Consider the following 55460-nt stretch of genomic DNA (forward strand, 5'->3'; position numbering starts at 1 on the left):
GATTGTCTCAAAGACTTAGGGAAGTTTCCATACACTGACTTATTAGACGCTTACGATTTATCATCCTTATTTCGCATAAAAAGTTTCCACTAAAGGTGGTCTGGCTACCCTGTAATAGCTACAATCAAACTTTTATTAATTATTCGTTTTATATAGCTTGGTCACTAGCCAAGGCACCATCGCGGCATAGACCGCAAAGGCTGGATGGCAAGGGAAGGAATAGCGGGAATTACCTTCAAAGATCATCGTGACCGTTGTAATCATGAGGGCAGGAATCGTGAACAACACGAGAGCTAAACTTTTTTCCCAAGTCCCCAGTCCCATCTTCATTCTTTTACGCCGGCTCAAGGCCGTACCAAGGAAACCTATTAAGACAACGGGCATGGCTAAATAGTATGGAGACGCTAGGATACCATGCATGACCATCGTCACACGATGAATGACAGCTTTGGTTTGGTCCGATATGATCGGTTCATTAGATTCGAAGGCCCATTTCCAGTCCCAATTGGTATAGAAGGTCTCATAAAAGCGGTACAGCATCAATTGCATAAAACGTCCAGGGTTGTCTATAATCCATTCCTGCGCTGCTTCTTTTAGCCGTTGATTCATCTCGACCTCAAAGCGAGGGTCGCTCTCGGGATAGGAAACCTCGTGAATGGGACTACCAGGTATGGTGTAAGGGTCCATCCAGGCACCTGTCGCGTACGGATTATTGTTGACGTACAACACATATCCTCCGTTTGTTGTCATCGGAACAAACGCATCAAACACTTGATAATTTCGGTAGGTCCAAGGAGCAATCACAGCAATGGAAAGGATAGCAACCACGGCGGTTCGGAGGATCCCTTTCCACCAGACTCCTTTTTGAGCTGCCAGGGAAGTTCCTATACAGCGTCCGAGTTCTCCTATCACCACAAGAAAGCCGAATAATGGCGAGAGAGGTTTGACTAGGCTCATGCAGCCCAATAGCAGTCCTGCTCCAATTAGCCAGATCCATTGACGGGTAGCTCTTTTCCCTTGTTCTGGCCAAGATTTAAAATAGCTGGCTAAATATCCAAGCATGAGGGCATTAAATAGAAGCTCACTTCCCAGGACATTCACATAAAGAATTTCCTTCGGCAAGTAAATATAAAGGGTGGTTGCCAGCATGGCAACGCCGGACGGCAGGAAACGCTTTGCGATATGATAAAATAAAAGAGCCGATAGGAGGCTAAGTATCCAGTTCAAGCTTTTGGCTAACAATAGGCTTGGGCCAAACATCGAAAAGAAAAAGGCGAGAAAGCCGGGATAACCTACCCCCTGAAAAGCTGTGGTCCGGCCGAACATGACAAATCCATGCCCGTCAGCCAAATCGATGGCCGCTTGATAGTAACGGGCAAAATCAAAGATGGGCTGGGTATCTACATACCATACCAGATAACCCTTTAACATAAAATTAATCACAAATAATAGGGTAAATAAAACATGAATCAAAACCATGGGATCACCGTTCCTTCTGTAACGATGTTATGAGAAGCATATCCATTTGTCAATTCAGCGGAAAGATTTTTGTAAAAGCAGAAACGCCATGATAAAATAGATTTACAAAATCATGCAGGAAAGGAAACAATGACAATATGACATCCGAAAAGGAAAATATGAATATTCAGCAGGATGAAATCTTAAATACATCCAAACAAGGGAAGAAAAATATCAAGTTCATTTTAAAAAATGGAGTTCATATGGAAGGCTACGTGGAAGCGTTCGATCGCTATGTTGTTGTTATCCGCCAAACTGGGGACAAGCAGGCGATGATTTATAAGTCCGCGTTTTCTACCATTATTGCTTCATAAGCAAGTCTTATCAGAATGGTCTTGGTCATTATTTGACTAAGGCTATTTCTTTTTGGGTGTGTGTGATAAAATATTTGAAAAACTGAAGGTGGAGTGCGGAGTGAAAAAGGAGAAAATCATTGAATTACTCGTTTTGCTCGAACAGGATGCTAGGCAAAGCATTGACAAGCTATCCATGATGCTGGATATCCCACAAGAGCAACTCAAAGAAACCATTGCCCAACTGGAAAAAGACAAAGTGATTTTGCGATATCCTACTTTAATTAACTGGGACAGAATCCAAGGTGACGATAAAGTAACCGCGATGATCGATGTGAAAGTGACCCCTCAAAGGGACAAGGGTTTCGATGAAATTGCTGAACGGATCTATCGTTTTCCTGAGGTGAAGTCGGTCTATTTAATGTCCGGAGCCTATGATTTATCCGTTACCATTGAAGGAAAAACCATGAGGGAAGTAGCTTTTTTTGTGGCTCAAAAGCTTTCTACTCTCGATAACGTTATTTCCACCGCTACACATTTTATCTTAAAAACGTATAAGCATGACGGCGTCATCTATGATCAGCAAGATGGCGACAGAAGGATGGTTGTGACCCCATGAATCGACGATTATCTCAAACTATTCAATCCATTCCCCCTTCCGGGATCCGCAAGTATTTCGATTTAGCGAATACGATGGAAGATGTTATCTCCCTAGGAGTAGGGGAACCCGATTTTGTGACGCCTTGGTCGATCCGGGAAGCCAGTATATCCACGATGGAGCGTGGATATACGACGTATACTTCCAATAGTGGTCTACCTGAACTGCGTTATGAGATCGCCAATTATCTCTACGAATCTTTTCAAGTCCAATATAATGATCAAAAAGAACTGTTAGTGACGGTAGGGGCGAGTGAAGCCATCGATGTGGCCCTGCGAGCCATCCTTGATCCTGGTGACGAAGTACTCATCATTGAACCCTGCTATGTTTCCTATGAACCGGTAGTCAAGCTGGCTGGCGGGGTAGCGGTGAGTGTACCCACAACGATGGAAACCAACTTTAAACTTACGGCACAAGCTCTAGAGGAAAGAATTACATCCCGCACCAAGGCCGTGATCTTCTGTTATCCGAATAACCCGACGGGGGCCACCATGAACCGGGAGGACTGGGGTCCTATCGTTCAGCTTATCGAAAAACACGATCTATTGGTTTTATCTGATGAAATCTATGCGGAATTGAGCTATGACGAACCTCATTTCAGCTTTGCTTCCATACCGGGAATGAAAGATAGAACGATCCTGATTTCCGGCTTTTCTAAAGCCTTTGCAATGACGGGCTGGCGGATCGGTTATGCGGCGGGTCCAGAGGATATCATCTCAGCGATGACGAAAATCCATCAATACACCATGCTCTGTGCTCCCATTATGGGGCAATGGGCGGCCGTAGAAGCCCTGCGCAGTGGATTAAAGCTAAAAGACGAGATGGTCATAAGCTACCGTCAGCGTAGAAATTATATCAGCAAAGCCTTTCAACAGATTGGATTGGATTGTTTAGTGCCAGAAGGAGCGTTTTATGCTTTTCCATCGATTCGCTCAACAGGTCTAACCTCAGATGAGTTTGCTGAAAAACTAATCACTCATTCCAGAGTAGCGGCTGTTCCTGGTCATGTGTTTGGACAGGGTGGAGAAGGGCATATCCGATGCTCGTATGCAACCTCAATGGAAAACCTAGAAAAGGCGATTGAACGAATCGATCAATTTTTAAAGCAGATAAATTAACGAAACCGTGGGGATTCCCCACGGTTTTTTCATCTAAAAGCTAATAAGCTGTTGGTAAAAAAGAAATCCTATGCTATAAATAAAAGTGAAACCTTTTGTGGTGGAAAAACGTCTAAATAAAGGAAAAGCAGAAAATGAAGAATAAAGCGAACATATTGGGTGTTCCATTTTCCAAATTAACCATGGAAGAAACGGTGCAACTTATTCGTGATACGATAAATCAATCTCGAGACAAGCTCTTTCATGTGATCACAGCGAATCCCGAATTTGTTATGGGGACTCTAGAAGACCCTCAGTTAAAGCGCATCTCGGAGGACACCGATTTAATTACCCCTGATGGCATTGGCATCGTGATCGCGTCCAAGTGGAATGATGATCCGGTTTCCGAGCGTGTAGCGGGTTATGATCTGCTGATCCGTTTGTTAGAAGAAGGAGACAGACAGAGATGGACCTTTTACTTCTTAGGCTCAAGTGAAGAAGTAAGTCAGTTGGCAACCGACAAGATTTTGGAGCGCTATCCGAATCTTATAGTGGCAGGACGCCACAATGGCTTTTTTAAAGAAAAGGAAGAAGAAGTCATTGCCGAGATCAATAAAGCGAATCCTGATTTCCTTGTTGTAGCTCTCGGAGCTCCTCGTCAAGAAAAATGGATTTATGAAAACAAGCATCGACTACATACGAAAATCGCCATCGGCGTAGGCGGCAGCTTAGACGTAATAGCAGGAAAAGTCAAACGGGCCCCAGCCTTCTGGCAGAAGTTAAATCTGGAATGGTTCTATCGCTTGATATCTCAACCATCACGCTGGAAAAGACAGCTTGCCCTACCTAAATTCGCAATAAAAGCCTATTTTGCCGCAAAAAAGAAATGAATGCCATTTGACGCCATGCCTAGAACCGACTAAAATAATTTCGATATAGAGAGAATAAGTAGGGAGAGGATTTTTTCGTGGCTATGTATTTCCTATATTTTGCTTTGGCCTTAGTGTTAACGCTCATTGCAACTCCCTTGGTGAAAAAACTAGCGATCGCTTGGGGTGTCGTGGACCAGCCGGATCATCGGAAAGTTCACACCCGCATCATGCCGAGGTTAGGTGGTTTAGCGATTTACATTGCATTTGCGATTTGTTTCTTTTTATTCGTACCATTAACCAAAGAAGCATGGGGTATCTTCATTGGAGGAACCATCATCGTCCTCACCGGTGCCCTTGACGATAAATATCAATTATCTCCGAAAGCCAAGATGCTGGGCCAAATCATTGCTGCGATTGTCGTAGTGAGCATGGGACTTCGCGTTGAATTCATCAACCTGCCTTTCGAAGGGCAAGTTTACTTTAAGTGGCTGAGCATTCCAGTTACCATTTTCTGGATCGTTGGAGTCACGAATGCCGTCAACCTGATTGATGGATTAGATGGCTTAGCAGCTGGAGTCTCCGGAATCGCTATTGCAGCGACTATGGTAATGGCTTTTCTGATGGGAAATACGCTTGCCATTTTGTTGAGTGTGATTTTGTTAGGTTCAGTCATTGGTTTCCTATTCTATAACTTTCACCCTGCAAAGATCTTTATGGGGGATACGGGCGCGTTGTTCTTAGGTTTCAGCTTAGCAGCGCTATCTATTCTAGGATTTAAGCAATTAACAGTTATTGCCTTCTTAGTTCCGATTCTAATCTTAGGCGTACCATTATCTGATACGTTCTTCGCAATCATTCGTCGAATCGTGAACAAGAAACCGATTTCCGAGCCGGATAAAAACCACCTGCATCACTGTTTGCTGGGAATGGGATTGTCGCATCGCGGAGCAGTGCTTGCGATCTATATGATCAGCGCAGTGTTTGCCTTATCGGCAGTATTGTTCTCCCAGTCCACCTTATGGGGAGCAGCGATTATTGTAGGGGCCGTCCTGATCATGTTAGAGTTAGGCTCTGAAGTGATTGGATTGGTTGGGAAGAAGAATCGACCTTTGCTTCGGATGGCGAGGATTATTCGTGTGAGGTATAAGTTGGCAAATAGGTCGTGGAAGTAGATAAGACAGTAAGAAAAGCTTGGGAGGATTGCCCAGGCTTTTTTACTGTGATTGGATAGGATCCCAATAAATTGTTAAATTGCTTTATATCATACACTGCATGACTTGGAGTATATATGGTAATATGGTATAGTCGTCGACAACATTTATCAAAAACTTACAATCGTATAATTTGACTTGATATAAATAGATGGATGACAAAGAGGAGAGGAATTATGAATAACGGAACACTATATTAAATTTTTCAAAAAATAAAAAGAATAATTTCGATTTATTAAGGTTTGTTGCTGCAACTCTTGTTATTTTTTCCACTCTTTTCCTTTGTCCGGCAGTGAAACCGAACTCTTTTCTAAAATCTCGAAAGGTCAATGGACCTATGGTAGGATAGTGATTGGCATTTTTTGTTATAAGCGGATTTTTAATAACACAAAGTTTTGACCGTAATCCAGTATTAAAGAACTATTTATTATCCAGGATGCTTAGAATCTTCCCAGGGTTAATATTTGCAGTACTTATATCTACTTTTATTCTTGGGCCATTGGTTACTTCTTTACCGCTTAATGATTATTTAAAACATCCCCAGACATATAATTATATGCAAGGAATTTTATTGTTCCTAGTGCAGTATGTTTTACCTGGTGTTTTTGAGGATAACATATATAAGCATGCTGTAAATGGTTCAATATGCACTATTCCATAAGAAATTCTTTGTTATTTGATTGTAGCCATATATGGAATGTTAGGCTCATTCAAGAATAGAACGGTTATATTGTATGTGTTTCTGATTACTCTTTATTTTCGTTTGTAGTCAAGGTGTGTTGCCTGAAAGGGTACTTGGTGGAATAGATTGGTTAACCTTAATGTCTGCTTATAGAAATTTCCTGATTTCGTTTCCGGTGATCTTAATGTAATCAATTTTTTCTTGGCATTTCGTAGAAAAGCGTTTCTTAAATCTTAAGAAACATTTATCAAAAGCACATGCTTTTAATTCTTTGAAGAAAACTGGTTAAGAGGGAGAAAAATGGGGAAATTAAACAATGTATTAATTTCGATTTTGGAAACGAGAAAAATTATATTTGAGCTGTCGAAAAATGATATTAAAACTAGATATCTAGGATCCTATTTAGGAATTTTATGGGCACTTGTTAATCCTATTCTTACAATACTTATTTTTTGGTTTGTCTTTGAAATCGGATTTCGGTCCAAACCAATTGATAATTACCCTTTTATTGTATGGCTTATGGCTGGAATCATACCATGGTTCTTTGTTGCTGAAAGCTTGAATGGTGGAACTAATTCTATAGTAGAAAACAGTTTTTTAGTAAAAAAAGTGGTATTTAGAGTTAGCTTGCTGCCAATCATTAAGGTTTTTTCCGCTTTAGTATTCCACATGTTTTTCTTAGTTCTTTTAATAATAGTCTTACTAATGTATGGTTATAAACCTGATTTTTATAGTTTGCAAGTATTTTACTATCTGTTCTCTAGTTTTATTTTTGTTGTCGCAATTACGTGGATAACGTCTTCACTTACGGTCTTTTTAAGGGACATTGGACAACTGGTCGCGATGCTCCTTCAGTTTGGTTTTTGGTTATCTCCTATTGTTTGGTCCTTAGACATAATACCAACTGAGTATCGTAGCTTTTTGAGATATAACCCGGCATATTATATTGTGGAGGGTTACAGAAATTCCTTCATATATCACAAGTGGTTTTGGCATGATATAAGCATGACAGTATACTTTTGGTCAGTGACAATCATCCTGCTAATTATTGGAGTTGTTATGTTCAAAAGGTTAAAACCCCATTTTGCTGATGTTTTGTAAGAGTTTTTAGAGGGGGAACAGATTGTGGAAGTTATTAGTATATCTAATGTATCTAAAGCTTATAAACTATACGATAATCCACTAGACCGAGTAAAAGAATCTATTATTCCTTTTTCATCAAGAAATTACCACAGAGAGTTTTTTGCGCTGAAAAATGTTAATCTCGTAATTAAAAAAGGTGAGACTGTTGGAATTATAGGTAAAAATGGTTCTGGAAAATCAACACTTTTAAAAATGATTTCAGGAGTTTTGACTCCAAGTACTGGTTCTATTGCGGTAAAAGGAAGAGTCTCGGCGTTGCTAGAATTAGGTGCCGGCTTTAACCCTGAATACACTGGCATGGAAAATATATTTCTTAATGGTACAATTATGGGCTTTACGCGAGATGAAATGAAAAAGAAATTAGATGAAATACTAACATTTGCCGATATTGGGGACTTTATTCATCAACCTGTAAAAATGTATTCTAGTGGAATGTTTGCCAGACTAGCGTTTGCTGTGGCGATTAATGTTGAGCCAGAAATACTTATAGTAGATGAGGCGCTAAGTGTAGGGGATATGGCCTTTCAAGTTAAGTGTATGAATAAAATTAAAAGTATGATGGAAAAAGGATGCACTACTTTATTTGTAAGCCATGACATTGGGGCCATAAAAACATTATGCAATAGGGCTGTTTATTTGGAAAATGGAGTAATAAAAGAAGTTGGAGATAGTGGTAAAGTTTGCGATCAATATATTAATGATCAAAGAGCGAAGCATGAGTATCTCCGAAAGAAAGATTTTGGTAGTGACAATATCCAAGTAGCTGGAAATAAAGATAATTTTCGATTTGAGTTCTCAGAGATTGATAGAGACCGTTTTGAAAAAGCTGTAGCTTCGACTAGAAAAGGAACTGGTGAAGTAAAGATTATCTACTCAAGAATAGTAGATGAGGATGACCGAGAAATAAACGAGATAGAATTTAATCAAAGAGTAACAGTTAAGGTGTATTATGAAACACAAGTTGAAGTTCCTGAGATTGTAGCTGCTATACACATAAGAGATAAAAACCAGCTAGAGATAGTAGGTACAAACACTAAGTATGAAAATGTTGAAATAAAAAATCTACCTAAGGGTTCATGTGGTGAAATCAATTTCACTTTTACAAATAAATTGAGAGCTGGAAATTATTCGCTTACTTTATTAATGGTTGATGCTATACCAACTAATACATTCTTTGATAGAGTTGATAATGCGGTTGTTTTCAAAGTAAATGATGAGCCGAATAAAACGAGATGGGCACTGGTAAGCCTACCGATGGAAGTTGCTTCTAAAATCCAATGAAGGGAAAATCTGTTATGGATCAAACCTTAAGTAATTTCCCATTAACGCTCGAGAGTAATGATCCCTGGTTCACTGAAACTGATAAAGATCTTTTAAAAAGAAAAGAAATTTTACTCGCAGAGATACCACAAAAAAAATATAAAAATGTGCTCGACATTGGATGCGGAAATGGCTTGATAACTAGAGATCTACCTGGAGAAAAGATCTTGGGAATTGATAACTCTAAAAGTGCGGTAAGCCTAGCAGCAAATAATATTAATAGTAAGGTTTCATTTAAATGTTTATCAATTTATAATATACCCCAAATTAAAAATGATAAATATGATCTTATTGTACTATCAGGTTTGATGTATCCGCATTATATTAAAGAGTCATTATATCTTATATATTGTATTATCGATCAACATTTGTCGGATACAGGGATTTTAATTACTAATCATATTGATAAATGGTATAAAGCTAGATTTCCGTTTTTGATGGTAAAGGAATATTATTATGAACATCTTGGATACACGACTAGAATAGAGGTTTATACAAAATGATATTAAAATTTTCGGGAGTTTATCCGTGGGCTAGCGAAGGTTCGGTTGATTCTGATAGCTTTTACCGCCAAATGATACAACTCAACTCCAAGAAAGTTGTTTCCCTTGAAGAGTATGATTTAAAAAATGATGAGCATGTCGTTATAGTAATTGAAGGATCGCATGAGGTACTCGAACTATATTATTTACCAATATTGAAACAATTCTCCTACCCTTTTGAATACTTTTATCCGATAGACCTATTAAATTCAGCTGAGTCTAATTTATTAGACAGGTTTATTAGTATTGTTATTAATGGGGGGAAGATTCAATTAAAGGCTTCGAAGAGAGATTTAGCAGATAAATATCCACCTGATCTTGAGGGGTTAGATAGTATAAAAAAGGATGACAGTAATTTTCGTTGGATTATGGATTCTTCGGAAGATTTAACTTATATTGAATCAACATTGCAACAGGAAAATACCAAATATAACGTTATTAGCGTAGGTTCTACAACATTATTTAAAAAGGCCACAATAGCAGTTATTATTGCATCCTATAATTACGGTCCTTTTCTTGCTGAAGCAATTGAATCTGTACTATACCAAACAATACCTCCTGATGAAATCTTAATTACCGATGATTGTTCCACTGATAATACAATGGAAGTCTCTATGGGATATACAAAAAAATATCCCAATTTAATTAAATATAATAGGAATGAAGTAAACCTGGGAATTGTAAAAAATTTCAACAAAGCCGTTTCACTTACTACATCGGACTATATTTGCTTTTTAGGTGCAGACAACCGATTTAGAAGTGATTATCTGGAAAAGACAATAGGAATCCTTGACTCGAATGATAAATGTGGGATTGCCTATACCGATTTTGCTCTATTTGGTCCCCGGGCCAAGATAGTTTATGATGGGTTTGCTGAAGAACGAAGAGGACCTGTGAAGGAGAATTTCTTTATTATTAATTTTCCCGATTTTAATCATGAGTCTCTTAGTTTGTTGGATGCAGGTCATAATTTTATTCATGGATCGTCTATGTATAAAAGAAAGGCCTTTGATGATGTAGGCGGCTATATTGAAAAAGAGTCAACTCCAGAGGATTATAACTTGTTTCATAGAATGATCAAAAAGGGGTGGAGTGCGAAAAGGGCTCCATATCCATTACTTGAATATCGTCAGCATTCAATGGATCAAGCCAATATTAAAATGATCTCTTACGCAGAACTTAACTTCTATAAAGAACAATATAAGGAAAAAAACACTATTATCGAAGAAAAAGATAAATATATCACATGGCTAGAAAAGCAGGTTAGTGAAAGGGATGAAGGAATAAAATGGCTTCGAAATCAGGTGAAGGAAAGAGATGAAGCAATTGAATGGTTAAAAAACCAAATGAAAGAAAAGGATTCAGAAATTCGCTCCCTCCAAGAGCAGCTCGAAGAATTAGAGGGAAAGAAAGAAATATATGAGGGTGAGATTGAAGAAAAAAATAAAATGCTGGAAACTCTTCATTGTAAAAAACAGCGTATATATGAACTTGAATCAGTAATAGCTGAAAAAAATAATACAATAGAGAGAATGCAGCATAACTTGAACAAACTTATTAGTCAAGTTGAAGTTAAGGTAGCACTCAAAATTAGAAATTTGTTTAGGGACAATAAGAGGATGTGAATATAGAAATGAAAACACTAGATATTATTCTAGTCTCTTTTAATTCAGAAAAGTGGATTGAAAATTGTTTGTCAAGTATTGAAAAAGTCAATTATCCTTTGAGAAATATATATCTAACATTTGTAGATAATAATTCAAGAGACCGATCATTAGATATTTTACAAAAATATAATAAAAAAGCCCTTTTTGGTGGCTTTAATGTTATTGCTCTTCAAGATAATGTTGGTTTCGGACCAGCTAATAATATAGGTGTAAAGAATACCCAACAACCCTATATTTTTTTCCTAAATATTGATACTGAACTAGAGAAGGATTCTATATCCGAATTGATTCAAGCTGCAGAAACCTCGGATGACGATATTGGCTTATGGGAAGCTCGACAGTTTCCTTATGAACATCCGAAATTATATAATCCTGTAACAATGGAAACCAGTTGGGCTAGCGCTGCAGCCTGTATGGTTCGAAGAGATTATTTCTCCTCCATTGGAATGTTCGATGAGAATATTTTTATGTATGCCGAAGATGTGGACTTAAGTTGGAGATTTAGAGCCAATGGTTACAAAACTGTATACGTACCTAAAAGTATCGTTTATCATTACACCTATATGAGTGCAGGCGAAGTAAAGCCAAATCAATTCTATAATAGTACGTATAATAACCTGATGTTAAGGTATAAGTTCGGCAACCTAAAGGATATTTTAAATGGCTATGCTTTATTTAACAGTCTCTTTGCTATTAAAGGACCGTCTCCAGATCATAAAAAGGTTATTCGAAAAAATTTGTTTCGTAGTTTTGTAGAAGGGCGTAAATTCAGGAAGTGGAAGAAAGATAATCGAAACGTAACCTTTAAGCCCGATTTCAAAGGGTGGGACTATGAGTTGATTCGTGATGGTGCTTTTTATGTAAATGAACTTGCCGAAGAGAGACCGCTTGTTTCTATAATAGTTAGAACCTGCGAAAGACCCTCTGTATTAAGAGAGACTCTAATAAGCCTGAGAAACCAAACTTACAAGAATATTGAGGTTGTAGTTGTTGAGGATGGACCAGATGTTTCTAGAAAGCTTATTGAAGAAGAATTTTCTGATTTGCAAATTGTATATAAGGCAACGATGGAAAAAGTGGGAAGATGTGTAGCGGGAAACATGGCTTTGGATTTAGCAAGCGGGAAATATTTAAATTTCTTAGATGACGATGATCTGTTTTACGCTGATCATGTTGAAGTTCTATGTACATCCCTAGCCAAAAATCCGCAGTATAAAATTGCATATTCCATTGCTTTTGAGACACCGATACAAATTTTATCTAAGGAACCGTATCAGTATAAAGAATTATTCCATAATGTACAGTATCGAGAAAAGTTTAATCGTCTAGTTTTGTTACACCATAATTACTTCCCTATCCAAACGGTTATGTTTGAAAAAGAGGTATATAAGGAATTAGGAGGGTTTGATCTGTCCCTAGAGGTTTTAGAAGATTGGGACCTTTGGTTAAGATATGCCTTAAAATATGACTTCTTATTTGTGGAGAAGCTTACATCAATATACCGGGTACCTGCTTTACCTCAAGTAAATCACGAGAGACAGAAATTGTTTGATGATTATCTTAATATTGTAAGAGAAAAACACTTTAAACATAATATTGAGGTGTCAGCGGGGGAAATATTCAAAGATGTAGAACAAATCCTTAATCGTCCCCAATCAGTTATATATCAGGTGAGTAATACTTCTTGGAAAGTTATTGCCCATAAAATACAAAAAAAATTATATACAAAAATAAAACAATTATTATTATCAAGATAATAAAATAATTTAATATTTGACGGGTGGTAAATCATGTTACCCCTTATCTCTATTCATATAGTTACATTTAATAGTAGTAAGGAGATTGCAGATTGTTTAAAATGTGTTCTCAGCCAGTCAGGAGCTTTTAGAAAGAGAGTGTATATACTAGATAACGCATCGACAGATGAAACTCTAAAGACCATTGAAGCTTTTTCACCTGATGAAGTCACTGTTGTTAAATCAGAAAAAAATCTGGGTTATGCCGGAGGACACAATTATTGTATTCGCCAAGTAGAAGACACTGATTATATCTTAACCTTAAATCCTGATGTTAAACTTCAACCTGGTTATATACAAAATATTTTAGAATTAATGTCTAAACGCCCAACTGTTGGAATGGCTTCAGGCTTACTACTAAGATCGGATGAAATAACTATTGATTCGTTAGGAATTGGAGCAAAGAAAAACCGTAGCTTTTATGATATTTATCAAGATAAAAAACTAACATCTCTAGAACTTAATGTTGCAACTAACTTTGGACCATGTGGTGCTGCTGCTGTATACAGTAGACGTTTTGTCGAAGACCTAACCATCCAAGGGCAATTTTTCGATGAGGATTTTTTTGCCTATAAAGAGGATGTAGATATTGCCTGGAGAGGACAATTATTTGGATGGGACTCAATAATTGTTCCACATGCAAAAGGGATTCACGAAAGAGGTTGGAAAAAAGGCAATAGGAAAAAGATCAATAAGACCGTGAAGATCCACTCTTTTAAGAATCGATACTTATTGATGGTTAAAAATGATTTCTTTATTAATATATTGATCCATTTGCCTTGGTTATTGTTCTATGAAATTATGGCCATGACTTACCTGCTGATGAGAGAACCCTATTTAATAAAATCATGGTTACAATTTATTAAACTACTGCCAAAAGCTTGTATCAAAAGAAAAAAAGTTATGGAAAGAAAAAAAGCGACGGCAATGGAAATTCGTAAATGGTTTAAATAAGGGAGAGATTAAATTATGAAAGGAATTATCCTTGCCGGAGGAAGCGGAACCCGCTTATACCCTCTAACGAGAGCTGTATCTAAACAATTGTTGCCAGTCTACGATAAGCCTATGATTTATTATCCACTTTCCGTCCTGATGTTAGCGGGCATACGTGAGATATTAATCATTTCCACTCCTGAAGATACACCTAGATTTGAACAACTTTTAGGAGATGGTGCAGATTTAGGAATTACTATCTCCTATGCCGTTCAACCATCCCCAGATGGATTAGCTCAAGCCTTTATTATTGGGGAAGAATTTATCGGTAATGATAGTGTTGCTTTAATTCTCGGGGATAACATCTATTACGGGCACGGATTTACTCAATTGCTTCAGAAGGCAGCTAGAAGAGAATTTGGTGCAAGTGTATTTGGGTATTATGTCAGTGATCCTCACCGCTTCGGTGTAGTAGAGTTCGATGAGCAAAAACGAGCTATTTCCATTGAAGAAAAACCTATTGATCCAAAGTCCAACTATGCTGTGACTGGTTTGTACTTCTATGATAATCGTGTGATAGATATTGCCAAAAATATTCAACCATCTGCTCGTGGGGAACTTGAAATTACCGATGTGAATAAGGTTTACCTGGAACAGGGAGAATTAAACGTAGAAATCTTAGGTCGTGGATATGCTTGGCTGGATTCCGGTACCCATGAATCTCTTCTAGAGGCATCTCAGTTCATTGAGACGATTGAAAAACGACAAAGTTTAAAGGTAGCTTGCTTAGAAGAGATTGCTTACAATATGGGTTACATTTCTCGTGAGCAACTGCTCAACCTGGCTGAACCTATGCTGAAAAATGAATATGGGCAATATCTTCTTAGAGTAGCTAATTCGAATCGCAGTTTATACTTATTAGTGAGGTAGCCAAAAAAGATGAATATCATTCAAACCAAGCTTGATGGTGTCGTGATTATTGAACCAGCAGTGTTCGGAGACAACCGGGGCTTTTTTATGGAAAGCTACAATGAACAAAGATTTATACAGTCTGGATTGGATATCAAGCTTATTCAGGATAATCAATCATTATCTGTGGAAACAGGAACGATTAGAGGACTCCATTACCAATTAAATCCCAAGGCTCAAACTAAGCTGGTTAGAGTTTTAACAGGGGCTATCTACGATGTGGCCGTAGACATCCGTAAGGATTCTCCTACGTTTGGTCAATGGGTAGGGGTCATCTTAAGTGAAGATAATAAGAGACAGCTTCTGGTTCCGAAGGGATTTGCTCATGGATTTTGCACACTTGTTCCCAATACGCAAGTCTTTTACAAAGTTGATGAGTATTATTCTCCAGAAAACGATCGTGGTATTCTCTGGAATGATCCAGACATTGGTATAGATTGGCCTACTTCTAGGCCTATTCTTTCAGATAAAGATTCCAAGCTTCCTTTATTGAAGGATGCGGAAATCAATTTCTAAGGAGAGAAACAGATGAATGTATTAGTAACCGGCGGTGCTGGATTTATAGGAAGTAATTTTGTTCACTACATGCTCCAGAAATATAGTGATTATAAAATAGTTAACCTGGATTTGTTAACTTACGCGGGAAATCTTGAAAATCTTAAGGAAATTGAAGATAGGGCTAATTATACTTTTGTAAAAGGCGATATTGCCAACCGTGAGCTTGTGGACTTCTTAGTAAAGAATTATCAGATCGATGTAATTGTAAACTTTGCGGCCGAATCCCATGTGGATCGCAGCATTACCGATCCAGATGTTTTCATCAAAAATAATATTTTGGGAACACAAGCCCTTTTGGATGTTGCGAAAGCTAACAACATCCATAAATACGTCCAAATCTCTACCGATGAAGTCTATGGGTCACTCGGAGACATCGGCTACTTTACGGAAGAAACACCGTTAGCTCCAAATAGCCCTTATTCTGCAAGCAAAGCAGGAGCTGATATGATCGTCCGTTCGTATCATGAGACGTTTGGAATGAATGTAAATATTACACGTTGTTCGAATAACTACGGACCTTATCACTTTCCGGAAAAGCTTATCCCTTTAATGATTACAAATGCATTAGAAGACAAGCCTCTTCCGGTGTACGGGAAAGGAGACAATGTTCGTGACTGGCTTCATGTCAAAGATCATTGTTCAGCAATTGATCTTGTGATTCACGAGGGAAGACCGGGGGAAGTATATAACATTGGTGGACACAATGAACGCAGAAACATCGAGATTGTAGAATTGATTGTGGACAAGCTGGGCAAATCAAGAGATTTGATTCAATTTGTCACAGATCGTTTAGGTCACGATAAACGTTATGCCATTGATCCAACTAAAATCATGACAGAATTAGGTTGGAAACCTCAATATACATTTGATACGGGAATTGAGGAGACGATTCAGTGGTATCTGGATAACCAAGAATGGTGGAAAAGGATAAAGACCGGTGAATATACGGCTTATTATTCTCGCCAGTACGGGGAGAAAATCGATGGATAGGGTAAAGGTACTCGTCACCGGTGCAAATGGACAGCTCGGGGTGGATTTGGTCAAGCAATTGAAAGATCGTGGATATGACGTCTATGGGTGCGGTCGTGAGCAACTGGATATTACAGATTTCAATCATGTTTCTCAAGTCTTTCAAGAGATCCGTCCTGATATTGTTATCCATTCTGCTGCCCATACAAAAGTAGATCTAGCCGAATCAGAACCGGATGAGGCGTTTCGCGTGAATGCAACAGGGACAAGAAATGTTGCTGTTGCCGCGGAGAAAATAGCAGCTAAGCTGGTTTATATAAGTACGGACTATGTATTTAATGGTCAAGGCACTCAACCTTATGATGAATTTATGCCTACTAGTCCATTAGGGGTATATGGACGATCCAAGCTGGCTGGTGAACAATTTGTCCAGACCTTGCATTCACGATATTTTATTGTACGCACCTCCTGGGTTTATGGGCTGCACGGAGCCAATTTTGTAAAAACCATGCTTAAGCTTGCAGAAGGTCGAAACGAATTAAACGTAGTCCATGATCAAGTAGGTTCTCCTACTTTTACGGTGGACCTAGCTCGTTTCATCGGTGATCTTATAGAGACTGAGTTTTATGGAACATATCATGTATCGAATACAGGTTCTTGTTCGTGGTATGAGTTTGCTAAAGCTATTTTTGAAGAGGCTGGCTTAAGTATGAAAGTTAACCCGGTTACTACAGCCGAGTTCCCAAGACCTGCTCCAAGACCAGAGTACTCTGTTATGGACCACATGGCGATCCGTTTAAATGGTTTGAGCGATCTGCCGCATTGGCGTGATTCCTTAAAAATATTTATAAAAGAGTATCAAAGGAGCACCTTCTAGTAAGGTGCTTTATTCTTTGTTAATATTTTAATAATAAATCCTATCATCATCCGTGTTATACTTTTAGTTATGGAAAATAGATCAGAGGAAGATGATAAGATGGATTTGAGCATTATCATAGTAAATTATAATACAAAGAATCTAACGCTACAGGCCATCGAATCCGTATTCTGTTCGGATACGAGTTTTAAATACGAAATCGTTTTAGTTGATAACGCATCGACAGAGATAGGACTTGAAGAGGAGCTTATACAACGATTTCCGCAAGTTCATTTTGTTAAAAATACAAAGAATCTTGGTTTCTCCAAAGCGAATAACCAAGGAATAAAAATATCAAAAGGTAGATATATTTTACTATTAAATTCCGATACCATAATTGATAAAGATACGCTCCAAATCATGATGGATTACATGGAGCAAAACCCAGCTATCGGGGCAAGCGGCTGCAAGGTGCTTCTACCGGATGGTTCGTTGGATAAAGCTTGTAAGAGAGGCTATCCAACCCCTGAAGCTTCTTTCTATTACATGCTTGGATTTCATAAACGATACCCTGCGATTCCGAGGTTTAATCAATATCAGTTGGGGCATTTAGATCCGGATCAAGAGCATGAAGTAGACAGCCTTGTTGGAGCCTTTATGCTACTGCGCAGGGAAGTGATTGATCAGGTGGGCCTCTTAGATGAGGACTTTTTTATGTATGGGGAAGATATTGATTGGTGCTATAGAATTAAAGCCGCTGGATGGAAGATTAAGTACTATCCTAGAACATCTATTCTTCATTTGAAGAGAGCTAGCAGTAAAAAAAAGCCAAATAAAATCATTTATGAGTTCCATCGGGCTATGTTTTTGTTTTATAATAAACACTATAGGAATAAATACCCATTTTATGTACGGGGTCTAGTCTATACCGGGATTTCAGTCAAATTGCTTTCATCCATCTTATTAAATATGACGAAGGTGAAACCATGGTAAGAGGGAAAGAAAAATTTTTAACACAAGCCTATTCTTTAACTGATTTTATTATTATCCAAATGGCCTTCGTGGCTGCTTGGATACTTAAGTTTCAAGTAGGTATTTTTGATTATGAGCCGCATCTAGGCTTTACAACATACGGTTTCTGGGCTGGAGTATATGGGGCTTTTGCTATTGCTACAGGTTATCTCCTTTCCTTTTACGTGCCGAAAAGGAAAAAGAAGTTTGCTTTTGAAATTGGTAAAGCTATACAGGTACATTTTGTTAGTATGCTATTCCTATTGAGCTTCTTGTTCCTTTATAAAGAAGTAGATATTTCTCGTGCTTTTCTGGGGATCTTTCTATTTTTGAGTATAGTTTTCATTCTTGTTTTCCGATTATCATTAAAACTGTTCCTTAAGAAATTCAGATCCAAGGGTTTCAACAAGCAGTTCATTCTCGTAGTAGGTGCAGGACACTTAGGCCGCAAGTTTCATGATAATGTATACTCACATCCTCACTTAGGATATGAAGTGCTAGGTTTTCTTGATGATTTTATTAAGGGTCATCCCATAGAAACTAGAAAATATAAACCTATTATTGGTAAAGTAGATGAATTAGCATCGATTTTAGAAGGTGAACATATTATTGATGAAGTAGTTATCGCGCTGCCGCTAAGCGCTCATGAAAAGTATGGGGAGATCATTAATGTATGTGAAAAAGCAGGAGTCAAGACATTGATTATTCCTGATTTTTATGATTATCTGCCGGCACAGCCTTCATTCGATAATTTTGCGGATATGCCGATGATTAATATACGTGATATTCCTTTGGACGAGGTATCTAACCGATTCTGGAAAAGGCTATTTGATATTGTTTTTGCCATTGCGGCTATTATCTTAACAGCTCCTGTCATGTTAATTATCCTAGTAGGAATAAAACTAACGTCACCAGGTCCGATTTTATTCAAGCAAGAGCGGGTAGGGTTGAATCGCCGTACATTTATGATGTATAAATTTAGGTCTATGCATGTATCCAATTCGAAGGTGTCTGATACAGTATGGACAACTGAGAATGATCCAAGAAAGACAAAATTTGGTTCATTTCTGCGTAAAACAAGTCTAGATGAGCTGCCTCAATTCTTTAACGTTCTTAAAGGAGATATGAGTGTGGTTGGCCCAAGACCAGAGCGTCCGTATTTTGTTGATCAGTTTAAAGAGGATATCCCGAAATATATGATAAAACACCATGTTCGTCCTGGAATAACCGGTTGGGCGCAGGCTAATGGGCTAAGAGGGGATACCTCTATTGAAGATCGTATACTGCACGATATTTTCTATATAGAAAATTGGACATTGTTATTTGATATTAAAATTATTTGGAAGACCATCATTAACGGATTTATAAATAAGAATGCATATTAGATTCAAAGGACGAGGTCAGAAAATTGGCCTTGTCTTTTTTTGTAAAGATATAATTGCCAACTTAATTATTATTATCCAAATGAGGAAAATTCTTTGACTTGGATGAAATGTCTACTCCCGATATACTAGTACATGTGAGAGGGACGAGAAACACTGATAAGGCCACTGATACATAGGTCAAATCAATACGGCAAAAAAAGTTCTTGAAACTCCGCAACCTTTTTTAAAACCATGCGTTTAATTAGATGAGTATAACTTAATAGGGAAGATTGTAAGGAACAAAAAAAGTTCTTTACTAAAATCTCAAAAAAAGTTACACTGATAAACGTGTGGCTCTACCAAGATCTACAAAAAGTAGACGGGTAGGAAACACCTAGACAGATAAATAGAAAAAAACAATAACTCTCAACCTAAACATAAACGAGGAGGAGAAACAAAGGTTATGAAAAAGATTAACAAAAAAATGATTAACGTGGTAACAACAGCTGCATTAGTTGCTTCTTTAGCAGCTCCATTAGCGGTAAGTGCAGCAACAGATAGTCGCATTAGCGAAGTTCCTACTTTTTCTGATGATAGTGATTCCGCTAAGTTAGCAACATTAACATTCCAAGAAGATGAGAAATATCCTACTGATCTTCAAAACGGTACAATTACATTAACTTTCCCAGAAGGAGCAAAGGTAAAGGGATTAAACGTTACTGGAGCAACTTATGAAATTGTAGGGGATTATACAGTAAACCTTACAGTGAATGCAGCTAGCACTGGTCAAGATAAAGTAGAGGTTACTCCTACTGTAGAACTTGACGGATTTAGCGGTAGCGCAGTAGAAGTAGAAGTTCAAAGCTTTGGTGCAGGAATTCCTTCTGGTAAGTATACTTTAGCTAAAGTTGCGGCTGGTGACGCGATTGTCACTGCTCTTAATACAGTAACTATTGGTGAAGCTAATGATCAGACATTAGGAGCTATTCGTATCGAAGAAACAGCTATTAATAAGATTAAAGCTGGAGATGAAATCAAGGTTAAGTTACCAAAAGGATTTACTTGGGATGACGCTACAAAAGTTGCTCCGTTAGGTGGATTGTCCAAATCTCTATCAACAACTGGAGCTGCAGTGACTGGTTATGGTACTCGTACACTAACAATTAAACCTACAAGCATCGGAACTGCTGATGTAAGAGGATACCTTCAAATTACTCCTGTTGTAGATGTTGATACAAAAGATGCTTCATTTGGAGATGTTGTAGTTGAAGTAACAGGCGATAAAGTGGCTAGCAAAGATGTTACTGTAGGTAAATATGCTGATTATGCAGTTACAGTAAACTCTAAAGGAGATCAAGTTGAGCTTGTTTCTGGTCGCGATGCCGATGAGAAAAAAGATGTTGAACTGACTAAACTTGAAATCAAAGAAACCGTAGCTGGTTCTATCACAGCTAACCGTAAGACAACTGTTCAATTCCCTAAAGGTGTAAAGATTATTGGCGTTGAAGTTAAGAAGGACACAAATATCAAAGGTGATTTCCAAGCTGAATTAAATAAATTAGTGAAAGCATTGGAAGCTTCTACAGCAGATGCAGACGATCAGCGTGAATTAGAGTTCACTATTCCTGCTGATAAGACTGATAAAAAAGTAGAGTTAGAATTGCTCTTCAAAGTATCCGTACAAGCTGACTTCACTGGTGATATCGAAGCAACTGTATCTGGACGTCAAGGTGTTGAAGGTAAAGCTGTTCTTGGTAAAGCAATCGCTCCTGTAACAGCAACTGCTGGAACAACTCCTAAGCTTGTAATTGGTAAGAAAGATCAAGCCATCGGTGATATCGTAATTACTGAAGCTAAAGCTGGTGCTATCCTTGATGGATCTGGTAAAGAACTTCGCGTTGAATTGCCTAGCGATGTAGAAATCAACAAAAAAGGTAAAGTAGAAGTAACTGATGGAAACCTTGAGCTAGATGTTACTGATCTTACCACAGTATCTAGTGCAGTATATGGTGGAAAGAAGAACATCCTAGTAATTAAAGTTGATAGCAAGAGCACAAAGGTTAGCACTGTTAAGATTTCTGGAGTAACTGTTGACGTAGACCGTTCTGTTCCAGAAGGACAAATTGTTGCTAAGGTTAAAGGTAATGCTGTTGTAGAAAACAGCGGTAAAGCAGATGACTTTGGTAAGTTTGATGCAAGCACAGTAGCAAAAGTAGCAGTTGCTGAAGTTGCAACACCAGCTCCTGGAACTGTATATGCTAATGCTAACTTCACAATCGACAGCACTACTTACACTGTAAATGGCGTTGAGAAGACTGCTGACGTTGCTCCATTCATCCAAGATGGACGTACTTTCTTGCCAATCCGTTTCGTAGCTGAAGCTGTTGGTGTAACTGAAAGCAATGTTATCTGGAATGCTAACACTAAGACTGTTACTCTAATCAAGGGTGATAGAATTGCTCAGATCCAAATCGGAAGCAAGAACTTAGTTGTTAATGGAGTATCTGTACCAATGGATGTAGCTGCATTCGTGAAAGACGGTCGTACAGTTCTACCTCTTCGTTATGTAGCTCAAGCTCTTGGAGCAGAAGTAACTTGGGATGAAGCTACTAGAACAGTTTCTGTAAAGTAATAGCTTAATATAAAGAGAAAAGGGTCTCCTCATGGAGTCCCTTTCTCTTTTCCAAAAGATTATTAGGAGATGATACAATTTATGAAGAAATTCTCCTCTTTACTACTTACTTCCTTACTTCTATTTTCATCTATGGCCGTAACAGGTGCCGAAGGTTCTTCCTCCAACATTACTGTGTACATAAATGGACAGGTTCAGGAGTATGAACAATCTCCTGTTATTGAGCGGGATTTTACATTAGTTCCTCTTCGGGGGATATTTGAATCTCTAGGTGCTAGTTTATCTTGGGATGATAAGGCTAAAAAGATTACGGTAACGAAGGATTCTATAAGAATTATCATGACGGTCGGTTCAGATACGGCACTGATAAATGGGATGCCTGTAACTTTAGATGTTTCCCCAAAGATCATGAATGGTCGTACGATGATTCCTCTGCGATTTGTTAGTGAAGCTCTCGGATCTGAAGTGAAGTGGGATGGAGCTACAAAGCAAATCCATATCAATACGAAGGAATCTAAAGCTACGAAACTAACCTTTGAGCTAGCTCTTTCCTACGCTGAGAAAAACAGTCCCTCTTTAAAGAAAGCTATTGCGGATATTGAACGTTCGGAAGAGGTCCGTGATAAAGCCGGTGATAATCTGAATTTCACTCCACTTGGGACTGGTAATGGATCAAATGATGCTTTAGAAAGATCAGCTTTAAAAGGTTTACAGCAAGCGGATATCAGTTTGCAAATGACAAAGAAAAATGTCGATACATTAAAAGATGCCTTATACTTTAAAGTAAGAAAGTCTTATGATGAAATCCTCCAAAAACAAAAAGAAATGCAGTTGGCTGAGTTGACATTAAACCATGTCTTAAGCCAAGAACGTATTACAAATATAAAAGCAGAAGCAGGATTAGCTAGTGAATCTGACACAATACAAGCACAAAATAATGTACAGGAAGCAAAAGAAAAACTAGAAGCTGCGAATAAGGCATTGGCAGATTCAGAACAAAAGTTTAATCAATTATTGGGGTTAGATAACGGAGAGACCTATGTATTAGAGGATTACCCTTCTTTTGAAAAGCTCATGGAGGTTAACTTGGACCATCATGTGAGGAACGTCGTAGCTGAGAATCCTTCTCTTTGGTCACTTGAGAAGCAAGTTGATCTTGCTAAATTAGATGTGGATCTTTACACTTTCAATGATCCGTCAAATCCAATTCCGTATAAAGCAAAGGAAATTGATGTAACGAAAGCCCAGCTAACCCTTGCTGACACGAAGCAACAGTTAGAGGAAAGCATTAGAACGATGTATTATAATATTAGACAGTTGGAAAACCAGATTGGCGTATTACAAGCAAATTTAGCTAAAGCGGAACAAGGCCAGAAAATGGTTCAAGCCAAATATGATGTAGGAATGGCTATAGAGGCAGAATTAACAGAAGTAACACTTAGCGTAGAACAACTGAAGCAGCAAATATTTAATGTTACGGTTCAGCATGAACAGCTTAAAATTGCGTTCGAGAAGCCTTGGGTACTTGCAGGAAACTAATAATTCTATGAATAGATAAAACATGAGGGTTAAAACCTTTAAGGACAAATAAGGTCTCCTTAGGGTTTGCCCTTTTTTGCTTTTTGAGGTATCGGATATATTATTGGACAGTCAACCATATATTTTAAATTGTCTATAGGAGGCGAATTATGTAAAATGATAGGAGATATAATTTGGGTGGAGGGTATTAGATGAATTATTTTATTGTAAGTGCTTTGGCATTCTTATTTATTCTATCTCCTTTTAGTAGGGGACTTTTTTTTGAAGCGGATTTCTATCTTATTCATTTCTTTGTTTATTTATTATTTATTAGTTGGGTGGTTAAATTATTTGTTGTAAAAGAAAACTTTTACTTTCCGGGTTTATCCATTTTTCTAATAACCATTACTTATTTGATCTCTTTTTTTACTGCTGAATCTCCGCAAGGGAATTTTGATAATCTCCTTCGTTGGCTTAATTATTCAGCAGTATTTGTGATGCTAGTTTCGATATCACGAGATCAAAAGTTAAAGGAAATACTGCCCCACCTGATCGCTGTTCTAGCTCTAGTTCTTTCTTCCTTTGCTGTACTAGGCTATTTTAAACTGGTAGATTATCCAGATGTCATTCTTATTGACCATCTAGGAAACTCACGGTTTACAAGTGTCTTCCAATATGGAAATACTTTTGCAGCAGTTGTTGGTGCCTTTTGGGTATTTTCCTTGGTATGGCTTACTGATAGAGAGAACTCTATTTGGACTTGCATCCTTCTAGCTTTACCCATGGCTCTCTACCCATTAGATTTATTCCATACCTATTCACGTGGTGCACTTTTGGTTTTTCCAATTGCATGGATTACGGGGCTTATACTCCTCCCGTTTAGCCGCCAATTGATATATGTTTTGTATACTCTGATATCACTAGGGTCTGGTTTTCTATTATTTAGGATAATTACTGGAACAAGCCTAGTCATGGTCAGTATAATTACACTGACTACTGCAGGAGTAATCCTGCTTATTAGCCAGTTGAATCGTAAATTTGGCTGGAAATTAAATGAATTTAATAAAGTGAAGTTTTCACGTTATTTTCTAACTTTGGCTGCAGGTGTAGCTGGTTTTCTATTGTTTTTAGATTTGTATAATCAAGGTTTTGTATATAAACAGTTACCTACAGCATTTCAAGAGAGAATAAGTGATATCAGTACAGGAACCTATAGTGTCCAGGGAAGGTCCATGTTTGCTCAGGATGCTATGAAAATAGTAAAGGATCATCCTTTTACAGGGGTAGGCGGTGAAGGCTGGAGAGTCCTATTTACAAAATATCAAGAGATCCCTTACTGGAGTAATGAGACCCACAATGGATATTTAGAAGTATTATTGAATACAGGATTATTAGGTCTTGGTGTTTTCTTAGTCGTTTTTGGTTTCTTTTTCTTTAATGCAATCAGGAACCTGGGGAACTCAAATCTTAAACAGTACACGTATACACGAGCAGCGATTCCTGCTCTCGTCATGATATTCGTGCACAGTTTCTTGGATTTTAACTTTTCTTACGGGACGGTATGGTATATTGTTCTATTTCTATTGGCTATTGCTATGGACACCAAGAGGGAGAGCACAACATTCTCCAGGCCAGCCATTTATTACACCACGCTAAGTGGTCTTTTAATCCTAGTTACCATCTTTTCATTCTATAGCCTGAAATTCTATTCAGCCAACCAGACGCTAGCTACGATAAAAAATGGTCAGGTAACAGAAGAATTGGTAAATAAACTAATAGATAAAAATCCTTATTCTACGGAGCATCAATACATCGCAAGCAGTGCAAACATGCAGCTATTTGAACAAACCCAACAAGAACAGTATAAGCAGAAATTATTGGAACAGCTTGTCTATATGGAAAACTTAGAACCCAATAATGCACGGTTGTTGTTCAATGTAGGCGTTCAATATGTACAACATGGAGAATTTGATAAGGGATTAGAGTATTTCAATAAAAGTTTAATCCAAGATCATTACAATGTAGACCTATACCAGAATATCATGAAAATTAAAAGTGACATTATGCGCCAGTATCTTGGTCAGGATCATGTCAAAGCTCAAGAATATGCTCATTCCATAGTGAGCGATTATGAACAGATGAATAAATGGCATGAAAACATGGTAAACCATCCTGTTCAGATGAATGAGAGGAACTATCATATTCCTACGGTTGTTAGGCTTTATGCCGGTCAAGCTCTGCTAGTGCAGAAGAGATATGAAGAAGTTATAGCGGTCATAGAGCAAGCGATGGGAGATCAGGAGGCTGACATTAGACTGGAGATCCAAGCGCTCCTTGCTGCAGCATATCAATTGAACGGGGAACAAGAGAAATCTCAGCAAATTATCAATGGATCATTGATCGAATTTCCTCAAATTCAACAAAAAGTACAAGAGTATTTAGCTTTTATTCAGTAGAAGTTCCTTTGGAACTTCTTTTTTCTTTTTAAAAAATGAAATAAAGGAGCTACTCAAAATGAGATAGCTCCTTTGTTTTAATCTGTTATATTGATTGTCTTATGCTCTGCTGCTGCATTAATATCCCTGTTAATAGCAAATCTGTCGTTTTCTGATAACTGTCCATTTTTCTGCAGAGAGCTATAATATTGCTCTCCAGCTTCAATGGTTAATTTGCGCAAATATTCATGGTTAGGATTTTCCGATAAGTTAATCAAAAACTTTCGATATACTTCTTTATTGTTTTCTATAGCTGTGCTCTTTCTGAAGATAAACTTTTTTAGGCCCATTGAGGTACCTCCTTTGTCTTTGTTTACTATATTATATTAATTCTACATTCCCATCCACCTGCGTTTTTTTCCACCCATAATTGCATTTAAATATTTTTTACGAAAACAAAAACTATATGAAAACCTATTTATGGTGGTATAGCAGATATGATTGTACCTCTCTTATAGTTAAGTTGTCTGATCATAAATGTAGTTTATGGATCCGTAATTATATAAAGTTGTAAAATTAGCGTTTTTAGGATATTTTAGGAAGAGGTAGCAAAAATATATAAATTGAGCCAATTTTAATTAGGCTCTATTCCAGATAGGGAGAGTTGTTTTTATTGTACAAATCATTCATATATGTCACTACTCTATTTTTCCTTTTTTCTTCTAACAATATAGTTGTAGCAGATCAGAAAAAAGATCCTAATAGAGAACGTATTTTAGAAGTCTATGATCTCATTCAATCCCGTTATCTAAATACTCCAGATCAACAGAAACTAAGCGATGCAGCGATAAAGGGGATGGTACAAGCACTCCAGGATCCCCACACAACGTTTTTTCACGATCAAGAGTTCTCTGACTTTTTGGGTTACGTGGAAGGCGTCTACTCTGGTATTGGCGTAGAGCTTAATTTACAAGAGGGAAAAATGGTTGTGCAGGAAGTATACCCTGGTTCCCCTGCAGCAAAAGCAAATATTCAATTGGGAGATACGATCCTTTCAGTCAATGGGGTAGAAGCAGTGAATGAAGGCGTCATTGTCGCTGTAGCTTATTTGCAAGGTCCAGAGGGAAGTACAGTTTCTGTAGAATTTAAACGAGATGACGAAATACAAACGGTAGAATTAACAAGACAAAAAGTTCATATTCCTCTCGTTAAATCCAGATTAAGAGGTTCGTATGGTTATTTGTCGCTTTCGACCTTTAATGAGGAATCAGTAGGATTATTTAAACAGGAGCTGGCTAAACTTCAAAGGAATAATATGAAAGGGTTAGTTCTTGATCTAAGAAATAATCTAGGAGGTACTTTAGAATCGGCTCTGCAATTTTCCGGTTTTTTTATTGAAGATGGTACGATTGTCATTATGAAGGAGAAAGATGGAAATGAAAAGGAATTAAAGATTAAAAACGGATCAGATTGGCAGCTCCCGCTTGTCATTCTGGTCAATGAAAATACGGCAAGTGCTGCTGAATTGATCGCTTCGGCATTGCGAGACAATGGAAAAGCCAAGGTCATCGGTGCTCTAACCTATGGGAAGGGAACGGTTCAGGAAGCCATCCCTCTTGGAACTGGAGGAGTCTTAAAGCTCACGGTTGAAGAGTACTTTAGCCCTAATCATACTGTGATTCACAATGTAGGGTTATATCCGGATATTTTTGTTGATGATCCAATAGAGCAGCTTCAAGCAGCTTTTTATGTCCTGAAAAATAATAGTAGAATTATATTAAGATCAGCAGGAGACGTTCTGATTAATGGAGAAAGAGATGAAAGCCCGATAGAATTAGCCTTTCAAAAGAAGGGAACGTGGTATCTTTCGATGCGTAAGATGGCTTACTTGTGGAATGGAAAAGTAAGTTATGATATAGAACGCCATGAGGTATCCCTTCAATTAGGGACTAAAAATCGAACCTATAAAATTGGAAATACACCATCTTTGACCATAAAAGATGGTGTTGCTTATCTAGCTTTAGATGAGGTGTTGAGGAGATACGATGGCATTCAAATGAAGAATGCTCAGGGAGCTCTTGTACTCTATAAAAGTAGCCTCGAAGAATATTAAGGTCATGCAGTGATAGGGGAGTATAAATTTAAGATCGATTATAAGTCTAATTATCCATGGTGTATTGAAATGTAGTGCTATCCGAACTAACGTGATATTCTCTTGAAAGAAGAGCTGTCCTCCTCAAGGGAGACAGCTCAATGTATTATTTGCTATAAAAACTAGTCCTACCCTTTAATATTCAAATAGTACCCTTGAAACTACCACGTGTTTTTTTTCTACACTCCTATTCATTAGCAATCCCTTCTATTTTTCCCTTCCATTGACGCCCATGTGAATGCTTGCTAATATTTAGAGAATGAATGATAGATTTCCAAGATTGTTCAGGTGTCGATTATCGACAGAAAGAGGGAATCCGGTGTCGAATCCGGAGCGGTCCCGCCACTGTAATAGGGATCTGCCTTAGCATAAAGCCACTGGATGAATATCCGGGAAGGGATAAGGCGGAGATGAACTAGAGCCAGGAGACCTGCCTGAACAACAGATGGCCCGTCCTACGAGGAATAGGAAGGTTTATTTCTGCATGTCATCGTTTTGGATGTGGATAACCTTCTTCGTGTTCGGGGAAGGTTTTTTCAATTACAACAAGAAAAGAGGGAAGATGATGAGAAGGGGAGATTGGAGAAACAAAGGCTTGGCGGTATGCCTGGCTTGGGTGATGCTCTTGATAACCGTTCTAGGCGGTTTTTCATCCCAGGCAGTTGCCTCGAATCAAGGCAATGTAAAAGTTAGAGTAGAAGGAAGCATCCAAACCCTTGCCAATGTACAGGTGCAAGCAGGGCCTACAGCGCTGGATGCGCTGATTGCTGCGATGGGTGAAAGTCAGCTGGATATCGAGCAAACCCAATATGGGAGCAATATAAATGCGATATCCGGCGAGAGAAGAACAGAAGATTATTCCAGTTCGTGGTGGTATTACGTGAAGCGCGGAGGTAGTTACGAGTATCCATCCGTCACCGCGGACCAATTTTCGATATACCCTGGCGATGAAATTGTGTTCTATTATTCGACATGGGGAGTGACGAAGATCCCTGATGTTCGTTATCAACCCGTTGTCTTAGAAGGACAAACCGTCACCCTTTCCGTTTATGGGGAAGATGGTGAGCCTACCGTCGGGGCCAGTGTTTATTTTGAGAATCAGGTGTTTTCGATTGATCAGCATGGACAGGCGGTGCTGCCTGGACAGCCTGTAGGAAACTATTCTTTCACTGTTCGACATGAAGAAGATGGCATTCAGAAGCTTGTCCGGACGGACGAGCTGTACCTTCAGGTTGTTTCGGATATGGTGGAACGTGATCTTGCTCCACCTGCCTTCAAAGGCAACACCTATGATAGCGACCGAAAAGTATTAATGGTGACAGGTGATCTTCAGGAACCTTCCTTGGCTTGGGATAGTACGGAGAAGCTGACTGTTGAGGTAACAATTCAAAAAGGGGATTTTTCTCAGACCAGGCGGACTGAGGCACAGAATTATGCTCCTTACCTTATTGTTTTCACAGGCATTGATCCAGGTGAATATACCATTTCGCTGAAAGCTATAGATCAGTATGGGAACGAAAGCGTGCCCGATGTTAGGCAATTTAGTTTAAGCAAGGAGACCTCTACAGAGCAAGCCGCCCTCACGAAGGCGATCGCTTACCTGAAAACGAAACAAAAAGCGAATGGCCGATTTGATGACTGGACCGCGATGGCGTTAGCCCAGGCGGGGGAGAATCTTCAATCTTCCTTATTCACGAAAGACGGCAAGCAGTATGTGGACCATTTAAAAGCAGATGTTCAGGCTTTAGCTCCCAATGTAAGCTATACAACGGACTATGCGCGCCTTGCGATGGCTGTATCGGCAATCGGGCAAGATCCGCGAGATTTTTACGGGATCAATCTCATTGACGTATTAAAGTCGAGAGTGGACAATAACGGGCATTATGGCTTAGAGTCTGAGCGGACATGGGTTAACAGCCATGCTTGGGCAATCCTGGCGCTTCACGCGGCGGATGAGCCGGTACCTCAGGCTGAGCAGGCGAAAGCTTGGCTGGTTCAGCAGCAAAATGCGGATGGGGGATGGGGCTTTAGCACGGATTATTCTTTCACAGATCCTGATATGACCGCTTATGCGATTCGCGCCTTAGCCGCCTTAGGCGTTGGTTCTAGTGATGGAGCGGTACAAAAGGCAGTTGACTATTTTAAAACGCTTCAAAACCAGGATGGTGGTATGAAGCAGGGATGGACCGCTTCTTCATCGAACGTGTTCACCACGACGGAAGTGATTAAGGCTCTTCTTGCTGTATTCTTAAGCCCAACTTCCGACACCTGGAAAAAAGGAGATAACCATCTCATTTCCTACCTTCTCTCCAACCAGGAACTGAATGGCCAACTCGCCAACGAGAGAGGGACTAGCGGGCTGGCTTCTATTTTAATGGACATGGGATTCCGACCTGAATCAACAAATTTAGTTGGCGGTGAAACAACCTCTCCTAGCGGAACGCTTTCTGTCAAAATGACCATTACAGGAAGAAATGGAGAAAACTTCTTCAACCGTTCCTTAAGCTTACCTAAGGGCTCTACGGTCATGGACGCGATATTGAAGGCGAATCAAGAAGATCCTTCCCTGCAGGTAAGAACGAACAGCTCTGAAACCTATGTTTCAAGTATCAAAGGACAGGAAGCGGAAGGACTAATTGGATGGAACTATCGTTTGAATGGCGTGAAGCCCGATACGATTGGGGCAGCGGAAATGCCGCTCTCGGATGGCGACCAGATTGAATGGTTCTGGGCTTCAGCAAGTGAGGGGGCTTATGCAAACCAGATAAATCCAATTCCGGCAGGAACACCGCAAGAGGTGATCGAACGTTTAAGCGTGCAGCTGGAAGACCTTCTCAACGATACAGGGTCCAAAGTGATCGGTGAAGATCGCCTCAGCGGTGAAGGGTTGAAAAAACTGACGGAATTCATTCAAAATAACCGGTTCGAGCTCAAGCAAAAGGTAGAGATCGATAAGGATACAGTCATTAAGGATGAGCAAGAGGAGCTGGTGTTATACATCCCTGCTCAGTCCCTCACAACGGAGACCGAAATCACGGCTCGGAAGTGGAAAGCAGAAGAGACCGATGTTCTAAAACACGCAAAATATGTTTCGCCGATTTATGAATTTGGACCGGCTGGTACTTACTTCGAAAAGCCGATTGCGATTCAATTGAAAGTAGCTATTCCGGAAGCTGCAAGTGTGGATCACCTGATCTTGGCTTGGTATGATGAAGAAAAGAAGCGTTGGATACCTATACCGTCTGTCCTGGATATCTCTCAAGGGGTGATAGTTGGGACGGTTGATCACTTTACGAAGTTTGCGGTCTTAAAAAGCCCAGAATTCCCGGATGTAACAGCGTCCTACCATTGGGCGGAGGATGCCATCTACAGCTTGGCCCAGCAGAACGTGATCCATGGGATAAATGGTGCGTTTCAACCCGGGGGGGCGATAAAGCGAGGGGAATTTATGACCCTACTTGCGAAAGCCTTGCATCTGGATGAGTCTGTCTCAGCAGAACAGCTCAAGGTGTCTTTCCGTGATGTGGAACAGCATTGGGCAAGATCTTTTATTGCTCAGGCGTATCATGCAGGATGGGTAAAGGGCTATTCAGATGGAACCTTCAGACCGGAACAGACGATCACCCGGATGGAAATGGCCACTCTACTTGTTCAAGCTTTTGGAAATAATGCGTCCGCGAAGAACGAGGAGAAAGTGCGGGAAGCTTTGAAGGGCTTTGCTGACCAAAAGGATATTCCGGCATGGGGTAAAATTTCGGCGGTCAATGCCATTCAGGCAGGCTGGATAAAAGGAAAATCCAACGGAACGCGATTTGCTCCGTTCGATACGGCAACCCGTGCCGAAGCAGCGGTTATGGTTTATCAAAGCCTTTATATAAAGTAGAGGGGGAATGGATTTGAAAAGATGCATTGGGTTGATGTTGGCTTTTGTGCTGCTCCTTCCGTCTTTTGCCCAAGCCAATGAGGATCAAGCGGTCCGTTGGCTACAGGGGAAAAAAGGGGAGTGGGCAACCATTGCTTTAATCGCCGCGGGTCAGAAAGCATCCCTGTCTGGGATCCCAGAGGGAAGGGCGATGACGAATTGGGAAAGGCTGCTGTTGGAAGAAGCGGCCGTCGGGCAAGTGAAAGAAACGACCGTTTCGAAAATCGCCAAGGGGCAGTTAGCGAATGGGAAGTTTGCAGATTTGGTAAATGGAACAGGAGAAGGTTTAGTTAATGCTCACATATGGGGGATTCTATCCCTTTATGCGGCGGGGAAAACCATTCCACAGAAGAACTTGGCGTTAAAGTGGCTGGTTGATCAGCAGAACCCGGACGGAGGCTTCCATTTTGACGCGGAGAGCAAAACTTCGGATGCGGATATGACGGCGATGGCTTTGCTTGCTTTAAAAAACCTAGGCTTGCCTAAAGATCACCCGACTGTCGTAAAAGCTTTTTCTTATTTGAAAAAGAATCAGCTTAGCAACGGGGCATTCCAAACCATGGGAACAGAGACGGCGGAGTCTACGGCAGCGGTGATTCAAGCGTTCGTAGCCTATGGGGAAGATCCGAAGAACTGGAACGGGAAAAATGCAGTAGAGGCTCTCCTTTCCTTTCAACAAAAGGATGGAGGCTTCGCCCACCTCAAACAGGAAAAAAATCTATCTAGCCAAATGGCGACGGAGCAGGCCCTTCTTGCCCTTACAGACGTGGAACGAGGCGAATCATGGATCACCCGTTTCCGCCAAAAGAATTTACAGATCACAGATTTGCCTTCAAATGCTTGGGGGTATCAGCAAGTCCATTCCTTGCTATTAGACGGAGTGATGTCAGGGTTTCCGGATGGAAGTTTTCGTCCGGGCGATGTTATGACCCGCGCTCAGTTTGCGACGATGATGGTGCAATGGGAAGGAGGTATTCCTTCCACTCGTACTGCTGTTAAGTTCCAGGATGTCCCGGAATCTCACTGGGCAAGGCCTTTTGTTGGATATGCCGTCCATAAGGGGTGGATTAAAGGGGTCACGGAGACTCGTTTTGAACCGGATAAGCCGATTACGGCCGCTCAAGCGGTGACGATTCTCGTTCAGTTTCAAGGAGGAGAGGTTGGCCAGACAACGCCTTGGTATAAAGGGTTTGTCGATTACGCACGCCAAGGCGGTTGGTTATACAGCGGTTTGGAGCCCGACCAGCCTATCAATCGGGCACAGGTTGCATGGCTTGTCGACACCATTCGGAAAAATAGCAGATTTTAATAGAAAAGACCGGATCTTATCCTGTTTGGATAGGGATCGGGTCTTTTTTTTGCGTAACATTATCAAATCAAACCATATACATTTATGGCGAAATTTGTTAATCTAATACAAAAGTTTCATATTTTTAAAGAGCTTTGTGCTTCGTCTGGAAGATCAATTGACTGGTCGTGTGTTCTTTCTCAATTTGGAATTTCCTAGGTCTTTCTTACCGCAATCGTAAAGCCTCTATCAGAAATATATTGCGTACTTGCGGGGAGAAAACCGGAAACTTGAGGCTTACCGATGTTGTATGATCAGATCAAAACATTACTGGATGAGGTTGGTTTGCATCCATCCTTTTCCTTCACCAAGTAGATGAGTACCATGACATCAGGAGGAACTATGACGCTTCGAACTTATATTCCTATTCTTTTATTTTTTTGCGGCTTTCAAGGTTGGGTCTTATCCTTCCCGTTATTTGGCCCGGTTCTTACTTCTTTCGGAACGCAGAAAGGGGTCAACGTAGAGTTTGTGGTTCATGCTTTCTTGTTGGCACTTTCCATTTCGTATGTGTTTTGGGGTTTTTTCGTTTCTAGATGCCCTCTGCAGCCCAAGCGCCTGCGATTCATTCTGATTTTGCATCTGTTGAGTACGTTTATTATCGGCCTATCCTTATATTGGCTGCCTTCTTTCTTATGGATTGTGGCTTTCGTCCTTCTTGGGTTTTTGGGGGCCTTACCGCCCTTTATTTGGCTGTCGCTTGTCACGGTGAAAATTCCGGAAGGAAAGCGGGGCTTTATTTTCGGTATTACAGGATTTTTTATTGAGATTACCATCTACAGTATGAACATCCTTGTCCAAACATGGAGTGTCACCTATTCTTTCTTTCTCTTGCAGTTGATTCTCTTTGTCCCATTGATCATGCTTTTTTGCTATCCACGCCATTTCCATATTCCCTTTGCCGTGGAAAAGTCGAATCAGTCGCCTCTTTGGCCTTGGTGGCCTCTCTATTTCTTTCTTTTTGTCATTTATATGGGCGGCGGGATTATGTATCGACTGATTCATCCTTATATCGAACAGTATCCTAACTTAGACATCTATCTGGGGACTTTGCCCTATGCGATTACGATGCCTTTCATCGGCCTGCTCATTGATCGGATTGGTCCGCGCCCGTTCACGTTTGTCGGTTCCGCCCTTCTCGGTTTCGCTTTTGCCTTGTTTGCCGTTGGTCCATCCTTTTGGGGAGTAGCAGCGGGTATTGTGAAGATGAAAGTGGGGTTTGCGTTTCTCGATTTATTTATTCTGTATTATCTGGCTTATCTTGCCTATACCAAAAGAAACTTTGCTTTCCTTGGGGTAGGGATTGGCATTAATATGTTTTCTATTCTGTCCGGTTCTCTTCTGGCCCAAACGGTAAGCGCCATGATCGGACAGAGTTCATCCATCGCGTTTATTGTGGCAGTGATGGTCATCTTCAGTTCTTTTTTGCTTATTGAATGGGTCGTGAAGAAAGACTCATCCAAAGTCGAAGAGGAGCTCAAATTGGCTAATAAAGTCCAGCAGAATTTGCTTCCCCAAGAATCAGAGTTTCCCAAAAACGTGGATATCTTTGCAGCCATGCAGCCTGCAAAGGAAGTAGGCGGCGATTTTTACGATGTCATTCCCTTGGATCGGAACAAAACCCTATTTGTCATCGGAGATGTAGTAGGAAAGGGATTATCTGGTGGCATGGTGGCCTCTTCTCTCATCAGCCATATTCGTTCCCATGCGAATCCGGGAAGTTCCCTTACAGGGCTTTTGGACTATTTAAATGGTATTGTGATACGGGATTCCCGCTTCACCATGCAAGTGACATTAGGATTGGCATTAGTCGATACGGCTAATCGGACACTGGCTTACGCAAGTGCCGGTCATCCTTTCCCTATCCTGGTTACTCAACAAGGGATTGCGGATATTGAGGTGGCCTCCTTTCCCTTAGGAATGGAAAGGGACCATGATTTTGAGCAAACGGTCATTCCTTTTAGCGAAAAAAATATCCTTGTCATGTATACGGATGGCCTGATCGAGGCACGCAATGCCCAGAAGCAGATGTTTGGTTTTGATCGCTTGAAAGAGGGCTTGCAGCAGGAGGAGTTTTCCATAAAGGATAGGGGATCACTCATCCTGGCTAAATTAAAGGATCATGTTCATAAAGAAGAATTGGAGGATGACGTTACCCTTTTAATGATCGAATGGAAAAGCAGGGGCCAAGAAAAACATGCATGAACTAATTATGGAAATCAAAAGTATATTAGGAGAAGAAAAAAAGGTACTTTCGAAGCTCGAAGAATTATTTCAACCCCTTTCATTTTGTCAAGAAGATTGTTGGGATGTAAAATGTGCGGTTGCCGAGGGATGCCTGAATGCCATCGAACACGGGAACCAGCTATGCGCAGATTTCAACGTCAGAGTGCAAATAAGGATTCAGGGTAATCTGGTAAAAGTCGTAATATCGGATTGTGGTATGCGTTCCGAATCCACGCCTTGCCCTGTGATTTCCCCTGAACGGGGCTGGGGGATCTTATTTATATCAAAATTAATGGATAATTATCGTTTCTGCTTTTTAGAGGAGCAAACGATGCTTTATATGGAGAAAACGATGAGTAAGGAAGCGGGAGGAACAACATGATTACTGAGCTTGAAATCATTGAGGAATTTAAAAATGGGATTCTTATTCTTCATCTTCGGGGAGACATTACGAAAGATTCGGGTGATTCCCTTCTTCGGCTCAAGCCATGGGAACAAGGGTTGGACAGCGGAACCATTGGTGTTGCACTTAATTTTTCTGAAGTGGAATATATTAATAGTTCGGGAATTGCCGCTCTTATTCGGTTGGTTCGCCTATTGACGTCAGGACAATATCCCGTTGGATTCTATCATCTGATCTTCCACTATGAAAAGCTGTTTAAGATGGTGAGTTTGACAAAGTACATGACCATTTATCCAAGCGAGTGGGCGGCAATAGAAGGGTTATCCCTAAAAAAACATCTGGTTGACTGATTAAAATAGGCTAAGAATGATTGACAACTTACCAAAACTTAGCTATTCTTATGCAGAACGGATTACTCTTATTCCGAGAAGGCGCGAGGGACTGGCCCGATGATGCCCGGCAACCCACGGCAATGATTCATATTTTTTCCTTTATGGGGAAAGATACGATTATACCGTGCAAGGTGCTAACCAGCAGGACAAATAGGTCCTGGAAGATAAGAGGTAAAGGAGCGGAATTATGGCCTTTTCCTCATGGAGAAGGTCTTATTTTTTTCACCACCTCTTGAGTGTTCGGAAGCAAGAATTATGAGTGCCGTATCTTACCATTGTCATTTTCCTAAGGAGGTACGTGAATATGGCGTTGAAAAAAGGCCGTCATCTTTTCACATCTGAATCTGTAACTGAAGGCCATCCGGATAAGATCTGCGACCAGATCTCCGATTCCATCCTGGATGCGATTCTTGAGCAAGATCCAAACGCTCGCGTAGCATGCGAAACTTCGGTCACCACGGGTCTTGTGCTCGTAGCGGGAGAAATTACGACATCTTCTTATGTGGATATTCCGAAGATTGTTCGCGAAACGATTCGCGAGATCGGTTATACTCGTGCGAAGTTTGGTTTTGACGCGGATACGTGCGCGGTGTTAACTTCCATTGATGAACAGTCTCCGGACATCGCGATGGGCGTAGACGTGGCGTTGGAATCCCGTGAAGGACAAATGACCGACGAGCAAATCGACGCGATTGGAGCGGGCGACCAAGGATTAATGTTCGGATTCGCAACGAACGAAACCCCTGAGTTAATGCCGCTTCCGATTTCGATAGCTCATAAGCTGGCTCGACGCATTGCGGAAGTTCGCAAGAGCGGAACGTTGACTTACCTTCGCCCGGATGCGAAGACCCAGGTAACAGTAGAATACGATGGCGATAAGCCGGTTCGTATCGACACGATCGTAATCTCTACGCAGCATGATCCGGAAGCAACGTTAGAGCAAATCAAGAAAGACGTCCAAGAGCATGTGATTAAGCCGATTGTTCCTGCGGAATATTTGGATGCTCAAACCAAGTATTTCATTAACCCGACCGGTCGTTTTGTTATCGGTGGACCTCAAGGGGATGCGGGATTAACTGGACGTAAAATCATCGTGGATACCTACGGCGGTTATGCTCGCCATGGCGGCGGAGCATTCTCCGGTAAGGATCCGACGAAGGTTGACCGTTCTGCTGCTTACGCTGCTCGCTATGTAGCCAAGAACCTCGTTGCGGCTGGACTAGCGGAGAAGTGCGAAGTGCAAGTGGCTTACGCCATTGGGGTCGCTCAACCGGTTTCCATCAACGTAGATACGTATGGAACAGGCAAAATCGAGGAAGAGCAGATCGTTACCTTGATCCGCAAGCACTTCGATCTTCGCCCAGCGGGTATTATTAAAGCCCTAGATCTTCGTCGCCCGATCTACAAAGGAACCGCTGCTTATGGACACTTTGGTCGTACGGACCTCGATTTACCATGGGAGCGTACCGATAAGGCGGAGCAGTTAAAGCAAGATGCTGCTGCCTTAGCGCAAGCGTAAAACTTATTAAAAAAATAAAGACCTAATTAGCCTACAGTGGTAGGCTGATTAGGTCTTTTTTGCTTTACTGGATGGGAAAGTTTAAGTAAACTAAGAAATTAAAGTAAATAAACTTTCCCAGAAGCATAAAAAACTTCCACTAAAGGTGGTCTTGCTACCCTGGAATACTTCAATATAGCTTTTTTTATAACATACAATTTTTTTCTATAATGAAACTATCTATATGCTAATACTTTCCAAAAGGACTTTTATATTTATTGTCGAATTGTGTAGAACAAGGAGAAGAACCATGAGAATGATCCTATTCATCTTGTTCATGATCCTGGTGGGGTGTGGGCAGCAAGATGATATGTCTAAAGAACCGATCCCAACGAATGACGAAGCTCCTGTTTTGGACGAGCAGGTAACAAGGGAAGAGGAATCGAAGGATACAGAACAGCCTTATCAATTTTGGTACAGAGACCAAATACTCATTTTGAATTACCATCACTTATCGGATGATTTAGTCACCCCGTACACGATTAAACCGGCTTTTTTCAGGGAACATATGGAATATTTAAAAAATCATCATTTCCACCCCCTTAAACTCGAAGAGTTCTACGAATTTTTAAATACAGGACTATTGAACCAGGAGAATGCCGTGCTTATCACGTTTGACGATGGGTATGAAAGTATTTACACGGAGGCTTTTCCGATACTTAAGGAGTATGGATTTCCAGCGACGATCTTTGTCATTTATGAGAATTTGCGGGATAGCCTGGAACGGAAGAGGGAGAATAAAATTCCCCCATTGACCTTCGTTCAAATGGACCAGCTGAAACGGAGCGGCTTGATTTCCTTTCAGTCCCATACCTACGGACTACATGTTATTGAGGATGAACGTCCCGAAACGGCGCCTGGGCCTTCAGAGGGAGATCAAGATTATCGCAGTAGGCTTTACGCGGACTTGATGATGGCGCGAAAGGCGTTAGAAGATTTAGTGAAGGAGCCGGTCATCGGCTTGGCCTATCCCTACGGTCACCATAATCCTCGATTGATTAAAGTGTTGAGAAAAGCAGGTTATCAATACGGTTTTTATACAAATATAGGTTTTGTGACAGAACATACGGACCCTTTCCTCATCCCTAAAAACGATATGGGAAATCCAGAGATGGACGGTCGCAGCTTTGAGCATACCCTACGGGATATTATTCATGCCAGTCAAAGGAAGTGATGGAATGCCGCTCAGTGGCACGTTTGATTTTACCCAATTAGATTCGGTATTAAAGAAAACCATTCAGGCGGTGGAAGGAAGTAAAGAACAGATTTTTGGCATTGCGGAAGGGGCTCGGGATGAGAGTCAGGATCTTCGCCATGAGCTCGAGCAGATAAAGCGAGAAGTGACTTTGGTTATTCAACAGACTGATGAGTTAGAGCAGAAATTCAAGTGGAGTCGGAAGCGATTGGTGGAAGTCAGTCGCAATTTTCAAGAGTATGGCGAAGAAGACATCAAAAAATCCTATGAAGTGGCGAGCCAAATTCAAGTCGAGCTCTCTTTATCCAGGGAAAAAGAGATCAATCTAAGGAACCGCCGCGATGAGTTGGAGCGCCGGCTGAAGAATTTGACGGATACGCTAGATAAAGCAGATAATCTGATGACGCAAATCAGTGTCGTTCTGGGATTTCTGACGGGCGACTTAGGCGATTTCAGTACGGCGATGGAAACGGCTCAACAACGCCAGATGCTGGCTTTGCAAATCATCCAAGCGCAGGAGGAAGAACGAAAGCGAGTGGCTCGGGATATTCATGACGGTCCGGCGCAATCCATGGCCAATATCGTGATTCGAAGTGAAATAGCGGAACGCATCTTAGCGCAAGGCAGAATCGATGATGTCCGTACTGAATTAAAAGAGCTGAAAACGACGGTTCGAAATACCCTTGCTGAGGTACGTAAAATCATCTTTGATTTGCGGCCGATGGCGTTGGATGATTTGGGATTGGTTCCTACGCTGCGCAAGTATGTAGAGGATTTTGGCCAGAGGTACCAGGTGGCTTCCGATTTAGTCACCCTAGGTACAGAAGAAAGGCTGCCGACGACGGTGAAAGTGGTGATCTTCCGGTTGATTCAAGAAGCCTTGAACAATGCAGGGAAACATTCGAAAGCCAAACAGGTGAAAGTGAAGCTAGAGTTTCGAAAGGATCAAGTCACCGGCCTTGTGCAGGATGATGGTGTCGGATTTGAGCATTTTGAAAAGACAGAACAGCCGCAATTTGGTATTATGGGAATGAAAGAACGAATGAAGTTGCTTGAAGGCAAGCTGGAGATTCAGTCTGCGACAGGACAAGGCACGCGAGTCGCTTTTACGATACCAATTGATCGGTAAACTAAACATAGCTAAGGGAAGAAGGAGATTATAATGGTAGATACGATTCGCATTGCAATTATCGATGACCATCAGCTTTTTCGGGAAGGAATCAAAAGGATATTAGAGATGGAGCCTAGCTTTGAAGTGGTTGGCATCGGTTCCAATGGGGAAGAAGCGTGCCAGCTTGCGGAAGAAATGAAGCCCGCTATCATTCTTATGGACATTAATATGCCTAAAATGAACGGGGTAGAAGCGACGGAAAAAATAAAAAGCTTGTCTCCCGATACGAAAGTGATTATTTTATCCATACATGATGATGAGAATTATGTTCATCAGGCTTTCTCATCTGGAGCGAGCGGCTATCTCTTAAAGGAAATGGAATCCGATTCCCTAATTGAAGCGATCCAAGTGGTGGCGGGCGGAGAGGCTTACATCCATCCTCGCGTCACGGGCAAGCTGATCACAGAATTTCGTCGTTTGAGTTCTAAGCAGGATCATGACATCGCGAATGTGGAGTTAGCGGACAATGTGTGTGCTGAACGTTTCAATTCCCTTACCCCGCGCGAGAAAGAAGTTCTTCAATTAATGGCAGAAGGAAGAAGCAATAAAGCCATCGGGGATTGTCTCTATATCAGTGAAAAAACGGTAAAGAACCACGTGTCCAGCATCCTGCAAAAGCTGGATGTGCAGGACCGGACCCAAGCTGTTGTCATTTCCATTAAAAACGGATGGGTAAAAATTAGTTAACCTTTTACTCACATTTTGACACATCACGGAATATCCTATAGCAAAAAGGAGGGATATCCGTGATTGCTACGTGGGTAATCTGGTTGTTTGCCATTTACGGTGTATCCGCCATCCTGGTTCACTTGTTCATCCGATGGAATCAGTATTCTAAAGAGGGAGAGCGCGAACTGCGCGTCCATTTGCTGGTTTATAACTCCGAACAATGCTTGGAGGGATCCATCCGTTCTCTCGTCAATTTATCACGCCTAAAGGGTCTGCCGCTTCATTTAGTCGTCTATGACTTTGGATCGACAGACAACACGGGCAAAATCCTTGACACGTTGCAAAAGGAACATCCTTTTCTGTTCGATCACATCGAAATCGTCAACCGAAGCCCCTATCAATTGTTATCCATAGAAGATTCACCCACTCAACCCCTGTTAACCATTGACTTGCGGGAGGGGTTAGGAGGAACGATTCAGCCCACATAAGCCGAGGTTTGACAGGATCATGCATCCCAAAGGGATGCATTTTTGTTTTTTTGTGGGCTTAAAGCTCATTTTGTGTTCTTCGTTTCTTATGCTATGCTGCGGAAAAGGAGGGGGACTTTGTGGATTTTATTCGTTTTGAAGTGAATGGGACAAGCTTTTTAACGGCTGACTTGTCTTTCGATCTGTCGTTCTGGGGGAGGAAAGGAGAGGGTTCGATCGTACAGGTGAGCGAATCGGTGTCGATGGTTGAAGATGAATACGGGGAAGTGACTGCGGACTATAGGTTCGCTATTCGCTTTAGAACGGCTATTTCTTAAAGTTTAGCGGACTCAGGATCCCTTATTTGGTTAAAACACTACTTTTTGTACCTATTTTTGAGCAAATAGCGGACTCAGTGTCCTACAAAACCTCTAATGTGAGCTTTTTTGAAGCAATAACGGATTCTGTGTCCTCTCACCTCGATTGTTGCCATCGCTGTTCCTTTTTTATTGTTTAGGGTACATACGGCGGCAATGCTACCCGTATCATTTGGCAGTAATAGTGCCCTCAAAGCAGTTTTTCATCCCAGCATTAAGTTTAATCAGGTCAGGTTTATGCGGAGCAAGCTATTCCGAGGGACGGGAATCTATAGTTTAACACGGATAAATGGTTGCGATTTGTTCGCAACCATTTTATATGCACCTTTTATGCAAAATTGGATTGGGAAAATTCTTTCGTTTATATATTAGAAACCCGGAATGGCCAATAGCAGCGTAAATTCGGCTTTACGAGAAGTATACCTTTAGAAAATAGACAATAGGAGATCTCTTTCGCACCAAGGTAATCCTATAGTGGAAGACATGATTGGCAGTAACCTTGGGGGATTTCCCCGAAGTTGCAACTATATCGGTTCGGTCTACATGTACAAACCCAATTGTATCCGTCACAACGACAACACCATACTCCAGGGACGTTTTGGTTTACACGGGCTTTTTTGTTTATGAGGATAGAACTGATTTTTGAGGACTTAGGTATTGGAGGTCTAGGGGATTTGTTTTTTTTACTTCTGCAGGATTTACAAGATTTCATTTCGCACCGCCTTCTGTATTGTTCACTTCCTATAGTATTCAGGGAATGATTTTGTGAACGGGCAAGTAACTAGAGGTTAGGTACATTTTAAGTTAAGAAACAAAAAAACTTCAGATGACACATGTGTATCTGAAGAAATTAGTTGAGGCTTTTTGTGATGGAGATAAGCTCAATCATATTGTTAATAAGCTTTATCTTTAAGTACAGTTTGGCCCTTTGTTTCCCAGTGATATACGGATCGATGATTTGGTTCTTGATATCTTCCTTTGCCTTTATGAACGGTTGAAGTTCCTCCATACGATCACCACCTTAAAGTTAATTTTACTCGCTCATTTTAAGGAAAACGATTGTTATGGCAGAAGTCCTTACATTAATAATGAAATTGTTATTTTCAAAAAAATAGCCTGCCATATCTGACAGACTAGATGGAGTGAGTATCTTACGGGGTCAACGATGAATAAGGTTTCATGTGCTTTGATTGGGGCTATTTAAATCATAGCGGACCTGGATTAAGTCAATGTTAAAAGCAAATAAATATTATGTAAATCTACGTTTCATAAAGAAATTCCTTTCGGAAGGGGAGTCACTGGTATTGTAGGCATTTAGCTGCTGTTGAAACAAGCATTTCGATTTTTCCGATTGTTATGTAGTAGAGCTCACTTGGAAGTGAACTCCGAAACACGTCTTAACGTTCGGGACAACTTGGAAATCTTCGAATGTCCCGGATTCTGTTGAAGTTATAGCGGTTCAAGCTAAACTGATTGCGGGTAATAAATTGAAGTATAAAAATATTGTTTGTAGTGACTTGGCAGAGGATACCCGACACCCCTGTGCCATCTTGAAAGGTAACACCCACTGTTCTGCCGATAAGTCTTCTTGCTCTTCTTCGCAACGGCATGATGATCACTCCTTTCTAGTAATAAAATATGCTTTTAAAAAGGAGGGGTTTGGGTTAATTAGATTAATAGATTAGTGGAATTTAATAAAATTTAACTTGATTTGAGAACTCTGAATGGAGCCAGGAACCTGTTTTCCAATGACATCATAGGATGGAAAATCCAAGAGAAAACAAGGTGATTGTCCTGGAAGGCGGAACTTTTTTTCGAGTGCTATTTTTTATCTCTCTGTTAGGTTTAATTTCCGGTATGATGTTGCGGTTTTTTATTGAAACACTTCCTTACGTCGATGAGATGAAAGCTCAAAAAAGAGCGGAGGACGTGCTGCTACAAGCTGCCAAGTGGTACGTGGTTAATAACGGGCCACCTGATCACACGCTTTATACAGAAGAGTCCCAGCAACTATTAATCCCTGATTATCTAAACAAATGGCCTGGCAAAGAACCAATCGAATGTATTATAGAACCGGACGGAACGGTTAGGGTATATACCAGAAAAGATGAGGATTAACAAACTAATCCAAGTGTTTTTAAGATAAAAAAAGCCCCTCGCTACTGGAAAGACTGAGATTCTGACAAGTCCACTCTATCATAAGGCGAGGGGGATATTCATGGCTGAACAACTAGCTTTGTGGGAAAAGAAAGAGAACGATGATTAGTGATATTGCTGAGCTTTTATATGTCTGTCCAACCTTCAGATAAATAGGAGGAAATCTAGTAATATTTATTCATTCCATTCTAGTGCTTTTGAATAAGATAGCATTAAATTCAACTTCAAAGGAGTTGTTATGCACTTGAAAAAATCACAAGCACCTAGATTGGAAAATCAGGTTTATTCAAATCGAGTCTTGAGGTCAGAGTTCGACAGAAATTGAGAACAATACTGTCAAGAAGTGGTTATGTTATATACGTGGCAACAGCAAATAACGCTAAAGTGGAGGTATTGCTTATCGGAGGTTTAAGGAAATTGCTTACTTTCAACAGAGGTGGAAGAGTATTGGTTGGTGGTGGAGGAGTTAGTCACTATAGTAAACCTCATACTGCACAAGATCTTTAACTTTATTGGATCCTGAAAACTAGGATCTTTTTCTTTTGAAAAAAACCTATACCACTTTGTTTATACGACCATTTCACTTATCCGAAGAATGGCTAAAGCACGATTTGATCAGGTTGTTCAGCTCTACGGGCAGTTGTCCAAACCATTCGTTTAAATTTTTCATATATTGTAATCGAGCTCGATATTAAGGAGGAACAATAGGTGGCAAATCCTAAAGGATCTAAAGGAAAAATTTAGATTTAATGGAAATCTATTAAGAAAACTACTTCTCAAAAGGATCCGAGTTGTAACGAATGCTGATACATTCACTGGAACACTGATATGTTTTGACGAATTTGTACTAACATTAAGAATTAGACTCTCCGGAAAAACACTTTTTATAACCATTCCCCAGAAGGAAATCAATGCGATTATTGGTTCTGTCGGACCTCAGCTAACAGGCGGGTACGGCCGATGCATAACAGGGTAAATAGGCTTGAACCGGTGCCTTCAAGTAACGGGATCAAATGCACCAGAAAACCCTGCAAAAGAGAATTCCACAGGATCCTGAAGAAGTCAGGGTCTTTTCTTTATTGGAAGGAGTGATGATAGTTAAAACTCAACTTTCGCACCTTGAAAACACCATAAACCCTTGATGTAACTGGGAATTTTAACAGAAAACAAAAGAAAAACACCCTTTTCCTTTGGTAAAATTAAGTCACCACAACTAAACCACCAAGGAAGGATGTTTTTCATGTCTATCATACCAAATTCCTCGGCTTCTGAACAACAACTTACATCAAAAGTGGATCGTTTTTTCAAGGAACAAAGCATAGGTACGCTGTTAAAGCAATCTAATTTTTTCAAGGACTGTGGATTTACTTGCCTTGAACTGCTTAAATTTATTTTTCTGCTCGTGTTTAGCAAGAAGAATCTCTATCAGACTTTACAAAAAGAAGATTCAACAAACCGTCCCGGAAAAGATAGTGTTTATCGCTTTCTTAATTCCAGCCGCTACAATTGGCGAAAGTTCTTGCTACTTCTTAGCCGTGGACTGATTGAGACAAAGCTCGATCCCCTAACAGAAGAAGACCGTGTGAAGGTACTGATCTTTGACGATTCCCTATTTTCACGTGCCCGAAGTAAGACGGTAGAACTTTTGGCGAATGTGCACGATCATACGACAGGTAGATATGTTCGTGGATTCCGTATGCTCACATTAGGCTGGTCAGACGGGAACACGTTTATTCCACTCTGCTTTTCTTTGCTCAGTTCCCATAAGAAAAGCAGTCGATACGTTGAAATGAATAACGGAATGGACAAACGGACTTCCGGTTATCAACGTCGTAAAGAAGCGTGCCAAAAATCTTTGGAAACCATGCAGGATCTTCTAAAACAAGCACTACAAGCGGGAACAAAGGCTTCTTATGTCTTGTTCGACAGCTGGTTTAGCTTTCCGGTAACCATCATGAAAGTGCTGGAGCAGGGTATGCACGTTATTTGTATGCTTAAATCCATGCATAGAGTGTACTACGTTTACGACGGGCAAAAGCTGAATTTAAACGCCCTATATAAAGCTGTTCGGAAGAGACGTGGGAAATCCAAAATTTTGGCTTCCGTTATCGTTACGTTGGGAACGAACGAAAAAGAGGAGGATGTTCAAGCCAAAATCGTTTTCGTTCGCGATCGCAACCGCAAGAAAAATTGGTTAGCTTTACTTTCAACCGATGTATCCCTTACAGAAGATGAAATCATCCGTATCTATGGGAGACGTTGGGATATTGAAGTTTTCTTCAAAATGACAAAGTCTTATCTCCGTCTGGCCAAAGAATTTCAAGGTCGGTCTTACGACATGATGTTTGCCCACACTACCATTGTATTTGCAAGATATTTGCTTCTCTCGTTGGAATCACGGGAGAACGAAGATCAACGCAGCTTTGGACATTTATTCTACATTTGTTGTGATGAATTGGAGGACATCAAGTTCGCCTCCGCCATCCTTCTTTTAATCGATCTTTTTAAATCTATTGTTCAGGAAGTTCTTATCCTCACCGAGGAGAAGTTTCAAGAGCTTTTTGATAAGTTTTTATCCTGTTTGCCCAAGTATATCAAGGGTTTATTAGGTGTTTCTGTGTGCGAAAGTTGAGTTAAAACTAAACGAAAACTAACTTTTTCAAGATTTTTTTCGCATGTAGGTGTTTGTCGATTCCGACCTGTTCATAAACACATAACTTAACATTGAACAGGAGGTAATAAATAATGGTGAACAATGGTCGACTATTTTGCCAGAGATTTGCAAAAATGATCGGAGGTCAACCTGGATATGCAGGTGGGAAATGTGTAGCAACAATAACAAGAAAGGAAATAGAGCCAACGCGGGAAGGTTTGCCTCTGAAGGCACCCACCCTTCAATGGCGGGGTGAATTGACTGCATCCCAACAAGAGGCGTCGGATCAGGCCGTATCGCTTTTGGGCGGTTTGAATAGCCCACCATGAATACATAAGCAAACTACATAGTTAAAAAGCCCATTCAATTTCAATGTCATCGCTATCCACGTATATCTGACGAACAAGTTTTTGGACGATGGCTTGCTTTGTTGGGAAGTCTGCAGCAACAAGATCTACAGAGTACTGTTTCAATTGTTCACCCGTAATGGTTGAATATATTCGTTCTTCTTGCCTTGCTATTTTATCGTATAAAGCCTGCTCTTCACTATCTAACTTTTTGATCTGCTTATCCAATAATTCCTTTTTATAATTCCCCTCAAGCTTTTGTTACGGTTTAATCATTTTTATAGCCGCTTTTATTAAGAATTTTGTTTAGGTGGATTAACTGATAAATGTGCTATTTTTTGTACTAACCATCTAAGTGAGACTGCCATAATTATATACATTAGAAACGAGTACCAATATTTCCATGTATATAATTCGTATAACCCTAACTTCACAAGCAATGGTTCAAAAATAAAGGAATAGGTAGCTGCCAAAACCAATTTCGCTCTGATAAACAATTTCCAAGTGAGAAAATATTGATATAGTAGCATATTCAAAACGGCAACTATCGATATGTCGAAAGGAAAAACTGGAGGAATCATTGGTAATAGCCTATTTGGATACCCCCACCAAACTAAATTTATGCCAGCAAAGTCTAATACAATCGACACAACGCTCACCATAAGCCCGTAGGTGAGTATTTGGAATACCCTGCTTTTATCGACTATTTTCCACCAAATGAACAATGGAAGTAATGATAATATGAGGCTTATCCACCAATTAAACTGAAACAATTCGCTACGTATCCAATGAGTATACATAGCCTCTTTTAAGGTTCGTTGAATTTCTTGTATTTCATCATATGAAGTGTAAGTCATGTAATACCCCCGATTTAGACGGTTACCTATAAATGCAAATAATTAAATTGTTACCTAAAAATAACCTTGTTAAACTAAACATTCTTTAGCGGAGTAAGGGAGGTATCCAAGATCCTGAAGAAGTCAGGTCTTTTCTCTATTGAGTGGAGTAATAAATAGATAAAACCTAACCAAAACAAACTTTACCACGGTCCATATCCATCTAGGTGAGCATAGAATATATCATTGCTTAATTTTTTTAGGATGGGGTGATGATATGGAATACAAGCCGTGGGGATCCGCAATAAACCCAATGTACCAGTTAGACTCTAAAAAAGAAACGGATATAAAGAAGTCATACGAAAGATTTCAATACATTGCTCCATTCAAAAAAGGTCATTCGAGGTTCTATGTATTTTCTAAATAAATAGTAAGGATTGATGACCATCTCGAGCTCATCCTCGATATGGTCTTTTTTATTATCCAAAACCAACTTTATTAGTAATAAAAGGAGGGTTAAGTCTTTGCTGAAGTCATTCCTTTTTTATTGAAAAAAATTTTTCGTTCTAATAAAGAGGAAGGAAAATGAAGTCCTGGATCCATAACATCCATTCTTTTCTCAATTTGAAGGACCATCTCGTTTTACGACGATTGGTCTTTTTATTTTTCTAACCCCAACCAACTATTGGAGGAATTTATTACTTTTTATTCAATTCATGCTCCTCCTATCAAGTATTACCAACAAATAAATTTTGCCCTTTGTCAGAAAGAAATATGTAAAAGTAAGTTGTATATAAATGGTGGGCTAAATCCAAAATAACTCTTGTCCGAAATACTGGCACAGAAAGGTGGGTGTTTGTGATAACTAAACTTCCACAAGAATATTGGCGCAGAAACATTTATGAACGTGAAGTTAAAGCAACGAAAACAAGGGAGGAATATGAAATGTCCAAGGATGCAGAAAAAATCGCAGAAGCAGTTGCAAAAGAGGAAATCGTAGAAGCAATAGCAAAAGAGGAAATTGCAGAAGAACTAATACCTTTAAGAAGCCACTTAAACCAAATGGAACAAACGCTTAGTCAACTCCAATCCTTTCAATGGAATCCACAGCAAACTGGGCAACAAAATCAGCAGCAGACGAATCAGCTCATGCAACAGATGAGACAATTTGGAAACCAAGTTCAGCAACAACAACAGCAAGCATTCCAACAGTTACAGCAATCCATTCAGCAAGCTGCTCAAATTCTGAACCAAGCAAACCAAGGTATTCAATCGGTTCAAATGCTAACCCAAATGAATCAAATGATTTCTCAATCTCAACAGCAATTACATCAAATGAACCGGCAACAACAAGGTGGTCAACAAAATCAACTGAACGGACAACAAAATCAACAACAACTTCAATAAAAAGTACAAAATCAGCAGCCGTAAACGGGATAACAGCAAATACAAAACAACAGCGGTTATAATATTTCTCCGTTTCTAAGTCCAACGATTCATATTCGTTGGGCTTTTGATTTTGTGATTTCTAAATTGTGAAAGAGGAATAAAGTTCCTTAAATTTTCTCATATTAATTACTGCTGAGGTTAATAAATATTGTGTTTTGTTTCCAAGAAAGTTCACTCCGTTAAACGGGGTGAATTTTTTTATATCCGTTAATCGGGATCAATTTTTTAAAAAAACGCAGGAAATAATACCTAATAATAACATCTATTGGAGGGTGAAAATGGCTGAAAAAGTGGAAACCAAACATAATATTCAATTGACTTCAGCAGAATTAGGTGCTCTTTGGACGCAATATCTCAACGACACTATGGCAACGTGTGTCCTTAAATATTTTTTGAATAAGGTGGAGGACAGTGAAATTAAACCCGTTGTGGAAGACGCTCTAAGTTTGGCAGAAAAACATACAAAGACCATTTCCGATATTTTCACACACGAAAAACATCCGATCCCTATTGGCTTTACTAAAGATGACGTAAATGTTGATGCTCCACGCTTGTTTTCGGATGGTTTGATCTTAATGTATATAAGGAATATGGCCATGGCAGGAATGGGTGCAGCAGCAGCAGCCATAGGCGTATCAGCACGATCAGATGTAAGTGATTTTTTTATGGAAATCATTGCTTCTGTTACGGAAACCCATAACAAATCAAGAAAAGTTTTATTATCAAAGGGACTTTATGTAAGACATCCATTTATCTCAATTCCTGAAAAAGTGGATTTTGTGAAGAAACAAGGATTTTTAACTGGCTTCTTCGGGGAACGGAGACCTTTGATTGCAACGGAAATCACCCATCTCTTTAATAATGTTCATACGAATGCAATGGGTAAAGGGATGTGTTTAGGTTTTGCACAAACAGCTAAGACACAGGAAATTAAGGACTACATGGTAAGAGGAATGAAAATTGCTCAGAAACACATGGAAATATTACAGTCCATTCTGGCAGAATCTGATTTGCCTGCTCCCGTATCATGGGATCAGCATGTCATGGATTCAACCGTACCGCCATTCTCTGAAAAATTAATGATGTTTCATACGACAGCATTGAGTGCTCTTGGTATGGGTAACTACGGGCTTGCCATGTCTGTCAGTGTAAGACGTGACTTGTCCGCTCATTATCAGCGTCTAATACAAGAAATTCTGCAATATTCAGAGGATGGGGCAAATATTATGATTGATTACGGTTGGATGGAAGAACAACCCCAAGCTGATGATCGAAAGGAATTAATTAAAGGGAAAGCAGATCGCTCATAATTCAAAAGCCAATAATAGAGATTATTGATCATTTTTTTTGCTTTCGGTATCTATACCGAAGGTTTTTCAACGTTGAGATGTTATTGCACTAAACCCCCTTAATACCGAGGGACGGGGATCTATAGCTTAATAAAAGAGAGGTTTTACTAGATCCTGAAGAACTCAGGGTCTTTTCTTTATTGGAAGGAGTCGTGTTTCCAAGCCTAACCAAAACTAAAATCAAATACAAAGAGAACCGCTAACCTTAAAAGGAATAGCGGTTCGTTACACACCTCGAGTGAAAAACCGATGAAAGGTGTAGGGAGTTCAAGGTGTGCATTCTCCCTCGGTTTTATTTTGTTCAAAGTTTGCTCAAAAAAGCAGGGCATTTTCATAGATACCCTGCTTTTTTTCGGCCTTGGGGAAAAGGCAATGTTAAGGGCAACCAAGGCACGAAAACCCTTGATCTAAATTACTCTCCTGGTCTACTTTTTATAACCGGAATAACGTAATGTAATCAAATGATCTTTTTATTTTGTTAATGGGATAAAGAGGGGTAGCCAAGTGGCTCCCCTATTCATGATCAAAGACCTGAATAGTGTACTTCCGAAGAACGGGATTCCATTGTACCATGTAAGGTCCAATAAAGTTGAACCAATTGCATTTCATACTTTAAATGTTTTCTGTAAAAATAAATGTGTTTTTCCGGATCAATATGTTCGTAATACTTTGCCAAGGTTCCATACAAACTGGTCTTTTGAAGAAGTTGAGCTAAACGTGGATCCAATTAATATCTTTCCTTTGGATATGTGATCAAGACCAACATATGCTGAGTAGACGTATGGTGTATAGACGGATGACACCATCATGCAAAAATAAATGTCTAAAAGTTAGAGAGAGATTAACCAAACAAACCCAACTCTCTTCTCACCTACTTCATAAAAAAGAAATAATGTAGAAGAGGTGGTGGGAAGATGGTTAATGAATTTTATATTTCTGAGATTCAGTTTTTATCTGTTCAGAATAATAATTTAGTACTTAGGGTTTGGTTTAAGAGTAGGGAAACTGGTGGAAGGATTTCCTTTATTTATAGGTTTGACAGACTGCACACAAATCGGTGGATTTTACATGGGGAACCGCCACCAGAAACCAAAGAGGTTGAGGGAACCCCATGGCAGTAGATCAAATAATATAAGTTTTGAAGCGTGCAAACGACAGCAGAAAATCCAATCTTGGAGCTCTCTTCCAAAGGAAGCGGTGAATCCGCAGGGGACGGAAGAAGTGCCGAGTTCCTCTCCGGCACGATTCGAGGAAACAACCCGCGAAGACCATTACAACTACCTGATGGATCTCGTGCTGGAGCGTGGAAACATGCTGCAAGCCTTGCGCCGCGTGGAGAAGAACAAAGGAGCCGCCGGTGTAGACGGGATGGAGATTCAATCCCTTCGTCCATACCTGTTCACGCACTGGGAGGACATCCGAAACCAACTCCTTAACGGAACCTATAAACCTCAGCCGGTACGTCGAGTCGAAATCCCGAAACCAGACGGTGGTGTGAGAGGTCGGGGGTTAGTCACCCCCTCCTACTTGATTAACTAGAGAAGTTTCACAAGATCCTGAAGAACTAAGGGTCTTTTCTTTATTGAAGGAGTCGTGTTTTAAAATCTAACAAAAACTAATTTTTTTCTCAGGTATTACGTTTTTCAAATCTAACCAAATCGAACTTTTTCAAGATTTTTTTCACATGTGGGTGTTTGTCGATTCCAACCTGTTCATAAACTCATAACTTAACATTGAACAGGAGGTATTAAATAATGGTGAACAATGATCAACTATTTTGCCAGAGATTTGCAAAAATTATCGGAGGTCAACCTGGATATGCAGGTGGGAAATGTGTAGCAACAATAACAAGAAAGGAAATAAGAGAAACTATTTTAGGGAAAAAGTTTGTGGTAACAACTTCTTTCTCATTCGAATCAAAAGATAATAAAACTGGCAAAGCTCTTTGTTTAGGCGGAATAGCACTTCTACAAAGAGAGGTCGAACGGTTTATTTCCGCTATTCGTAAACAGGGGATAAAAGTTTCGTCTATACACAATGAATGGTTATTTGAAAAACCACGTTTGATTTATGTCAACATTGAAACGGTTGAAAAACCATTAGTTTTTGCAAGAAAAGTCAGAACAGCTTTAAATGTTATTAAAAGGCGATAAGACTTATCTTCGGGTAGGGTATCCCTCAAGGAGGGGGGATCAGTGATGACCCTCTCTATTCTCTTTTATTATGGGCTGAAAGCTCATTTTGTGATCTCCGTTTCTCATGCTATGCTGGGGAAAAAGGAGGGTGACTTAGTGAATTTTATTCGTTATGAAATAAATGGGACAAGCTATCTTACGGCTGACCTGTCCTTTGATCTGGCGTTTTGGGGGAGGAAAGGGGAGGTTTCGATCGTACAGGTGAGTGAACCGATGTCGATTGCTCACTGTCTAAGGAATGATAATCCTATTGAAGTCGAACACAGTATAAAAGAGGATCCGCACTTTTTATCGCGTGTTGAACAGGCAGAATCTCGCCTCTCTACTATTCCATTTGGCAGGGCTCTTTTGGAAGAAGAGCTGAATAACTACGGTGTCGAAGGATGGCAGGATGTACTCCAACTTCTCTACTTAAAGGGTCAGGTTCAGATTCTGCCAGGAGTCTCTCTCGAAACGAAAACCTGCAACCGCTGTGGACAGCAACAAATCATAGAAGCCCCTTGCGCCTCATGCAACCAATGGTGTGCCTACTGTACGCTTTGTTTACAAATGGGAAGGAGCAAAGCCTGTACTCCTCTGTATTATATTGAAGAGCCAACGCAGGAAGGTTTGCCTCTGAAGGCACCCACCCTTCAATGGGAAGGTCAATTGACTGCTGCACAACAAGAGGCGTCAGATCAGGCGGTGTCGATGCTGACTTCTTCAAATCAAGAGCTGCTCATTTGGGCGGTTTGCGGGGCAGGGAAGACGGAGGTCACCTTCAGGCCGATTGAACAAGCTTTGAGACTCCACCAAAAAGTCTTGTTCGTCACCCCGCGTAAAGATGTTGTCCTTGAATTGGTTCCTCGATTTCATCAGGCCTTCCCCAAAGCGAAGATCATTGCTCTCCACGGCAAAAGCAAAGAAAAGTGGGAAGAAGCCCACCTGACTTTATCGACCACCCATCAAGCGATCCGATTCTATGAAAAATTTGATTTCATTATCATTGATGAAGTGGACGCCTTTCCCTATCATAATAACCCCATGCTGTACTATGCGGTGGAGCGGGCCAAAAAACCTCAGGCCAATCTTCTGTACCTTAGTGCCACCCCACCGGACTATCTTCGTAAAAAGCCTCACATCCGAATCCCTGCCCGCTACCATCGTAAACCGTTAGCTATTCCTCAATTGTTGTTAGATCCGTCTCTTACAAAGGTTCTTCAAGCAGGGAAAGCTTACACTCCAATCCAGCAGATTCTCGATTATCTTCAGGAAAACCAAAGGCAAGCCTTTTTCTTTGTTCCTTTCATCGAAGGGGTGGAGGAGTTAGTTAATCAACTAACTAAAAACTATCGTTGCTCGATGCGGGTTGAGGGAACGAATTCCCGAGATCCAGAACGGGAAGAGAAGGTGAAACGGTTTCGATCGGGAGAAACCAAGATCCTTGTCACGACGACCATTATGGAACGTGGCGTCACGGTTCCCAAAACCGATGTGATCGTCATGCAAGCCGATGCTCCCATTTTTGATGAAGCGTCTCTCGTTCAAATTGCCGGAAGGGCGGGGCGTTCGTTGGTCGATCCGATCGGTCACGTGATTTTTGTGGCGAGGGAGAAAACGAAAGAGATGAAAAAGGCGGTCAAGCATATTAAAGAAATGAATGCGATAGCCAAGAAAAAGGGGCTGTTGGACTGATGAACGTTTGGAATCTCTTGTTTCCGGTTCAAAACCAATGTGCGTTTTGTGAAAGGAAGGCTCCTAATGGCCTGATTTGCCGATTATGCGAGAAGGATATTCAAAGGATTGAAGGGCCACTTTGTACGTGCTGTGGGAAGCCCATGAAGATAGAAGGCAGCTGTGAGGATTGCATCGCTCGTCCGCAAACCTACTTTGTTTGTAATCGCAGTGCGGTCCGCTACAACACAAAGATGAAAGACATTATGAGTCTATACAAATTCCGAGGCCAAGAATCCCTAGCGGATGTATTGGCAGAATGGCTGGAGCAAGCTTATCATGCTTATTTCGCCAATATACCTTTAGATGCCATCACCTTTGTCCCGATCCATGAGAAAAGAATGCGGGAAAGAGGCTTTAACCAAGCGGAGCAGCTGGCCCTTCGATTGAGCCGGAAAACCAAGCTCCCCATCGTCTCGCTGCTCCGCCGCACCCGAGTGACAGATAAACAAAGCAAGAAGCATCGTACAGAACGCCTTTCCGCTCTGCGGGATGCCTTTGAGTGGCAGACTTGCCTAGAGCCCATTCAGATGGTGCTTCTCGTGGATGATGTTTACACGACAGGGAGCACCGTCAATGAGTGTGCAAGGGTGTTGGCGGAACAAGGGATAATCGTGTATGGGCTGACGGTAGCGAGGTAGGAGACACTAATTATTGATTTGCCAGAGTAGACGATTATTTTGCCAAAGAATAAGATGTTTTTGCTAGACTACCCCCTTTTTCTGCCAGACAAGAAGTGAAAGATTCACAGATACATCAAATAAGAGAACAATGTTTAATTAAACCCGAATTTCGAAAGTCTGTAACATCAACAACAATCATGAAACAACAAAAGAA

At 40.3% G+C, this 55460-nt stretch carries 48 protein-coding genes, 1 pseudogene and 2 riboswitches; of the genes and pseudogenes, 43 read left to right on the forward strand and 6 right to left on the reverse strand.

Annotated elements, in window-relative coordinates; all coding sequences use genetic code 11:
* Window positions 1-135: 135 nt before the first annotated feature.
* The gene (locus ABLT31_RS31615) at window positions 136-1479 is read right to left on the reverse strand and encodes an ArnT family glycosyltransferase (protein WP_367759220.1); all 1344 of its coding nucleotides are present in this window, start codon (window positions 1477-1479) and stop codon (window positions 136-138) included.
* 158 nt (window positions 1480-1637) lie between these two features.
* Between ABLT31_RS31615 and ABLT31_RS31620 the strand changes: the two genes are divergently transcribed.
* From ABLT31_RS31620 to ABLT31_RS31720, 21 genes are all read left to right on the forward strand, one after another.
* Entirely contained in the window at window positions 1638-1832 is a 195-nt protein-coding gene (locus ABLT31_RS31620; RefSeq protein WP_367759222.1) for an RNA chaperone Hfq, read from the forward strand.
* Between the two features lie 100 nt (window positions 1833-1932).
* A complete protein-coding gene (locus tag ABLT31_RS31625; RefSeq protein ID WP_367759224.1) occupies window positions 1933-2430 on the forward strand; it encodes an Lrp/AsnC family transcriptional regulator in 498 nt (165 codons plus the stop codon).
* The gene (locus tag ABLT31_RS31630) at window positions 2427-3587 is read left to right on the forward strand and encodes an aminotransferase (protein WP_367759226.1); all 1161 of its coding nucleotides are present in this window, start codon (window positions 2427-2429) and stop codon (window positions 3585-3587) included. The genes ABLT31_RS31625 and ABLT31_RS31630 overlap by 4 nt, the downstream gene beginning before the upstream one ends.
* Window positions 3588-3721: 134 nt before the next feature.
* The gene (locus ABLT31_RS31635) at window positions 3722-4456 is read left to right on the forward strand and encodes a WecB/TagA/CpsF family glycosyltransferase (protein WP_367759228.1); all 735 of its coding nucleotides are present in this window, start codon (window positions 3722-3724) and stop codon (window positions 4454-4456) included.
* An 83-nt stretch (window positions 4457-4539) separates the two neighbouring features.
* Window positions 4540-5610 carry a glycosyltransferase family 4 protein gene (locus ABLT31_RS31640; protein ID WP_367759309.1) on the forward strand — a complete coding sequence of 357 codons (1071 nt, stop codon included), beginning with the start codon at window positions 4540-4542 and terminating at the stop codon, window positions 5608-5610.
* 391 nt (window positions 5611-6001) lie between these two features.
* A complete protein-coding gene (locus tag ABLT31_RS31645) occupies window positions 6002-6310 on the forward strand; it encodes a hypothetical protein (protein ID WP_367759230.1) in 309 nt (102 codons plus the stop codon).
* A 321-nt stretch (window positions 6311-6631) separates the two neighbouring features.
* Complete coding sequence (locus tag ABLT31_RS31650) at window positions 6632-7432, forward strand: ABC transporter permease (RefSeq protein WP_367759232.1); 801 nt, start codon at window positions 6632-6634, stop codon at window positions 7430-7432.
* 24 nt (window positions 7433-7456) lie between these two features.
* Window positions 7457-8755 carry an ABC transporter ATP-binding protein gene (locus ABLT31_RS31655; protein WP_367759234.1) on the forward strand — a complete coding sequence of 433 codons (1299 nt, stop codon included), beginning with the start codon at window positions 7457-7459 and terminating at the stop codon, window positions 8753-8755.
* Window positions 8752-9297 (forward strand): class I SAM-dependent methyltransferase, encoded by a 546-nt coding sequence (locus tag ABLT31_RS31660; protein ID WP_367759236.1) that lies wholly within the window; start codon window positions 8752-8754, stop codon window positions 9295-9297. Before ABLT31_RS31655 ends, ABLT31_RS31660 begins: the two co-directional genes overlap by 4 nt.
* On the forward strand, window positions 9294-10961 hold the full coding sequence (locus ABLT31_RS31665) for a glycosyltransferase (protein WP_367759237.1): 1668 nt from the start codon (window positions 9294-9296) through the stop codon (window positions 10959-10961). The genes ABLT31_RS31660 and ABLT31_RS31665 overlap by 4 nt, the downstream gene beginning before the upstream one ends.
* A gap of 8 nt (window positions 10962-10969) precedes the next feature.
* Window positions 10970-12760, forward strand: coding sequence for a glycosyltransferase family 2 protein (locus ABLT31_RS31670; protein WP_367759239.1), 1791 nt, complete (start codon window positions 10970-10972; stop codon window positions 12758-12760).
* 33 nt (window positions 12761-12793) lie between these two features.
* The gene (locus tag ABLT31_RS31675) at window positions 12794-13753 is read left to right on the forward strand and encodes a glycosyltransferase family 2 protein (RefSeq protein ID WP_367759241.1); all 960 of its coding nucleotides are present in this window, start codon (window positions 12794-12796) and stop codon (window positions 13751-13753) included.
* Window positions 13754-13768: 15 nt separating this feature from the next.
* The gene (rfbA, locus tag ABLT31_RS31680) at window positions 13769-14662 is read left to right on the forward strand and encodes a glucose-1-phosphate thymidylyltransferase RfbA (protein WP_367759244.1); all 894 of its coding nucleotides are present in this window, start codon (window positions 13769-13771) and stop codon (window positions 14660-14662) included.
* Between the two features lie 9 nt (window positions 14663-14671).
* A complete protein-coding gene (gene rfbC / locus ABLT31_RS31685) occupies window positions 14672-15217 on the forward strand; it encodes a dTDP-4-dehydrorhamnose 3,5-epimerase (protein WP_367759246.1) in 546 nt (181 codons plus the stop codon).
* A gap of 12 nt (window positions 15218-15229) precedes the next feature.
* Window positions 15230-16249 (forward strand): dTDP-glucose 4,6-dehydratase, encoded by a 1020-nt coding sequence (rfbB, locus tag ABLT31_RS31690; RefSeq protein ID WP_367759248.1) that lies wholly within the window; start codon window positions 15230-15232, stop codon window positions 16247-16249.
* On the forward strand, window positions 16242-17105 hold the full coding sequence (gene rfbD, locus ABLT31_RS31695; RefSeq protein ID WP_367759250.1) for a dTDP-4-dehydrorhamnose reductase: 864 nt from the start codon (window positions 16242-16244) through the stop codon (window positions 17103-17105). Before rfbB ends, rfbD begins: the two co-directional genes overlap by 8 nt.
* A 99-nt stretch (window positions 17106-17204) precedes the next feature.
* Window positions 17205-18077 carry a glycosyltransferase family 2 protein gene (locus ABLT31_RS31700; RefSeq protein ID WP_367759252.1) on the forward strand — a complete coding sequence of 291 codons (873 nt, stop codon included), beginning with the start codon at window positions 17205-17207 and terminating at the stop codon, window positions 18075-18077.
* Window positions 18071-19480, forward strand: coding sequence for an undecaprenyl-phosphate glucose phosphotransferase (locus ABLT31_RS31705; protein ID WP_367759254.1), 1410 nt, complete (start codon window positions 18071-18073; stop codon window positions 19478-19480). The genes ABLT31_RS31700 and ABLT31_RS31705 overlap by 7 nt, the downstream gene beginning before the upstream one ends.
* 442 nt (window positions 19481-19922) lie before the next feature.
* Complete coding sequence (locus tag ABLT31_RS31710; protein WP_367759256.1) at window positions 19923-22091, forward strand: copper amine oxidase N-terminal domain-containing protein; 2169 nt, start codon at window positions 19923-19925, stop codon at window positions 22089-22091.
* Between the two features lie 69 nt (window positions 22092-22160).
* The gene (locus ABLT31_RS31715; protein WP_367759258.1) at window positions 22161-23630 is read left to right on the forward strand and encodes a stalk domain-containing protein; all 1470 of its coding nucleotides are present in this window, start codon (window positions 22161-22163) and stop codon (window positions 23628-23630) included.
* A 191-nt stretch (window positions 23631-23821) separates the two neighbouring features.
* Window positions 23822-26065: an O-antigen ligase family protein gene (locus ABLT31_RS31720; protein WP_367759260.1), complete on the forward strand. Its 2244-nt coding sequence runs from the start codon at window positions 23822-23824 to the stop codon at window positions 26063-26065.
* A 77-nt stretch (window positions 26066-26142) separates the two neighbouring features.
* Here the strand turns inward: ABLT31_RS31720 and ABLT31_RS31725 are convergent, their stop codons facing one another.
* On the reverse strand, window positions 26143-26394 hold the full coding sequence (locus ABLT31_RS31725) for a hypothetical protein (RefSeq protein ID WP_367759262.1): 252 nt from the start codon (window positions 26392-26394) through the stop codon (window positions 26143-26145).
* A 323-nt stretch (window positions 26395-26717) separates the two neighbouring features.
* On the opposite strand from ABLT31_RS31725, the gene ABLT31_RS31730 reads away from it, so the two are divergent.
* The 12 genes from ABLT31_RS31730 to ABLT31_RS31785 all read left to right on the forward strand — a co-directional run bounded on the left by ABLT31_RS31730 (window position 26718) and on the right by ABLT31_RS31785 (window position 41885).
* Window positions 26718-28157, forward strand: a complete 1440-nt coding sequence (locus ABLT31_RS31730) for a S41 family peptidase (RefSeq protein ID WP_367759264.1) — start codon at window positions 26718-26720, stop codon at window positions 28155-28157.
* 308 nt (window positions 28158-28465) lie between these two features.
* A riboswitch (cobalamin riboswitch) is annotated at window positions 28466-28648 on the forward strand.
* Between the two features lie 110 nt (window positions 28649-28758).
* Window positions 28759-32079, forward strand: coding sequence for an S-layer homology domain-containing protein (locus ABLT31_RS31735; RefSeq protein ID WP_367759266.1), 3321 nt, complete (start codon window positions 28759-28761; stop codon window positions 32077-32079).
* 13 nt (window positions 32080-32092) lie between these two features.
* Window positions 32093-33427: a prenyltransferase/squalene oxidase repeat-containing protein gene (locus ABLT31_RS31740; RefSeq protein WP_367759268.1), complete on the forward strand. Its 1335-nt coding sequence runs from the start codon at window positions 32093-32095 to the stop codon at window positions 33425-33427.
* 381 nt (window positions 33428-33808) lie between these two features.
* On the forward strand, window positions 33809-35671 hold the full coding sequence (locus ABLT31_RS31745; protein WP_367759270.1) for a SpoIIE family protein phosphatase: 1863 nt from the start codon (window positions 33809-33811) through the stop codon (window positions 35669-35671).
* Window positions 35664-36074 (forward strand): ATP-binding protein, encoded by a 411-nt coding sequence (locus ABLT31_RS31750; RefSeq protein ID WP_367759272.1) that lies wholly within the window; start codon window positions 35664-35666, stop codon window positions 36072-36074. The genes ABLT31_RS31745 and ABLT31_RS31750 overlap by 8 nt, the downstream gene beginning before the upstream one ends.
* A complete protein-coding gene (locus ABLT31_RS31755; protein ID WP_367759273.1) occupies window positions 36071-36445 on the forward strand; it encodes an STAS domain-containing protein in 375 nt (124 codons plus the stop codon). The genes ABLT31_RS31750 and ABLT31_RS31755 overlap by 4 nt, the downstream gene beginning before the upstream one ends.
* Before the next feature lie 65 nt (window positions 36446-36510).
* Window positions 36511-36658, forward strand: a riboswitch (SAM riboswitch).
* A gap of 139 nt (window positions 36659-36797) precedes the next feature.
* Window positions 36798-38006 (forward strand): methionine adenosyltransferase, encoded by a 1209-nt coding sequence (gene metK, locus ABLT31_RS31760; protein ID WP_367759311.1) that lies wholly within the window; start codon window positions 36798-36800, stop codon window positions 38004-38006.
* 289 nt (window positions 38007-38295) lie between these two features.
* Window positions 38296-39219, forward strand: a complete 924-nt coding sequence (locus ABLT31_RS31765) for a polysaccharide deacetylase family protein (protein WP_367759275.1) — start codon at window positions 38296-38298, stop codon at window positions 39217-39219.
* On the forward strand, window positions 39200-40369 hold the full coding sequence (locus ABLT31_RS31770) for a sensor histidine kinase (RefSeq protein WP_367759277.1): 1170 nt from the start codon (window positions 39200-39202) through the stop codon (window positions 40367-40369). Before ABLT31_RS31765 ends, ABLT31_RS31770 begins: the two co-directional genes overlap by 20 nt.
* A gap of 33 nt (window positions 40370-40402) precedes the next feature.
* Window positions 40403-41098 (forward strand): response regulator, encoded by a 696-nt coding sequence (locus ABLT31_RS31775; RefSeq protein ID WP_367759279.1) that lies wholly within the window; start codon window positions 40403-40405, stop codon window positions 41096-41098.
* Window positions 41099-41157: 59 nt separating this feature from the next.
* Window positions 41158-41568, forward strand: a complete 411-nt coding sequence (locus tag ABLT31_RS31780; protein ID WP_367759281.1) for a glycosyltransferase — start codon at window positions 41158-41160, stop codon at window positions 41566-41568.
* 119 nt (window positions 41569-41687) lie between these two features.
* Entirely contained in the window at window positions 41688-41885 is a 198-nt protein-coding gene (locus ABLT31_RS31785) for a hypothetical protein (protein ID WP_367759283.1), read from the forward strand.
* An 889-nt stretch (window positions 41886-42774) separates the two neighbouring features.
* On the opposite strand, the gene ABLT31_RS31790 is transcribed toward ABLT31_RS31785, so the two are convergent.
* Together ABLT31_RS31790 and ABLT31_RS31795 are read right to left on the reverse strand one after the other, a co-directional pair.
* Window positions 42775-42933 (reverse strand): hypothetical protein, encoded by a 159-nt coding sequence (locus tag ABLT31_RS31790; protein ID WP_367759285.1) that lies wholly within the window; start codon window positions 42931-42933, stop codon window positions 42775-42777.
* Window positions 42934-43321: 388 nt separating this feature from the next.
* Window positions 43322-43534 (reverse strand): hypothetical protein, encoded by a 213-nt coding sequence (locus tag ABLT31_RS31795; RefSeq protein WP_367759287.1) that lies wholly within the window; start codon window positions 43532-43534, stop codon window positions 43322-43324.
* Window positions 43535-43685: 151 nt separating this feature from the next.
* Between ABLT31_RS31795 and ABLT31_RS31800 the strand changes: the two genes are divergently transcribed.
* The 4 genes and pseudogenes from ABLT31_RS31800 (at window position 43686) to ABLT31_RS39090 (ending at window position 47063) form a co-directional block, all read left to right on the forward strand.
* Window positions 43686-44042 (forward strand): hypothetical protein, encoded by a 357-nt coding sequence (locus ABLT31_RS31800; protein ID WP_367759290.1) that lies wholly within the window; start codon window positions 43686-43688, stop codon window positions 44040-44042.
* Window positions 44043-44319: 277 nt separating this feature from the next.
* Window positions 44320-44588, forward strand: a pseudogene (locus ABLT31_RS31805) (hypothetical protein).
* 733 nt (window positions 44589-45321) lie between these two features.
* Entirely contained in the window at window positions 45322-46713 is a 1392-nt protein-coding gene (locus ABLT31_RS31810) for an IS4 family transposase (RefSeq protein WP_367759292.1), read from the forward strand.
* Window positions 46714-46826: 113 nt separating this feature from the next.
* Window positions 46827-47063 (forward strand): hypothetical protein, encoded by a 237-nt coding sequence (locus tag ABLT31_RS39090; RefSeq protein WP_462976562.1) that lies wholly within the window; start codon window positions 46827-46829, stop codon window positions 47061-47063.
* A 21-nt stretch (window positions 47064-47084) separates the two neighbouring features.
* Here ABLT31_RS39090 and ABLT31_RS31820 read toward each other — a convergent pair whose 3' ends face one another.
* Together ABLT31_RS31820 and ABLT31_RS31825 are read right to left on the reverse strand one after the other, a co-directional pair.
* Entirely contained in the window at window positions 47085-47309 is a 225-nt protein-coding gene (locus ABLT31_RS31820) for a hypothetical protein (protein ID WP_367759294.1), read from the reverse strand.
* Window positions 47310-47374: 65 nt separating this feature from the next.
* Window positions 47375-47938 carry a CBO0543 family protein gene (locus ABLT31_RS31825; protein WP_367759296.1) on the reverse strand — a complete coding sequence of 188 codons (564 nt, stop codon included), beginning with the start codon at window positions 47936-47938 and terminating at the stop codon, window positions 47375-47377.
* A gap of 837 nt (window positions 47939-48775) precedes the next feature.
* Between ABLT31_RS31825 and ABLT31_RS31830 the strand changes: the two genes are divergently transcribed.
* The 6 genes from ABLT31_RS31830 (at window position 48776) to ABLT31_RS31855 (ending at window position 55264) form a co-directional block, all read left to right on the forward strand.
* On the forward strand, window positions 48776-49324 hold the full coding sequence (locus ABLT31_RS31830) for a hypothetical protein (RefSeq protein ID WP_367759298.1): 549 nt from the start codon (window positions 48776-48778) through the stop codon (window positions 49322-49324).
* Between the two features lie 320 nt (window positions 49325-49644).
* Entirely contained in the window at window positions 49645-50676 is a 1032-nt protein-coding gene (locus ABLT31_RS31835) for a DUF3231 family protein (RefSeq protein ID WP_367759300.1), read from the forward strand.
* Between the two features lie 1107 nt (window positions 50677-51783).
* Window positions 51784-52254: a hypothetical protein gene (locus ABLT31_RS31840; RefSeq protein WP_367759302.1), complete on the forward strand. Its 471-nt coding sequence runs from the start codon at window positions 51784-51786 to the stop codon at window positions 52252-52254.
* Window positions 52255-52469: 215 nt separating this feature from the next.
* On the forward strand, window positions 52470-52868 hold the full coding sequence (locus tag ABLT31_RS31845) for a DUF1259 domain-containing protein (RefSeq protein WP_367759304.1): 399 nt from the start codon (window positions 52470-52472) through the stop codon (window positions 52866-52868).
* A gap of 45 nt (window positions 52869-52913) precedes the next feature.
* A complete protein-coding gene (locus tag ABLT31_RS31850; RefSeq protein ID WP_367759313.1) occupies window positions 52914-54584 on the forward strand; it encodes a DEAD/DEAH box helicase in 1671 nt (556 codons plus the stop codon).
* Window positions 54584-55264, forward strand: coding sequence for a ComF family protein (locus ABLT31_RS31855; RefSeq protein WP_367759306.1), 681 nt, complete (start codon window positions 54584-54586; stop codon window positions 55262-55264). Before ABLT31_RS31850 ends, ABLT31_RS31855 begins: the two co-directional genes overlap by 1 nt.
* Window positions 55265-55460 lie beyond the last annotated feature (196 nt).

The organism is Ammoniphilus soli, from assembly GCF_040813775.1.

Bases quoted from the DNA above. Each gene is read 5' to 3' on its own strand.
- ABLT31_RS31745 (WP_367759270.1), top strand. From the start codon at position 33,809: ATGACGCTTCGAACTTATATTCCTATTCTTTTATTTTTTTGCGGCTTT.
- ABLT31_RS31765 (WP_367759275.1), top strand. From the start codon at position 38,296: ATGAGAATGATCCTATTCATCTTGTTCATGATCCTGGTGGGGTGTGGG.
- ABLT31_RS31615 (WP_367759220.1), bottom strand. From the start codon at position 1,479: ATGGTTTTGATTCATGTTTTATTTACCCTATTATTTGTGATTAATTTT.
- ABLT31_RS31640 (WP_367759309.1), top strand. From the start codon at position 4,540: ATGTATTTCCTATATTTTGCTTTGGCCTTAGTGTTAACGCTCATTGCA.
- ABLT31_RS31710 (WP_367759256.1), top strand. From the start codon at position 19,923: ATGAAAAAGATTAACAAAAAAATGATTAACGTGGTAACAACAGCTGCA.
- ABLT31_RS31665 (WP_367759237.1), top strand. From the start codon at position 9,294: ATGATATTAAAATTTTCGGGAGTTTATCCGTGGGCTAGCGAAGGTTCG.
- ABLT31_RS31670 (WP_367759239.1), top strand. From the start codon at position 10,970: ATGAAAACACTAGATATTATTCTAGTCTCTTTTAATTCAGAAAAGTGG.
- ABLT31_RS31705 (WP_367759254.1), top strand. From the start codon at position 18,071: ATGGTAAGAGGGAAAGAAAAATTTTTAACACAAGCCTATTCTTTAACT.
- ABLT31_RS31845 (WP_367759304.1), top strand. From the start codon at position 52,470: ATGGTGAACAATGATCAACTATTTTGCCAGAGATTTGCAAAAATTATC.
- ABLT31_RS31750 (WP_367759272.1), top strand. From the start codon at position 35,664: ATGCATGAACTAATTATGGAAATCAAAAGTATATTAGGAGAAGAAAAA.
- ABLT31_RS31755 (WP_367759273.1), top strand. From the start codon at position 36,071: ATGATTACTGAGCTTGAAATCATTGAGGAATTTAAAAATGGGATTCTT.
- ABLT31_RS31725 (WP_367759262.1), bottom strand. From the start codon at position 26,394: ATGGGCCTAAAAAAGTTTATCTTCAGAAAGAGCACAGCTATAGAAAAC.
- ABLT31_RS31770 (WP_367759277.1), top strand. From the start codon at position 39,200: ATGCCAGTCAAAGGAAGTGATGGAATGCCGCTCAGTGGCACGTTTGAT.
- ABLT31_RS39090 (WP_462976562.1), top strand. From the start codon at position 46,827: ATGGTGAACAATGGTCGACTATTTTGCCAGAGATTTGCAAAAATGATC.
- rfbC (WP_367759246.1), top strand. From the start codon at position 14,672: ATGAATATCATTCAAACCAAGCTTGATGGTGTCGTGATTATTGAACCA.
- ABLT31_RS31840 (WP_367759302.1), top strand. From the start codon at position 51,784: ATGGGGAACCGCCACCAGAAACCAAAGAGGTTGAGGGAACCCCATGGC.
- ABLT31_RS31635 (WP_367759228.1), top strand. From the start codon at position 3,722: ATGAAGAATAAAGCGAACATATTGGGTGTTCCATTTTCCAAATTAACC.
- ABLT31_RS31790 (WP_367759285.1), bottom strand. From the start codon at position 42,933: ATGGAGGAACTTCAACCGTTCATAAAGGCAAAGGAAGATATCAAGAAC.
- rfbA (WP_367759244.1), top strand. From the start codon at position 13,769: ATGAAAGGAATTATCCTTGCCGGAGGAAGCGGAACCCGCTTATACCCT.
- ABLT31_RS31660 (WP_367759236.1), top strand. From the start codon at position 8,752: ATGAAGGGAAAATCTGTTATGGATCAAACCTTAAGTAATTTCCCATTA.
- ABLT31_RS31735 (WP_367759266.1), top strand. From the start codon at position 28,759: ATGATGAGAAGGGGAGATTGGAGAAACAAAGGCTTGGCGGTATGCCTG.
- rfbB (WP_367759248.1), top strand. From the start codon at position 15,230: ATGAATGTATTAGTAACCGGCGGTGCTGGATTTATAGGAAGTAATTTT.
- ABLT31_RS31855 (WP_367759306.1), top strand. From the start codon at position 54,584: ATGAACGTTTGGAATCTCTTGTTTCCGGTTCAAAACCAATGTGCGTTT.
- rfbD (WP_367759250.1), top strand. From the start codon at position 16,242: ATGGATAGGGTAAAGGTACTCGTCACCGGTGCAAATGGACAGCTCGGG.
- ABLT31_RS31825 (WP_367759296.1), bottom strand. From the start codon at position 47,938: ATGACTTACACTTCATATGATGAAATACAAGAAATTCAACGAACCTTA.
- ABLT31_RS31630 (WP_367759226.1), top strand. From the start codon at position 2,427: ATGAATCGACGATTATCTCAAACTATTCAATCCATTCCCCCTTCCGGG.
- ABLT31_RS31650 (WP_367759232.1), top strand. From the start codon at position 6,632: ATGGGGAAATTAAACAATGTATTAATTTCGATTTTGGAAACGAGAAAA.
- ABLT31_RS31810 (WP_367759292.1), top strand. From the start codon at position 45,322: ATGTCTATCATACCAAATTCCTCGGCTTCTGAACAACAACTTACATCA.
- ABLT31_RS31715 (WP_367759258.1), top strand. From the start codon at position 22,161: ATGATACAATTTATGAAGAAATTCTCCTCTTTACTACTTACTTCCTTA.
- ABLT31_RS31700 (WP_367759252.1), top strand. From the start codon at position 17,205: ATGGATTTGAGCATTATCATAGTAAATTATAATACAAAGAATCTAACG.
- ABLT31_RS31835 (WP_367759300.1), top strand. From the start codon at position 49,645: ATGGCTGAAAAAGTGGAAACCAAACATAATATTCAATTGACTTCAGCA.
- ABLT31_RS31795 (WP_367759287.1), bottom strand. From the start codon at position 43,534: ATGCCGTTGCGAAGAAGAGCAAGAAGACTTATCGGCAGAACAGTGGGT.
- ABLT31_RS31850 (WP_367759313.1), top strand. From the start codon at position 52,914: ATGACCCTCTCTATTCTCTTTTATTATGGGCTGAAAGCTCATTTTGTG.
- ABLT31_RS31720 (WP_367759260.1), top strand. From the start codon at position 23,822: ATGAATTATTTTATTGTAAGTGCTTTGGCATTCTTATTTATTCTATCT.
- ABLT31_RS31800 (WP_367759290.1), top strand. From the start codon at position 43,686: ATGGAAAATCCAAGAGAAAACAAGGTGATTGTCCTGGAAGGCGGAACT.
- ABLT31_RS31620 (WP_367759222.1), top strand. From the start codon at position 1,638: ATGAATATTCAGCAGGATGAAATCTTAAATACATCCAAACAAGGGAAG.
- ABLT31_RS31775 (WP_367759279.1), top strand. From the start codon at position 40,403: ATGGTAGATACGATTCGCATTGCAATTATCGATGACCATCAGCTTTTT.
- ABLT31_RS31675 (WP_367759241.1), top strand. From the start codon at position 12,794: ATGTTACCCCTTATCTCTATTCATATAGTTACATTTAATAGTAGTAAG.